The sequence below is a fragment of the Ruegeria sp. YTSA072 genome (assembly GCF_059610285.1).
In genome coordinates this window covers 1-57671 of the sequence record NZ_JBXWNI010000017.1, presented here as the reverse complement: position 1 = coordinate 57671, position 57671 = coordinate 1, and the positions used below count along the sequence as shown (strand labels likewise).

The following is a 57671-nucleotide window of genomic DNA, read 5'->3' as shown; positions in this document are numbered from 1 at the left end:
GTTCACCAATCCCCAGTTCTTAGCCTCTTGGGGGTCGAACCAGCGTCCGGTCAAAAGCAGTTCCATCGCCACGTGATACGGAATACGTTTTGGCAGTTTGACACTTGCGGCATCGGCCACTGTGCCTGAGCGGATTTCCGGCAGCGCAAAACTGGCGTGTTCCGCGGCAAGGATCATGTCGGCGCTCAGGGCCAATTCCAGCCCGCCGCCACAAGCAATCCCGTTGACGGCTGCGATGACTGGCTTGTTCATGTCCCGCAGTTCCTGCAGCCCGCCAAAGCCACCAACGCCATAGTCTCCGTCGACTGCGTCTCCGTCAGCGGCTGCTTTCAAATCCCAGCCGGGGCAAAAGAACTTCTCGCCGCCACCGGTCAGGATGGCGACGCGCAGATCTGGATCATCACGGAAATCACGAAACACTTCGCCCATGACACGGCTGGTCGCCAAATCAATCGCGTTCGCTTTGGGACGGTCCAAAGTGACTTCCAGAATTGCGCCATCGCGCTTGGTTTTGACCGGGTTCATATACTTGCCTTTCGGATCAGAGCATCCACCGCTATGGCACGGTTCGGTGTGCAGATCAGTGGGTTTATTTCAACTTCGCTGACATGGGATGCGTTGGCAATGACATAGGCCTGCACCGCATCGACAGCGTCCAGGATCGCCTCAATCTCTGCCGCTGGTTTGCCGCGATATCCCGCCAGCAAGGGTGCGCAGTTCAATTTGCCCAGCGCCTCTTTCACCGCGTCGCGAGAGGAGGGGATCAAAAGGGAAACCGTGTCACGCAGGATTTCAGTCAACACACCTCCGGCACCTAGCGTCAGAACGAACCCGTGGGCCGGGTCTCGGGTGACGCCGACCAACAATTCTGCCACGCCGCCGACAGCCATTTCCTCAACAAGGACGTCATCGGTTCCGATATCCGCCGCGACTTCGCCCACAGCGTCGGCGAGAACCTCAAGGCGCACGGCCGCATGTTCCGATTTATGCGCCAGCCCGACGCCCTTGATCGCAAATGGACCAGTCAGCGCGGTAGAGGCTTGTTTCGCCAGGTTCGCCGGTACCACAAGGTTGAGCGGTACACGCACACCGAATTCCGCCAGCGCCTTTTTGGCTTCTGCTTCGGTCAGAACATGATCCGCAACGGTATCCGAGGGCAGCAGGACCGGTTCGGCCTCTGTTGCTTGCGACCGCGCGGCCGCCTCAATTGCCGCAAGCGCTTCATGCAATCCGGCAAAAGGGATAACACCGCCATCGAGTAATCGCTGTGCAACGTCTTCGGGCAAAAGCTCCGGCAGAGTCGCCGTTACCGCAAAGGGGCGCCCCGTCTGAGCAACACTATTCAAAGCGGCCTGCGTGGCGCATTCCCAATCCGTCGCATCCGTGTGCGGATAGTCGAGAATAGCCATAGTCAGGGCCTGTTCCGGCCCCATCATAGCAGTCCAAGCGCGGGTCATGGCTGGCGTGTCACGCCATATATAGGTGTGATAATCCAGCGGGTTCGCCAAGGCCACCATCGGCCCCAAGGCATCGCGCAGGTCAGCTTTTTGTGCTTGCGACAACGGCGGGAAGTGCAGATTGCGCCCCTCGGCCATGTCCGCAGCCAGACTTGCTTCACCACCTGAGCAACTGATCGACCCCAAACCGTTGCTGTCCAACCGCCCGGTCACGTGCAGCAGCTTGAGGCATTCCAGGAAACTGGGAATGTCATCCAAACGCGCGATCCCAAGGCGATCCAGAAATGCCTGCGCGCCCGCGTCGCCTCCGGCCAATGATGCAGTGTGAGAAATCGTCGCCGCCTGTGCATGGGCGGACCGGCCCACTTTCAGCGCAACAATCGGCACGTTACGATCTCGCGCCTTTTTGGCCAGCGCCTCCCATTTACGCAGGTCACCGAAGCCTTCAATGTGGACACCTACCGCGGTGATCCGGTCATCATCCAAAAGGGCCGAGGCGATGTCGGCCTGATGGGTTTGCGCCTGGTTCCCACTGGTCAGCATAAAGGCCAGCGGCAAGGCCCGGCGCTGCATCGTCATATTGATCGCTATGTTCGAACTTTGCGTCAGGATCGCCACACCGCGATCTACCGGTCGCATGCCGTGCTGATCGGGCCAAACAGCGGCGCGGTCCAACCCGTTGACGAAGCCATAACAGTTTGGCCCCAGGATCGGCATCTCGCCTGCGGCCTGCACCAAACGGACCTGCAAATCTGCACCCTGATCGTCCTCGGCATGCGCTTCGGTAAATCCCGAGGCAAAACACACTGCACCCCCGGCCCCCATGGCCGAAAGGACCGCGATCGTCTCGATCGTTGCATGACGGTTGATGCCAACAAAGGCTACGTCGGGGGCCGCTGGAAGGTCCTCAAGGCGTGCAAAAGCACTCAGACCCGCGATTTGACCGGCTTTTGGGTGGACCGGCCAGATGTCGCCCTGAAACCCGAATTTCCGGGCCTGTTCGATCACTGAGACGCACCAGGCGCCGCCGCCAATCACAGCGATGGATGTGGGGTGCAAAACGCGTGACAGGGAAGACATCAGGCGGCCCCCTCCATCACGCACCGAGTGCCCTCAGAAGATCGCGACTGATAATGTGGCGCTGAATTTCGCTGGTCCCGTCCCAGATACGCTCGACCCGCGCGTCGCGCCAGAACCGCTCAAGCGGGTAATCGTCCATCAGACCCATGCCGCCGTGAATTTGGATGGCGGCATCGGTGACCCGCGCGAGCATTTCCGAGGCATAGAGCTTAGCCGAAGCAATTTCGCGGTTGGCAGGCAGGCCTTTGTCCAGGCGGTCGGCTGCGGCCAGCGTCAACAAGTCCGCCGCGTCAATCTCGGTGATCATATCCGCGATTTGGAAGGACACGCCCTGAAACTTGCCGATCTTCTGGCCGAACTGTTCGCGCGTGGCGGAATAGTCCAGCGCATAGTCGAAAGCGCGGCGTGCGCGGCCTACGGACATGGCAGCAACCGTGATACGAGTCGCATAAAGCCAGGTGTTCATCACTTCAAAGCCGCCATCAACCTCACCCAGAACCTGAGCGTCCGGCAGACGGCAATCATCGAAATCAAGAACCATGTTCTTGTAACCGCGATGGCTAACCGACTTGTACCCGTCCCGGATGGTGAAACCGGGCGTTCCGCGATCCACCAGAAACGCCGTAATCCGCTTTTTGGGGCCTTTCGGCGTCTGATCCTCGCCGGTCGCGATAAAAACGATGATGAAATCCGCGTGCTCCGCGCCCGAGATGAAGTGCTTGGTGCCATTGACCACCCAGTCTCCGCCATCCCGCACCGCGGCGCACTTCATTCCACGAACATCTGACCCGGCACCGGGTTCGGTCATTGCCAGCGCGTCCATCCTTTCGCCACGCACGGCGGGCATCAAGTATCGTTCGACCTGCTCGCCCTCACACGCCATCAGGATGTTCTGAGGACGCCCGAAGAAGTGGTTCAGCGCCATGGATCCGCGGCCCAGCTCACGCTCGACCAGCGCGAACTCCAGATGGTTCAACCCTGCACAACCGACGCTTTCGGGAAAATTACAGGCATAAAAACCCAGCTCAATCGTCTTGCGCTTGATCTCATCCGCGATCTCCTCCGGGACTTCGCCGGTGCGCTCGACCAGCGCCTCATGCGGGTAGATTTCGTTTTCCACAAAGCTGCGAACCGTAGAGACGATCATCTCTTGTTCGTCGGACAATCCATATTGCATCGGGCGTCTCCACATCTGGCGTTGCGGCATATTCTGACGCGGCTTGCCATTTGAAACGTGCAGAAATAGAAGTTTACCATGCAAGAATGGACTAAATCACCCTCTGCACCGCAGCAAATCGGGGTTCTTCTGTTCGACGGATTCTCGAACCATTGTCTGGCCAATACGGTCGAGCCGCTGCGGGCTGCAAACACTCTGGCCGGACGTAATTTGTACGATTGGCAGTTCCTTGCGTTGGAGGGTGGTCCAGTGACATCGTCATCCGGGCTGCAGGTCGCGCCGCATCGCCCACTCCAGATCGCCAGCGGAGACATCCTCATGGTCATGCCATCTTATGGATTCCGCGCGCATGGCGGGTGGCGCACACTTTCAGGCCTGCGTTCTGCGGATCAGCGGTTCAAAGTGCTGGCAGGCCTCGACACTGGCAGCTGGCTTTTGGCGCAGGCAGGGCTGCTGGACGGGCATCGCGCCACAATACACTGGGAAGAGCTGACCGGATTTACAGAAAGGTTCCCCGATGTCGAAGCCCACCGCGAGCGCTATGTCATCGACCGCAATCGCATCACTTGTTCCGGGGCCATGGCGGCCTTTGACCTGGTGCTTCATCTGATTGCACGGGATCAGGGACAGGCCCTGGCGCTGGAAGTGTCGCAACTGTTCATGACCCGCGATTCAGCGCGCTCGCATGCGGGCGGTGCCGGCGCGACCAGCGGTTACGTGAACAAGGCGCTGGCCTTGATGCAGGAACACCTTGAGATCCCCTTGCCAGTGTCCGAAATCGCAAGCCGGGTTGGCCGATCGCAGAAAGCCTTGTCCGTCCGCATGCAGTCCGAGCTGGGCGCGGGTCCTGCGCAGGTTTACCGCCGCCTGCGCCTGAACCTTGCGCGCAAACTGGTGGCGGAAACCGACCTGAGCATCGGTGAGGTTGCCCTGCGCGCGGGCTATGACGACCCCAGCGCCCTGACCCGTGCCTTCAAAGCCGAATTCGGGGTCACGCCGCGCGCGCTTCGGGCCAGCTAGGTATACATCTGTTTCTTGTAGGCCCTTGTCCGGGTCGTCGCCTCGGCCGATCCGTCATGATATGTGCCAAACCACTTGTCGAACGGAATTTCAGAGGTGCCGTAGTTGCATTCAAAATACCGGTGGTGAAGCTGGTGAAAGAAATCACCGGCACGGGCGGCATCCGTGTCTCCGGCCTTTAGTTTTTCAAACCCGGAATGAGACAACACGGGGCTGATCTGCTGGAAGGAGGCGTGGAACAGCACATGCAACGGGTGCGACGGAACGATCAGGTGGATGAAATAGGTCGTGAAGTACAGCAAGTTCTCGTACCAGTGGTTCGAGATTCCCGACCAAGGCCCAATGTTCACGTTACGATGATGCACAGCATGCACGTATTTGTAGAGCTTCGGGTGATGTTCCAGCCGGTGCACCCAGTAAAAGTGCAGACCTGACCACATCGGGATAAACACCATCCACACAACGAACCAGACCGGCGCGCCGGACCACGTGATGGTTGGCACATAGCCGTTGGCCATCGCCCAGTAGATGATCCACTGATAAACGGTCGCGACGGTCATCGCGCTGCCCAGCGTCCACCAGATATTGTCCAGAACCTGATTGCGGAATGTGAACGTACCATTGTTGCGGGTCAGGTCGCGGCGGTCGAACTTTTTGTACATGCCCTGCCCTTTTCGCATGTACAGCCACCAGTGCAGCCCACCTGCGACGAGTATCTGGGGCACCATGTTCAGCAGCCAAATGCGAAACATCCAACCCAGTGCAAAATTTTGCATACTTTCCAAGGACGGGAAAAAGAAAGCATAGGCGGTAACCGCCAGCGCAAGGCACAAGGTTATTGCCGTGATCTGCAGCCACGCCCCGCTGTACCATTTCAGCACGGCTGACGGACGTGGTGGCCAATTGAACAAGGGGTTTAACCCCACCGGACCTTCAGGATGATAGTGCCAGCGGGCGGATTCCGGACTCTGTGTAGTGTCAGACATGGTCGTTACCCTGATAAGGTTGTCATGTGGCGTAGTCAGAGCCGCCATCGTCCAATATGGCCTTGATCTCTCGCAGATGAGCCTGGGCCTGATCGGGATAGTCTTCCAATTCTTGCGCAGTCTTTTCGGCAATCTCATCTGGCAGGACGCGCAATGGCTGGCCGGTCTGCAGCGCTCGGATGTAGGTTTCCGCTGCGCGTTCAAAATAATAAAGCCTGTTAAAGGCATCTGCCGGGTCACTGCCGATCACAAGAACACCGTGATTGCCCATGATCATGACCTTTTTCTTGGGGTCCGACAGCATCGACGCGCAGCGTTCACCTTCGCTTTCAAAGGCGAGGCCTCCGAATTCCTGATCGATGACATACCGGTTATAGAAAGTGGCCGTGTTCTGATCGATCGGGGGCAAGGTGCTATCCGCCAACGATGCCAGGACCGTCGCAAAGATCGAATGCACGTGCATCACACAGCGCGCATGCGGACAGTGGCGGTGGATTGATCCGTGCAGACCCCAAGCCGTCGGATCCGGGGCACCGGGTTGGTTCATCACATCGGCATCATTTGCATCCAGAAAAAGCAGATTTGACGCTTTGACCCGTGCAAAGTGCATCTGGTTCGGGTTCATCAAAAATTGCGTACCTTCCGGGTTCACCGCAAGGCTGAAATGATTGGCAACGCCTTCGTGCATGTTCAATCGCTCGACCCAGCGAAAGGTTGCAGCCAGATTAACTCGTTCGGCCCAGTGGTCGATATTGGCGCGCAGGTTTGTAACAGTCATTCCGGGCTCCTTTGCGGATAGCTGAGAACTTTCGGAAATCGTGCCTGTAGCGTCAAAAATTGACCAACGAAAAAAACGCAACTATTCCATTAGCTGAACTAATGGCAAGGTTATACGCATGCAAAAACCACTTCCTCCGCTGGGTTGGCTCCGCACGTTTGAGGCGGCGGCGCGGCACTTGTCCTTTACCGGCGCGGCCCGTGATCTGAACATGACGCAAAGCGCGGTCAGCCAGCAGATCAAGTCCTTGGAAGGGTACCTTGGCCAGCCTTTGTTTTTGCGTCGGCCACGTGCGTTGGAACTGACCGAAGCGGGCATCACGTATCTTCCGGTGGTGCGCGAGGCATTTCGGACACTGGTACGTGGAACTCAGGCCGTGACCGGCGCACAGCAGAACGCAGTTCAGGTTCAAAGCAACATCACCTTTGCCGTGAATTGGTTGGCGCCCAGACTGCCGAAATTTCGGGTACAGCATCCCGAGGTGCAGCTGAATATCTTTACTGAGCTTTGGGAGCCGCGCGAAATGGCCGAAGGGGCCGCCGTGGAAATCCGTTATTCACTACGGCCGTCAGATACGGTTAGGACCGAATTGCTGAGAACCGATCATTATTATCCAGTCTGTGCGCCGGGCTATCACGTGACGTTGGACAACCTGCAACAGCACCCTCTTTTTGACTGCTCAAACCTGCTGTCAAATTGGCTGGGTTGGGCCGAGGAGCAGGATCTAAATTGGGAAAATCCTGCAATTACTTATTCGACCACCTACTTGGTCAGCCTGTCCGTAGCCATGGCTGGCGGAGGGCTGTGTCTGGCGCATGACACCATTGCCAGTGACCTGATTGAACAGGGTCGTTTGGTTGCTCCGTTTGCTCATCGCGCGCCTATGCCCGAAGCCTATTACCTGCTGCTGTCGCCGAGCGCCGAAGAAAGTCCCGGCGCCATAGCGTTTGCCAATTGGGTTCGCCGCGAGCTGGAGCATGATACACAGAAATAACCGAGGGTTGCTCCCGCCCATCATCGAGGCCCTGCCGGGCGTCTCTTCTGGTTGGGCAGTGCAGCGCTGACGCGCTGCGTGACGGTTTGATGATACCTGTTCACAAGGGGTTGAACCTTCCTGCGCATTCGGGAAAGTTGGGCCATGGAACACACACCCTTCCCTAGTTGGCCCGATGTCGCCCTCCGTTTGATTGCCGTAGCCGCAGGTCGCGAAGCTGCAGATTCGGTCATTCGCGGTGGAATCTGGGTGAATGTGCACAGCCGCGAAAGCCTTCCTAACCATGACATTGCCATCGCTGATGGGCGCATCGCTTACGTCGGACCCGATGCATCACACTGCATCGGTCCAGAGACTCAGGTCATCGAGGCCACCGGGCGCTATATGATCCCTGGCCTGTGTGATGCCCATATGCATATCGAATCGGGCATGCTGACACCGGCTGAATTTGCTCGCGCTGTCATTCCGCACGGAACCACCAGCATGTTCACCGACCCGCATGAGATCGCAAATGTCCTTGGCCTGGACGGCGTGCGCATGATGCATGACGAGGCGATGATGCAACCGGTGAACATCTTTACCCAGATGCCGTCCTGTGCCCCCTCCGCACCGGGGTTGGAAACCACAGGGTACGAAATTACCGCCGAAGACGTGGCCGAAGCGATGAGCTGGCCCGGCATCATCGGCTTGGGCGAGATGATGAACTTTCCCGGTGTCATCAATGGCGACCCAAAGATGCTGGCGGAAATCGCCGCAACGCAACGCGCCGGGAAAACCGTAGGAGGACACTACGCTTCGCCTGATTTAGGGCCTGATTTCGCCGCCTATGTTGCCGGGGGTCCGGCGGATGATCACGAAGGTACCTGCGAGGCAGACGCGATCGCACGTGTTCGGCAGGGGATGCGGTCGATGATGCGGCTGGGCTCGGCCTGGTATGACGTGGAAAGCCAAATCACTGCGGTCACGAAAAAAGGGTTGGACCCGCGCAACTTTATCCTGTGCACCGACGATTGCCACTCAGGCACGCTGGTTAATGACGGCCATATGAATCGCGTGGTTCGGCACGCCATCGCTTGCGGATGTGATCCGCTGATTGCCCTGCAAATGGCGACGATCAACACGGCGACCCATTTCGGGCTGGAACGTGAGATCGGCTCGATCACACCGGGGCGGCGCGCGGATATTATCCTTAGCTCGGACATGAAAGAACTACCCATCGACACCGTGATTGCGCGCGGTCAGATCGTCGCTGACAGCGGCAAAATCACCGTGGATTGCCCGCACCTCAACTGGCCTGATACCGCCCGGAACACCGTGCATCTGGGGCATACCCTGACCGCTGCCGATTTCGAAATCCAAGCACCTGCAGGGGCAAACCGCGTGCAGGCTAACGTGATCGGCGTGGTGGAAAACCAGGCTCCGACCAAAGCTCTGAAAGCTGAACTGCCGATCATCGAAGGATTGGTCGAGGGCGACGACGATGTCTGCCAGATCGCGCTGGTTGAACGGCACCGGGCGACGGGCGGCGTGACGAACGCATTCGTTTCCGGATTCGGATATCAGGGCAAAATGGCCATGGCCTCGACCGTGGCGCATGACAGCCATCACATGATCGTTGTCGGCACGGATCGCGAACAGATGGCACTGGCCGCAAATCGGCTGGCCGAGGTGGGTGGCGGCATCACCATCTTCCGAGATGGGGAAGAACTGGCGCTGGTCGAACTGCCCATCGCAGGCCTGATGTCGGACAGCCCCGCCGCAACTGTGGCCGCCAAAGCCGAAGACATGGTCGCCGCGATGGAGGCCTGTGGCTGCACCCTCAACAACGCATATATGCAGCACTCACTTTTGGCACTGGTCGTGATTCCGGAATTGCGGATATCGGATCTGGGTCTGGTGGATGTGCGCACCTTTGAAAAGATTGATCTTCTGGAACCACTTGCATGACAATAATAAAAACACCCGACGCACCTAAACCGGAACAATTCACCGACCCCAAAGCAGCGGTCGCTCGGTTGGAAGCGCTGTATGAACAAGCAACCCGCTTTCTGTGCGACAGTTTCTCGGCAGCCATTGAGCACGGCACTCCAACGGCGCGATTCAGAGCCTATTACCCGGAAATTCGCATCAGAACGTCGTCCTATGCGCATGTCGACAGCCGCCTGAGTTTTGGCCACGTCTCAGAGCCCGGTATTCATGCCACGACGGTTACACGGCCGGATTTGTTCCGGTCTTATTTGACCCAGCAGATCGCGTTGCTGATCAAGAACCACGACCAGCCGGTTACGATTGGGCCGTCCGACACACCAATCCCGGTGCATTTCGCGGTTGCCAACAATCCCGATCTGCACGTCCCGCAACAGGGCGCGGCCGGGTTCACGTTGCGCGATGTCTTTGACGTTCCCGACCTGACCACGACCAACGATGATATCGTCAACGGGGTGTACGACCACGAGGATGAAGCCGGTCCGCTAGCCTTGTTTACTGCCCAACGCGTCGACTATTCGCTGGCCCGGCTTGCGCATTATACCGCGACGGATCCCAGCCATTTCCAGAACCATGTCCTGTTCACGAACTACCAGTTCTACGTCTCTGAGTTCGAGAATTACGCGCGCGCGCAATTGGCCGATCCCGACAGCGGTTACACCAGCTTCGTCTCGACCGGGAATGTCGAGATCAAGGGCTCCGAGGAAGAGTTGCTCCAACCACTGAAGCTGCCGCAAATGCCAACCTATCACCTGAAACGCGAGGACGGATCCGGGATCACGCTGGTCAATATCGGCGTTGGGCCTTCGAACGCTAAAACGGCCACTGACCATATCGCCGTTCTGCGGCCCCACGCCTGGCTGATGGTCGGCCACTGTGCCGGGCTGCGCAACACGCAGGCGCTGGGGGATTTCGTTCTGGCCCACGCCTACCTGCGTGAAGACAAGGTGCTGGACGATGACCTGCCGGTCTGGGTTCCGATCCCGCCGCTGGCCGAGGTTCAGGTCGCGCTGGAAAGCGCCGTGGCCGAGGTCACCGAGTTGGAAGGATACGAGCTTAAGCGGATCATGCGGACCGGCACCGTCGCCTCGGTCGACAACCGCAACTGGGAACTGCGCGATCAGTCCGGCCCTGTGCAAAGGCTCAGCCAATCCCGCGCCATTGCACTGGATATGGAAAGCGCAACCATCGCCGCAAATGGCTATCGGTTCCGGGTTCCCTACGGCACATTGTTGTGTGTTTCTGACAAACCGCTGCACGGCGAATTAAAGCTTCCGGGCATGGCATCTGCCTTTTATACCACCCAGGTCAGTCGCCATCTTGCAATCGGAATTCGGGCGATGGAACATCTGCGCGGCATGCCGTTAGAGCGTCTGCACAGCCGGAAATTGCGTTCATTCGACGAAACAGCCTTTCTCTGACGCAAAAAAGCAACGATTTCCCCATATTTTTAGGGTTTTCAACGCTACTATTCGTTGTGTTCGACCACAATATCCCGTTACAGTTACGCGGTGAGGCCCTATGTATCGGGCACGTTAAGGAGACCAAGAAATGGCAAAGCCTATGACAAAGACTCAGCTGGTGGCTGCTCTCGCTGAGGAAATGGGAACCGACAAGAAAGCTGCAAACGCAGCGTTGGAGGCCATGACTGGCCTGATCACCCGTGAAGTTTCCGCCGGTGGCGCAGTGACCCTGCCTGGCGTTGGCAAAATCTACTGCCGCGAGCGCCCCGAGCGCATGGTGCGCAACCCCGCCACCGGCGAGCAGTTCAAGAAAGAAGCCGACAAGGTGGTCAAGATGACCATCGCGAAAGCTCTGAAGGACAGCGTGAACGGCTGATCTCAGCTTTCACAGTGACATGATTGAGGGCCGCCGTTTTGGGGGCCCTTTTTCTTTTTCCTCCCCTTTGAAACTGGTCTTTTGTGTTTGTCTGCTTTGAGCCCAAAGCCACTTATCACACTTGTCAGCCTAAAGGTCTGAGCAAGACATCAGTCAGATTTGTTGGTTTTATTTCTATTATCAATGCGGCGTTCGATTACACCCAGCATCAATACTGCGTAGATCATGGGGAAAGCAGCCAGGTACCAAAGCAACGACTGTCGACCAGAGTTTATGTGAACCAGCAATAACGCTATGGAAACAAACACGAGCCTCACACCGAGTCCTTTTCGGAACTGAGGAAGCTCGTTTCTTGCAGGAATTCTGATCAACTCAACCAATTGTTTCATGGCCTTATTGCACGTTTGTTGGTTGCGAATGTCAAGAAACCAACAAATTTTGCTTTGCCTCTGAAATCGAACGGCATTTCAGGGGTAGTCACAAGCCAGTGGCTCATATTTGAATGACCGCTTAGTCCGCATTGCGGACACAGTCGCGGCCAGAAACCGTGCCAAAAAAAACGGACGCCGAAGCGCCCGTTTTTATTTCACTGCCCAGATTGGTCAGTGAACCGTCTCAACCTTGTGGAAGTCCAGATCACGACCTTCCGGCATTGAATTGATGCTCATCACCTCCTTGCGCTTGGTGATCAGGATATAGACCACACAAGCCAGATAAAGGCCGACGACAACCGCGCCGATCCACTGGATCTGCAGCCACTGGCTCTGGAACAGCAGGGTCAGGACAAACAGCAGGGCGACGTTGCCTGCAACGTAGATCGCCTTGCCGAACCGCTCGACTGTCAGGTTCAGGTTGTCTGTATAGAGCCTAATCAGCGAGTCCAGCGAGTTGATCACAAAGGTCACGCCCACGATCACCATCGCGATGTTGGTGATGCCCGCAGTGCTGATGCCGTTCAGGTGATAGTAGTAGAGAACGGTGAACCAGATTCCCAACGGGATCGACGGGAAAATCAGCAGCGCCGCCAGCAATTGCCAGGTTTTCAGACCACCGACAAAGCGAGAGGTGAACTGGCCAATCATGATCGACCACGCGAACCACCAGAACAAATAGAAGGCGTGATAATCGGTCAGCGGCAGGACAAACTTGTGCAGGTTGGCAAAGTAAGCGCTGATGTTGCTGCCGGTTTCAACAAATCCGGTCATGCCCATGCCAGCCGCGACCCACATTCCGATGATCAGCGCAAGGAACAGGAAGGTCGAACCCACGGACAGGATACGCACGTATTTCAGGTCGGTCGAAGAATAGGCCGCTGCCAGAATGACCACAAATACGATGATGTAGAAGGTTGAAACCACGGATTCGCCGTCTCCGACTTCAGGCAGATAGCCAGGCAGGTAGATCAGAAACAGGCTGGCGGTGAAGGCGCAGGTGCCAATAATCACCACGTTGTTGATCAACTTGACCAGCGGGATCTCAAAGAACTTCACGCGGGGTTCGATGACGCAGAAATAGAACGCCGTCAGGAAGTAGAAGGCCCAGATCAGGAAGCCCCAGAACCCGAACTCGATGGCCAGCGGGTTCGCAAAGGCATAGGCCGGTTCCTCGGCATATCCGCCAAACTCGGTCAGCGGGAACATGATCAGGCCGACATCCAGACCGGACGTGAACAGGATCGCGATGAAGGTGAACAGATGCACTGGCGTGACGCCCACGCAACGCAGGTTCCACCATTTCACGACGAAGAAAGCGACCAGGCCCAATGCCAGCAGGACGCCGAAAGACAGAATATACCCCAAAAGCACCAACATACCTCCCTTGGTTAGTCAGATTGCGGTTCGCATACCTTTAATTGACTGATCAATCAACAAACACTGCAATGCCGAATGTAACTGATGAGGCCTGTGGTTTTTTTGACGCGGGGCGCTTGCGCGTTTGAGATAATTCCGAAACAGTCGCGGCGTTTGGGAGAGCGTCATCATGGATCTGCGCGCCATAGCCATGGGGCTGGCATTTGCCTTCATCTGGTCGTCAGCCTTCACCTCGGCGCGGATCATCGTTGCCGATGCCTCGCCCCTTTTCTCACTGGCGCTGCGATTTTTGATATCGGGGTTGTTGGGGGTCGCAATTGCACGGGCGATGGGCCAAAGCTGGAGGCTGACGCGCGCGCAATGGTACGCGACTATTCTGTTCGGAATATGCCAAAATGCCCTTTATTTGGGTCTGAATTTCTACGCAATGCAAACCGTACAAGCATCTGTTGCGGCGATTATTGCATCAACAATGCCCCTGATCGTGGCATTAGCCAGCTGGACACTGTTTCACGAAAAACTTCGACCACTGGGCGTGTTCGGATTGCTGGCGGGTTTCGCTGGCGTCGCATTGATCATGAGCAGCCGGATTAGCGCGGGCGCCGACCTGTTTGGCGTCATGCTGTGCGGGCTGGGCGCGCTGGCGCTCAGCTTTGCGACACTGGCTGTGCGCGGGGCAACATCCGGCGGCAATTTCATGATGGTGGTCGGGCTACAGATGCTGGTGGGCGCGGCAATTCTGTTCTTCGCGGCCCCCATATTCGAGACGATCTACATTCACCCGAACGTACCGTGGATGCTGGCCTTTGCTTATACGACACTGTTCCCTGGCTTGTTGGCGACACTGATCTGGTTCCATTTGTTGAACAGGATCGGCGCGATCCGAGCCGCAACTTTTCACTTTTTGAACCCGGTCTTTGGCGTCGCGGTCGCTGCTGCTCTGCTGGGTGAAAAGCTTGGTCCGATGGATGCGGTTGGCGTGGGCATCACAACGCTGGGAATTCTGGCAGTGCAGCTGTCTCGGCAGACCGATCAGCGCAGCAATGCCTCGACCTGACGCAAGAGCTTCGGTGAATCCGGTTTGACGTTCGAGCCATACGTCGCGACAACCTCGCCCGCTGGGTCAATCAGGATCTTGTTGAAATTCCACTTGGGGACAAAGCCCGTTTGCTGGGCAACAGCCCTATAAAACGGATGGGCACCGGCGCCTTTGACTGGGGTGATGTCGGTCATGGGCAAGGTCAGACCAAAATTCATCTCGCAGAATTGTTTCACTTCTTTCGCTGACCCCAGTTCCTGATTGAACGAATCCGAAGGGACGGCCAAAACCACGAGACCTCGATCAGCATAGGTGTCATGGATTTTTTGTAAGCCAGCGTATTGCCCCGTGAACCCGCAATGGGATGCCGTGTTCACAATCAGCACCGGCTGACCTCTCCACCCCTCAAGAGAAAGGGTTCCGCCGTCAATCGAGTCAAACTCACCGGTCAAAGGTGCAGCTTGAACAGCGCGGGCAACCAGCAATAGGACGGATAACAGAAGCAGTCTGAACATGGTGTCACCTCCTTTATTGTGAATTACGCGTGCGTTTGGCATTCGGATCACCCGCACGAGAACGCGAGCAGGCTGAAATATGATTTTGATTTTTGCCCCAGTATGCCCAAATAAAGGTCCAAGTCATATCAACACCGGAGAAGCCATGACCCGCTACACCAAAGACCCCGAGGCCATAGCCGCTCTTTCCCCTGAAGAATTTCACGTCACCCAACGCAGCGGGACCGAACGCCCCGGCACTGGAAAACTGTTGGGAAACAAGGAACCGGGCATATACGTCGATATCGTCTCGGGCGAACCGCTATTTGCCTCGACCCACAAATACGAATCCGGATGTGGCTGGCCAAGCTTTACCAAGCCCATCGTGCACGAGCATGTCGAAGAGATTGAAGATCGCACGCTTGGCATGATCCGGACCGAGGTCCGCTCGAAACATGGCGACAGTCATCTGGGGCACGTATTCCCCGACGGTCCACGCGAACACGGCGGGCTACGCTATTGTATCAACTCCGCCTCCTTGCGGTTCATTCATCGCGATGAGATGGAGGCCGAAGGGTACGGTGAATACCTGATCCATGTGGAGGAAATCCAATGACCAATGAACGCGCTGTTCTGGCCGGGGGCTGCTTTTGGGGCATGCAGGACCTGATCCGTAAATTGCCCGGCGTTTCCAGCACCCGCGTCGGGTATACTGGCGGTGACGTGCCGAACGCCACCTATCGTAACCACGGCACCCATGCCGAAGGGATCGAGATCATTTTCGACCCCGCGCAAATTACCTATCGCGACCTGCTCGAGTTCTTCTTTCAGATTCACGACCCGACAACCGTTAACCGTCAGGGCAATGATCGCGGGATGAGCTATCGCTCGGCCATCTACTTTGTGGACGACGCCCAGAAACAGTTGGCTGAGGACACGATTGCCGACGTGAATGCCAGCGGTATTTGGCCGGGCAAAGTCGTCACAGAGGTCGAACCCGTAGGCGATTTCTGGGAAGCCGAACCTGAACATCAGGATTACCTTGAACGTATCCCCAACGGCTATACCTGCCACTTCCCACGCCCCGATTGGGTTCTGCCCAAACGCGACGCAGCTGAGTAACCGGTTGGCCCCCTTTCTAGCGGGGGCTAACCAGACGCCATCCTAGGGCGCCCGCTGGCTTCGACCGTGATCATCGCTTCGACAAACACGTCCTGCGCTTCGATGCGCGCAGTGCGGATGTCGCGATCGACAACCACCCGGATATCGGCTGCTCCGGCCTGTCGCACTGCACCCTCGGCCTGATCCCTCAGAACCGTTTCCAGCAACGCCAAGGCCTTGTCGGATTCCGTGAAATCCTGCGGCCCTTCTTCCAGATGAACCCGGTAGCGCCCTTCGGACGGAGACGTCACCGTTCCCGATCTGCGCAGTGTAAGCCGGCCAACAACCGCCCCGATCGCGTTGGCCACGCCTGCGTGTTCCGGCAGGATCATCGCGCAATGCAAACGATCCCCGACGGCCGGATAATAGCATGGAGCCGAAGCGCCAAGACCTACCACATCCACGTTCAGCGATGCGTCCAGCGCCAGCAAACCGCGATGCCGCGCCAGCCCTTTCTGCATCAGGACATGCCGAGCCAGTTCGGCGGGCGGAAGACCAAACCCATCGGTTTCTTCCGCAAAAGCGGTCTCTAACAAGGTCAATGATGTCTGTTCGGTCAGTTGATCCACGATCATCTGCGCCAACTGTTCCGGGGTGGCGGCCAACCTGTCGCCAGTCCCCACCCGCTTGCGCGCAACCAGCTCCAACGCCTTGTGGGCAGCGTCCGCATCCCAGGCATCCAATGGGCCCAAAACATGGCTGGCATCCGATGGCGTCACACCCGAAACCTGAACGACACCGCGATCCACCAGACGCGACAAAGCTCCGTTCTCCATACGGGTGCGCAGCAGGTCGCTTAGGGGCATGACGTTCTCGCCCAGCCTCTCCAACAGCGACTCTTCGCGCGCACCCAACCCGTCGGCGTTGATGCCGGGAACACGACGGGCGAACCGCGTGTCATGCTCACCCACAGTCGTCGCCCTTAGTTGGGTATCCAGAACGGCGTGAACGACCTCAGGTGCTTCGGCGGCAATCAGGGAAACCGGCAGCACCCGTCGCGGCCCCAAAAACACACCGCCACCCAGCCCTTCGGTGACCACATGCACCTGGCTGTCTCCACCCAATCCGTGGGTGCGCATGGCAACCGCCTCAACCATCGTACGAAACCCGCCGACCTGCGCGCCCGCTGGGTCAATCGCCGGTTTGCCGTCCCGGATCAGCGCGACATCGGTGGTCGTACCGCCAATATCTGACACCAGCGCGTTTTGAACCCCAGTCAGCCAGCTTGCACCGACGATCGAGGCCGCAGGACCACTAAGGATCGTTTCAATCGGGCGTTCCCGCGCTTGTTCGGCGCTCATCAGGGCACCATCGCCGCGCACAACCATCATCGGTGCGGTGATGCCCAGATCAACCAAACGATCCTGCGCCCGTCCGATCAAACGGTCGATCATACCAATCAAACGTGCGTTCAAAACCGCCGTGACCGCGCGTTTCGGACCGTTCAGCTTGGCCGACAACTGATGAGAGCACGTTACCGGAGCCCCGGTTTTCTCGGCAATGACACGCGCGGCATTCAATTCATGCGCCGGGTTCCGCGTTGCGAACTGCGCGGCAACCGCAAACCCAGAAACATCTTTGTGCGACGCTAAAAATGCTTCCAACGCATCGACATCCAATGGAGCAGCCTCACCCCCGGCGTGGCTATGCCCACCGCCAATCACCAGCGCTGGATCACCCTTCAGCGCATCCCGCAGCCCATGTTTCTCAAGGTCTGCTTCCTTGAACCCGATGTAAATCAGTGCGACTCTACCACCCTGCCCTTCGACCAAGGCATTCGTCGCCAATGTCGTCGACAAAGACGCCATTGAGATCTGCTCCGGCGACACCTGTGCTTGATCCAACACTGCCGAGATCGCCTGTCCAACCCCAATGGCCAGATCAGCGCGCGTTGTCAGGGATTTGGCCGAGGCGATCACCTCTTTTTCATCCCGGATCAGCACTGCGTCCGTATAGGTTCCACCTGTATCCACCCCCAAAGCCAACGCCATCGGGATCTCCTTCCTGTTCGCTGTCGATGGGTGTAGCGGTTTGGACCGACACGTCCAGCCTGTTTGCGTCACTTATGACAATCGTTTCACCGCCCAGCGCGCTGCGTCCGCCACCGTTGGGTCAGGATCATCGGCAAGCGACTGTGCGACGGGCATCAAATCCGACTGTTCCGAGTTGCCAATCGCGTAAAGCACATTGCGCACAAACCGATCCCGCCCGATCCGCTTGATCGGCGAGCCCGAGAACTTGGCCCGAAACGCCGCATCATCCAACACAGCAAGCTCGGACAGCGGTGGTGCTTTCAGATCATCACGCGCAGCGTATCGCACATCGCTCGCTGCGATGGCGAATTTGTTCCACGGGCACGCGGCCAAACAATCGTCGCATCCGTAAATCCGGTTTCCCAGCTTTTGGCGCAGCTCTTCGTCAACCGGCCCTTTATGTTCGATCGTCAGATACGAAATGCAACGCCGCGCATCCAACTGATACGGGGCGGGAAACGCCTCCGTCGGACAGGCGCTCAAACAAGCTCGACAATTACCGCAATGGTCAGTTTCAGCCATGTCTGCAGGCAGGTCCAACGTCGTAAAAACAGAGCCTATAAAGGCCCAATTTCCCCAGTCACGGCTTACGAGATTGCTGTGTTTTCCCTGCCAGCCCAGCCCTGCCGCTTGGCCCAAAGCCTTCTCCGGCACAGGCGCGGTATCAACAAAAACTTTTACCTCTCCACCGGCTTCCGCAATCAGCCAGCGCGCCAGCCGTTTCAGCCGCTTTTTGACCAGATCGTGGTAATCCTTGTTCTGCGCATAAACAGAAATCGCCGCCTTGTCCGGGTGGTTCAATACATCAGTCGGATCATGCTCGGGCGTATAGCTCTCGGCCAGCATGATGACCGACCGCGCCTCGGGCCACAATGCGGCCGGATCGCCGCGCCAATGTGTCCGCTCGGCCATCCACCCCATCTGCCCGTGATACCCGGCATCCAAAAACGCCTGCAAACGCGCCGGCACATCGGGCACGTCCCAAGGTCGGCAAACACGGCAAGAGACAAATCCCTCGCTCAACGCCTGCGTCACCAGCTTTTCTTTTAAACCTGATCCGCTCTTCATCTGGCTACAAGTACCCTCAGGGGTGAATTGGCCCACACCCGGCCAAGAGGGGCAGTCAGCCCGCTACACCCTTACCCTATCAGAAATCCAGATCGGCGTAATGCGGCGGTGGCCGGAATCCAGGGACCTGATCCGCCAAAATCGATCGGAACGCGGGTCGCGACTTGATCTTGGCGTACCAGTCTTTGACCGCCTGAGAACGGTTCCAATCTACATCCGAAATATAATCCAGTGATGACAGATGCGCGGCAGCGGCAAAATCGGCCAGTGTCATCTGATCCCCCGCCAGCCAGCGCCGATGATCCAGCAGCCATGCCATATAATCCAGATGATACTTGATCGCCTTCGCGCCTGCCTTGACGTTTTTGCTGTCGGGATAGCCCTCGCCCGTCACCTTTTTGTTAACACGCTCATACAGCAGTCTCGATGTCACTTCGTGATGGAACTTGTCATCAAACCAACCGATCAGGCGCCGCACCTCGTAACGCGCTTCGGGCTTTTTGGGCATCAGCGGAGGTTCCGGGCGGGTTTCTTCGATATACTCACAAATGGCGGCGCTCTCCGCCATGACCTGCCCATCAAGACGCAATACCGGTACTTTTCCGGCAGGGTTGCGGCGCAGGAAATCCGGGTCTTGTTCCCAGTATCGTTCCTCGACCAGCTCAACTTCGATCTTCTTTTCCGCAAGCGACAGGCGCACCTTGCGGCAATACGGGGACAGGGGAACATGAAACAGACGCGCCATAATCTTCCAATCGAACCAGTGAATACCCCCCAGCTTTAGCCTTGAGGGGCATAGGGTTTCAATCCTCGAAACAATCCGCGCGACCATCTGCGCGGATGGTGGCCGCCCCATCCAGTATGGATGCCGCCCGTCTGCGGGTCCGAACCGATGGGTCTGTGACGGATCTATTGCGAGGGGACGGCAGGATCGCCGCCAGCCGTGCCGCCTGAACCGACGACAACTTAGACGCACTCGTTCCATAGTATCGCTGTGCTGCCGCTTCGACCCCGAAGACCCCCTGTCCGGTCTCGGCAACGTTCAGATAGATCTCCAGAATCCGCTGTTTGCTCCAGAAGATTTCGACGACGGGCGTAATCGACGTTTCAAGCGCCTTGCGCACCCAACTGCGCCCCTGCCACAGGAACACGTTCTTCACGACCTGCTGGGTAATGGTCGAGGCACCCCGGCTGCCGCCATCTTCCAGCGCATCTCGGATTGCTTCAACGTCAAAGCCCCAATGCAGGCAGAAATTGGCATCTTCGGCGGCGACAGCAGATCTGCCCATAACCGGGGCAATTTCCTCTATCGGCACCCAGTCACGCTCAACTTTTCCCAATCGTCGCCATTCGGACCAGATCGTATGTGTCACCGGCGGATTGACCACCGAGTACAGCAGGACCAACCCAACGATGAAGGCCACGACACCCAAAGCGGCGCGTGTGACCCAACGACGAATCCGCGGGATCAGTGGCTTTTTTGATTTAGACGCCTTGCTTTTCTTTTTGCTCGACTTGCGCGCTGCTGTTCTTGCCATTTTGTTGCTATACGACGCTGTGGCCGGGTTTGGAACGGTTTATCTTGCCTGATCTGAGCGTTGCGCGGGTATGCAATCTTAAGCAAGGCCGGTCCGTAAATTGAAAACCCCGCGTGTCCTTGGTGACACGCGGGGTTCTGATTTAGTCTAACTATTTTCGCTTACTCGGCGGGAACAGCAGTTGCCTCGGTTGTCAGAGGATGGCTGAGCTTATTCAGCATCTCTTTCGGGCAAACCTGAAGGAAGTTGGTCTTTTCGACCTCCCAATGTTGCAGAATGTCGGCGGCCTTGCGACTGTTGGTTTCAGCCTGATGGGCTTCGATCAGCGATTTCAACTGATCTTCCCAATGACCGACGGTCACCGGACAGGTCACCAGCGTTTCCATGTTCATCAGCTGCTGGGCCTTGCCTTCGGGGTCGTACAGATAAGCCATACCGCCCGTCATACCTGCGCCAAAGTTGGCACCGATACCACCCAGGATCACCGCGATACCACCGGTCATGTATTCACAGCCGTTTGAGCCACAGCCCTCGATCACCACAGTGGCGCCCGAGTTCCGCACCGCGAACCGCTCACCCGCGCGGCCAGCCGCAAACAAGTGGCCATCGGTTGCGCCGTAAAGAACGGTGTTGCCGATAATGGTGTTCTCGTCGGCTTTCAGGGGGCTGACCTGCGGCGGACGCACGACGATTGTGCCCCCGGACAGGCCTTTACCGACATAGTCGTTGGCATCACCAGATACTTCAAGCTTCAGACCCGGGGCCGCGAAGGCCCCCAGCGACTGACCAGCCGAGCCTTGCAGTTTCACATGCAGGTGGTCGGGCTGGAACGTGTTCCGCATCCCGAAATTCTGCACGATATGGCTGGACACTCGCGTGCCCACGGTCCGATGCGTGTTCTGAACCGCATAAGACAGCTGCATTTTCTCGCCGTCTTTCAGGAACCGGGCGGCATCGCGCACGATTTCCGCGTCCAGTGTATCAGGCACCGCGTTCCGGTCTCTGTCGCGATTATAGACGATGTTATGGGCACCATCGACGGTGATCAGCAGCGGGTTGAGGTCCAGATCATCCAGATGCGCCGAACCGCGACTGACCTGCGCCAGCAGATCTGCCCGCCCGATGATGTCGTCAATCGACCGCGCACCGAGGCTGGCCAGCAGCTCGCGCACTTCCTGTGCGTAGAAGGTGATCAGGTTGACGACCTTATCGGCGTTACCGGTGAATTTTGCCCGCAGGGATTCGTCCTGCGTACATACACCGACCGGGCAGGTGTTCGACTGGCACTGACGCACCATGATACAGCCCATCGCGATCAGCGCCGCGGTGCCGATACCGTATTCCTCGGCCCCCATCATCGCAGCCATGACGATATCACGACCGGTGCGCAAGCCACCATCGGTTCGCAGGGTCACGCGGTCGCGCAGGTTGTTCATCGCCAAAACCTGATGTGCCTCGGTCAGGCCCATCTCCCACGGCAGACCGGCATATTTGATCGAGGTCGCCGGAGATGCCCCGGTGCCACCATTGTGGCCCGAAATCAGGATCACGTCCGCTTTGGCCTTGGCCACACCGGCGGCAATCGTGCCGACGCCCGAGGATGCCACCAGTTTCACCGTCACTTTGCAGCGCGGGTTGATCTGTTTCAGGTCATAGATCAGCTGCGCCAGATCCTCGATCGAGTAAATATCATGGTGCGGTGGTGGCGAGATCAGGGTCACGCCCTTGGTCGAATGACGCAGACGTGCAATCAGGTCGGTCACCTTCATGCCCGGCAGCTGACCGCCTTCACCGGGTTTCGCACCCTGGGCGACCTTAATCTCCAGCTCTTCACACTGGTTCAGATATTCGGCGGTCACACCGAAGCGGCCCGAGGCGACCTGTTTGATCTTGGCCGACGGGTTATCACCATTGGGTTCCGGCACGAAATGTGCCGGGTCTTCGCCACCCTCGCCACTGTCGGATTTCGCACCGATCCGGTTCATCGCCACGTTCAGCGTCTTGTGCGCCTCGGGCGATAACGCGCCCAGCGACATGCCCGGCGTGACGAACCGCTTGCGGATCGAAGTGATCGACTCGACCTCTTCAATCGGGATTGGCTTGCCCAGCGGTTTAAAGTCCATCAGGTCACGCAGATGGATCGGCGGGTTCGACTGCATCTTGGCCGAGTATTGCTTCCACAGCTCATAGGACGCGCGGTTACAAGCCATTTGCATCATATGCATCGAGGTCGCTTCCCACGCGTGGGTCTCACCCGATTTACGCGCCTTGTAGAACCCACCGATGGGCAGCACGTCCAGACCGCTATCCCATGCCTTGGCGTGGATCTCCTCGGCCTTCGTCTGAATACCCGTGACGCCGATACCCGAAATCCGGCTGGTCATTCCGGGGAAATACTCGGCCACCATCGCACGGCTCAGGCCAACGGCCTCAAAGTTCAAGCCACCGCGATAGGACGAAATCACTGAGATTCCCATCTTGGCCATGATCTTCAACAGGCCCTGATCAACCGCCTCGCGGAATCGAGCGACATTTTCGGTCAGGGCCCCGTCCAGAAGGCCGCGATCAATACGGTCGGCCAGCGAATCCTCGGCCAGATAGGCGTTCACAACGGTCGCACCACAACCGATCAGAACGGCAAAATAGTGCGGGTCGACACATTCCGCCGAGCGTACGTTCAACGAACAGAATGTCCGTAGGCCCTGACGGGTCAGGTGCGAGTGCACCGCACTTGTGGCAAGGATCATGGGCATCGCCACACGACCTGCGCCCGAGTTCATGTCAGACAGCACCAGATGCCCAGCGCCGGACCGAACGGCCTCTTCCGCTTCGGCTCTAACACGGGCCAACGCCTCGCTTAGTGCGTTTTGGCCGGGCTCAAAGCTACAGTCGATCTCGGCCAGCGGGGCATCAAAGCTTTCAACCAGCTTGTCCCATTGCGCGTTGCCGACAAAGGGACTTTCCAGAACCACAATCTCGGTCTGGCTGCTGTCCTCATCCAGCACGTTCTTGAGGTTCGCAAACCGCGTCTTCAAAGACATCACGCGGTATTCGCGCAAAGAATCGATCGGCGGGTTGGTCACCTGGCTGAAATTCTGCCTAAAGAAATGGCTGAGCGGGCGGTATTGCTTGGACAGAACCGCCGAGGGCGTATCGTCACCCATCGAGGCCAGCGCCTCTTTACCATCTTCCGCCATCGGGGCGAGAATCTGCTCCAATTCTTCGACTGAATACCCCGCCGCGATTTGGCGCTTGCGCAGTTCTTCACCTGAAAAGATCGGAGCTTCGGTCACGCCCGCCAGCGTGGCATCCAAATCGTGAATCTTGCCGACCCATTCGCCAAATGGCAGCGCACGGGCCAGTTTGTTCTTGATCTGCGTGTCGCGGAACAACTTGCCCTTCTTCATATCGACGGCCAGCATCTGACCTGGGCCAAGCGCGCCTTTTTCGGTCACTGTGGCCTCATCAATCGGCACCATCCCGGCCTCGGACCCTGCGATAACCAGACCATCGCCAGTCACCACATACCGCATCGGACGCAGACCGTTCCGGTCCAGACCCGCACAGACCCAGCGGCCATCGGTCATCGCCAATGCGGCGGGGCCGTCCCACGGCTCCATCACCGAGTTGCAGTAGGAATACATGTCGCGCCACGCCTGCGGCAGTTCGACCGCCTGCTTGGACCAGCTTTCCGGCACCAGCATGGTTTTCGCCATTGGGGCAGACCGGCCGGCACGGACAAGAACTTCAAAAACAGAGTCCAGAGCCGCCGAATCCGACGAGCCACCTGCAATGATCGGCTTGATGTCCTCGGCATAGTCACCAAAGGTGCCGCTCGCCATGCGGATCTCATGGCTTTTCATCCAGTTGATGTTGCCCTTCAGCGTGTTGATCTCGCCGTTATGGGCCAGCATGCGGAAAGGCTGGGCCAGCCACCACTGCGGGAACGTATTGGTCGAATATCGCTGGTGGTAGATGGCAAAGGCACTTTCAAAGCGCTCGTCCATCAAATCGGGGTAGAACACCGCGACCTGCTCGGCCAACATCATGCCTTTATAGATGATCGACCGGCAGCTGAGCGAGGCCAGATACAGATCAGAAATACCGGCAGCCAGTGCCGCCTTTTCGATACGGCGACGGATCACATAAAGCTCACGCTCAAACGTGTCTTCATCCACACCTTTTGAGTTCGAGATCAGGATCTGCTCAATCTCAGGCCGGGTGGCGTTGGCTTTTTCACCCAAGCAGGTCACATCGACCGGCACATGACGCCAACCATAAATGTAATAGCCCATGCGCAGAACTTCGGTTTCCACGATGGTCCGGCACTGTTCCTGTGCGCCAAAGTCGGTGCGTGGCAAAAAGACCTGACCAACCGCAATCAGTTGATCCAGTCGTGGCTCATGTCCGGTGCGGCGGATCTGGTCATAGAAGAACGGAACCGGGATCTGCACGTGAATACCCGCGCCATCACCCGTCTTGCCGTCTGCGTCCACCGCACCGCGGTGCCAGATTGCCTTGAGCGCATCGATCCCGGCATCCACCACCTTACGCGACGCTTTGCCGTCAATCGAAACCACAAGACCTACGCCGCATGAAGAATGCTCTTCATCCTCGGAATAGAGACCATTTTCGGCCATCCATTTGCGCTTGGCTTCTTCGGCCCGCACCCAATCGGCATCATATTTGGTCATTGGCTGTCTCCTTCTTCCGGCGGGGCATACATGGCTTCGACCTCGTCTTTGGTCATCTGCCGGCGCTCTCCTGCGAACGCGTAACCCTCGGGCTTTTTATCTATGTAAAGTTCAAGTTTCAGCAGGTTGCCGGTGTCGTCAAAAAGACCGGCAGCCATTTGGGTTTGTCCGTGCATCTCGCCCGGCAAAGTGATCCGGTACCACAGCGCCGAACCACAGTCCGAGCAAAATGCCCGTTCGGCCCAATCCGACGAGGTGTAAGTCTTGACCGGTCCCAAGGCGGCATAGCCGGGCTCGGCCGCGAAGGTTACCAGCATCGAACTGGTCCAGCGACGGCATTGATCACAATGGCAGGCACCCAGCGAATCCAGCGCCGGGGTTGCGGTCACCGTGACCGCGCCGCACATGCATTGACCTTGCAATTCGGGCATCAGACCCTCCTGTCGCTGGGCTAGGGTTATTCGGCTGCGATGGCAGCCTTGGCGTTGAAACGGTCGATAATCGCATCTGCGCAGTCACGACCGTCGCGAATGGCCCAGACCACCAGAGACGCACCGCGCACGATGTCACCAATGGCATAGACTCCGTCCATCTCGGTCGCGCCAGTCTCGAACGCTGCCTTGACGGTGCCCCAACGGGTGACGGGCAGGTCGGGCTGGCCGAACAGGGTGGGCAGGTCTTCAGGCTCAAAGCCCAGCGCCTTAATCACCAAATCGGCGTCTTCGACATAATCCGCGCCTTCGATCACTTCAGGTGCCTGACGGCCGGTCGCGTCGGGCTGACCCAGACGCATCTTCTGCACCATCACGCCTGCGACGGTGTCGTCGCCGGTAAAGCCCTTGGGCGCGCTCAGCCATTCGAACACCACGCCTTCTTCTTCGGCGTTTTGGGTTTCGCGCTGCGAACCCGGCATGTTCGCCCGGTCACGACGATAGAGGCATTTGACCGACGTGGCACCTTGCCGGATCGAGGTCCGCACACAATCCATCGCGGTATCACCGCCACCAATAACGACCACCTTCTTACCTTCGGCATTCAAGCGGCCATTGTCGAAATCTTCGACGTCATCGCCAAAACTTTTGCGGTTCGAGGCGGTCAGGAAATCGATGGCTTTTTCGATTCCAGCCAGACCGCTGCCGGGCATAGACAGATCGCGCGATTTGTACACGCCTGTCGCAATGATTACTGCATCATGCTTGGAGCGTATTTCCTCGAACTTGGCGGCATCGACGTCGCAATTCAGCACGAATTCTACACCACCATCTGCCAGCAGGTCATTTCGACGCTGAACAATGTCTTTTTCCAGCTTAAACCCCGGAATGCCGTACATCAGCAGACCGCCTGCGCGATCATAACGATCATAGACGGTGACCTGAATGCCCGCCCGACGCAGCATGTCAGCCGCAGCCAGACCGCCGGGGCCGCCACCGATGATGCCGACGCTTTCGCTGCGCTCGGCACCCGGAGAGGTGGGTTTCACCCAGCCTTTGTCCCAGGCGGTGTCGGTGATGTATTTCTCAATCGTGCCAATGGTGACCGTGCCGTGGCCCGATTGCTCGATCACGCAGTTGCCTTCGCACAGGCGGTCCTGCGGGCAGATTCGGCCACAAATCTCAGGGAATGTGTTGGTGGCCTGACTGGTTTGGTAGGCTTCTTCCAGACGACCCGTCGCGGTCAAATGCAGCCAGTCAGGGATGTTGTTGTGCAGTGGGCAATGCGACTGGCAGTATGGAACACCACATTGACTGCATCGGCTGGCTTGTTCCTTGGCTTTTTCTGCTGCGAATTCGGCGTAGATTTCATCAAAATCTTCTCTGCGGTCATCGGCGGCACGCTTTTCGGGCATGACGCGGTCGATCTGCACAAATTTCAGCATCGGTTGCTTGGCCACGGGTCAAACTCCATGAATTGGCTTGGTCACGTCTCTTTAAGAGATGAAAGATTGGATGAAAAGTCAACTGTACTGACCTAAATTCGAAAATCGGGGAGAAATTTGGCGGAGGTTTGAAATTAAATGCGATTTTTAGTTCCGGTTCGGACCTATATGCACGCTTTCCTTTTCCACAGAGCACTTATACCCATTGGGCAAACAAAGACGTGACCACAACACGGCGGGGCAGATGGGTCTTTTTCAATTGATTCTCGCGGCGATTATTCAGGGTATCACTGAGTTTTTGCCGATCTCTTCATCTGGTCATTTGATACTGCTACCCAGCCTGACCGGACTGGACGATCAAGGCCTGGCCATCGACGTGGCCGTGCATGTGGGCACTTTGGGCGCTGTGATTCTGTATTTCTGGTCCGATGTGAAACAGGCCGTGTCCGGTCTTCCCCGGGCGTTGACCGGCCGGGTCGACACACCACAGGCGCAGCTGGCCTTGGGTCTGATCATCTCCACGATTCCCACCGTGATTGTCGGGGCTATCCTGTTCAAATCCGGCCTGATCGAGGCGTTCCGGTCAACGGTGGTCACCGGCTGGACAATGCTGGTTTTTGGCCTCGTTCTTTATTGGGCCGATCAAAAAGGACCGCAAACAAAACAAGCAAGCGAATGGGGCCTGCGCGATGCGTTGATCATGGGGTTGTGGCAGGCTCTCGCCCTGATACCCGGAACATCCCGATCAGGCATTACGATCACCGGCGCGCGCCAACTGGGCTATACGCGAGAGGATGGCGCGCGGATCGCGATGTTGATGTCGATCCCGACCATTATTGCCTCAGGCGTTTTGTTGTCGGTAGACGTGATCCGCGAAGCAGACGCCCAATTGGCCCGAGATGGGGCAATCGCGGCATTTTTTGCCTTTATTTCAGCTCTGCTGGCCCTGGCCCTGATGATGCGCCTGTTGCGCAGTGTCAGCTTTACACCTTATGTCATCTACCGTGTGATCCTGGGCGCCATCCTGCTTGTAATCGCCTATAGCTGATCAGGTCCGCAGATTGTTGGCCGAGTTCTGAATGTCGTCGTACTGACCCGATGGGCGAAACTTCCAAAGGTAATCTGGCAGCACCGATTCCAGCGTCGCTGGCTCAATCCCAAGATCCGCGAACCCCTTGGCCCCTTCGGACACGACATTGTTGCGGCGGAGGTTCTTCAGCTGATCGCGCGTCAGGATGTGGTTCGGGAACAGTTGGAAGCTGACGAACTTCAAGATGTCCAACACGCCCGCCATTATGCGGGCCACAAAGAAGGGCATTCCGATGATCACTCGGCGTCGGTGGATCACATCAAGCATCTGCTGCATCAGTGCGCGGAAGGTTTTCACCTCGGGTCCGCCCAGCTCATACACACCGGCTTCAGCTTGGCCCAGGACGCCCTGAACAGCGGCCTTGGCCACATCATCCACATAGACCGGCTGGAACTTGGTGTCGGCGCCGACCAGCGGCAGGAAAGGTCCCATCCGGGTCATCCCGGCAAAACGATTAAAGAACTGATCTTCGGTTCCGAAAATCACAGACGGCCGCAGAATAATTGCATCTGGCATATGGGTTAGCACACCGGCCTCACCATGCGCCTTGGTTCGCGAATATTCGCTGTCGGACTCGGCGTCCGCTCCGATGGCTGAGATATGAACCATCCGGGAAATGCCCTGTTCGGCCGCCAAACGCGCGATCCGCTCGGCACCTTCGGCCTGCACGGCGTCAAAAGCGTTCTTGCCCAGCTCGTTCAGCACGCCCACGCAATTCACTACCGCATCGGCCCCATACATCGCGGCCGCGACCGAAGCATCGTCGCGAATATTGCACAAAATGGGTTCAACCTGACCAACCACGCCATAGGGTCTGACAAACATCGCCTCATTCGGGCGCCGCACCGCCACGCGGACACGCCACCCTTCATTTGCCATGCGCCGCGTAATATACCGACCGACAAATCCCGATCCGCCATAAATCGTGACCATTTTCGACATGAGAGGGCTCCTGCTTGTGGGTCCTCTTTCGATGTAGCTCTCTGAGCCTTTTCAAACAAGGCGCAATAACGACGCGCACCAGCGAAAAAACCAACCAATTCAAGCTGAATTTGGAAGCGAGGAAAAAACTTTCAAAAATCTTCCCGAATCTGGTTGACCCTTCCAGCCAGTGGGCTTAAACGCCCCTCCACGACACCTGCCCAGGTGGCGGAATTGGTAGACGCGCTAGCTTCAGGTGCTAGTGTCCGTATGGACGTGGAGGTTCGAGTCCTCTCCTGGGCACCAAATCTTCGATGAAAGCTGTTATTTTTCAATAACTCATCGTTTCTTTGGGAAGCCCATCCACCCATATATCCACCCTAAGCTTGATGCTGGTGCTTCGACATCGCTGTCCTAGCGGCCGAAAGTTGAGATAAGCTGCATTCACCCGGAATGGAAGAACTGCGCGGTTAGCGACTTTTGTAAAGTCAACGTAGTATTCCCGAAAGCAAGCCTTCACACATACGAAAGTCTTGGCCGAAGAGCCCTTCGGCGTCATTTCAGAGTGAACTGACTTCTGCGGGTGCATTAGGCAATTCTCAGCCCCAAACCTGACTTTTTGCGGTTGCTCGATGGCGTTATCAACGCACAACTTTGCAATTGTTCAGGATCAAGGCTGCAATGTCAGCCTTTTGGCTTGTTTCTGAGACGGCCCAGATGGGGGCTTCAAAGTAACGGAAACGCTCGACAATGAAAAAAAACACCAGATGAAAACGGTCTCTGTCATCGGGTGCAGCATATTGTTAGGTGGTCGACTTGCTATGGCTCAAAGAAAGTACGGAAAAACGAAATGTACCAGTCCGGATGCGTTCCTGGTTCGTCATAGGCGTATTCTCAGGCCGCACCGATTAACCGTAATGCTCTCAAAAGCTGAAGTCTAAGACGCAGCCCAGACGGCTTTCAATGGGTGGCGTTAAAGTTTGAGTGAATCATCGTTTCATGGCATTATTTCAATATGTTGAAAACCATTTCATTGATCATGGCCAGCGGTGCAACCATTGCGTTTATTGTTATTAATGGGAACACGTCTGGCGGTCCAGTTGAGTTTGTAACCGTGCCTGTAGAGCATGGTGTGCTTAAGGATGTTATCACGGCAACTGGGCAAATTGACTCGTTGACTGCCGTAGAGGTCAGTTCGCAGGTTTCTGGCCGGATCACCAAAGTACACGTGAGTTACAATGACATTGTAAAGGAAGGTCAGGCACTGGCCCAAATTGACAGGCAAAGTTTTGAAGCGCTTTTGAAAGAAGCCAGAGCGGACATCCAAATCGGCCTTGCCGCAGTGGAAGTGCAACAAGCGATAGTGGACGGGGCCGCCGTAGAAATTGAAGTTGCCAAGTTGGAGCAACAGATTCACCGCGCCAAAGTTGATGAGGCAAATGCGATTTTGTCCATTGCCCACTCAAAATTAAACCGAAAGAGGCAGTTGCAGACCAAAGGCACTGTCGCAGTTGCCGACGTTGAAGATGATGAAAGGGCAGTTTTAATCGCTGAAGCGCATTTGAGAGAAGCCGAAGCGCATCTGGCTACAAACAAGCTAAGGATTTCTGTTGCGCAAGTAGGATTGGCTAGAGCCGAAGCAGAACTCAACGGCGCACTTGCAAGTATCCCCCAACGGCGGGCGGCGTTGCAAGCTGCAGAAGTCGAACTTGCACGGTCGACGATTAGAGCTCCTACAGACGGAGTCATTATCGATCGCAACATAGATGCAGGACAGACGGTTGCGGCCGCGTTGGAAGCACCGAGACTCTTCACAATCGCAGGCGCGCTGGACCAAATGGTGGTTCATGTAAACGTCGACGAAACCGATATCGGCAAAATCAAAGTCGGGCAAAAAGCTCTATTCATGGTAGATGCCTACCCCGAACGCAGTTTCCAGGGGATTGTTAAAGAAGTGCGCAAGTCCCCAAATGTATTTCAAAACGTAGTCACGTACATTGTCGTTTTAGGCACGGCGAACACAGAGTACTTGTTGTTTCCGGGCATGACCGCGTTGGTTGAAATCACCATTCATGAAACTGAACCTGGCCTGAAGGTACTCAATAACGCAATCGGCTTTCAGCCGTCAGCAGTCAATGCAATTTCAACAGGCGCGGAACGTGCAACAATTTGGAAATTAGGGCCGGACGGAAACCCTCAGCCAATACAGGTCGAACTGGGACAACAGGACTCCAGCTATCGGGCATTCCACTCTGAGTTTCTGCAAGAAGGCGATCAAATCATAGCGCGAGAAGTTCAGCCCTCGGAAGGCCGCGGACTGCTCAGTTTCGTGTTTTCAAAGTAGATCGGCGCGATGCTTGTTCAGGCCTATAACATCCTACGAAGCTACAACAGCGGAGAGGCCCGGCAGGACGCTCTCAAGGGGTGTTCATTTTCCATAGATGATGGCGACTTTGTTGCCATCACCGGCCCAAGTGGATCGGGAAAATCTACACTGATGAACATCCTAGGGCTGTTGGATCGCCCCACCGAAGGACAGATGTCCTTTTGCGGCAAGAACGTTGACGAATTATCAGTTCGAAAACGCGCCGAAATTCGCAACAAGGAAATCGGTTTTGTCTTTCAATCGTACAACCTGCTCCAGCGACACACCGCTTTCGAGAATGTTGAGTTGCCGATGGTTTATGCGGGCATTGGTAAAAACGAACGCAGAAAGCGAGTCTTTGAACTTTTGGACACGATGGACCTGAAGGCCCGCCACTCAAACTACCCGCGGGAACTGTCGGGTGGAGAGCAGCAGAGGGTCGCGATTGCACGGGCGTTGGCCAATCACCCGAAACTGGTCTTGGCGGATGAACCGACTGGAGCGTTGGACAGTGAAAGGGGAAATCAGATTCTGTCCCTGTTTCAAAAGATCAATCAAGGGGGTCATACCGTCGTGATTATCACCCATGACGACGCGATCGCCGCGAGGGCAAAGCGCATACTACGCCTGCGCGACGGTCAGATTATCGAAGATTTCAGGCCCAATGGCGCGGATGAACTAGACCCCCTGAAGCCATTGGCTCCTACGATCGGTCCAAAATTACCACCGTTGGTCTTGAGATGAACTTCGCAGAAAGTATCAAAATTGCATTTCGAGCTCTTCACTCAAACCTTTTGAGGAGCGCACTTACGATGCTCGGCATAATCGTGGGCGTGGCTTCAGTGGTTTCTATGGTCGCTTTCGCTTCGGGTGCGCAGCGAGAAGTTGCTCGCCAAATCCAGACACTTGGGGCGAACGTCCTAATGATCGCACCCGAATGGATTCAGGCAACCGGAATCAGCGATGGGCAATATGAGTTGGCTGTTCTGAATGAGCTGGACGCCAAGGCCCTAGTCGAAATCGTTCCTGAGATCGCGCTGGCCGCACCTTCTGTCCGGGATGACCTCCAGGTGATCAACAACAAAAATAGCGTCTGGGTCACCGTGAACGGCACGACGTCCACCTACTTTTCCGTCCGCGAATGGCCACTGCAATCCGGGCGGCACTTTTCCTCTAAGGACCTATCCGGCGCGGCGAAAGTTGCTCTTTTGGGGCAAGATACTGCCCAAAGTCTGTTTGGCGACGAAAATCCGTTAGGCAAGACGATCCGAATCCTTAAAGCACCCTTCGAAGTGATCGGCGTGTTAGCCAAGAAAGGGACCGCAGGATCAGGACGCGCGCAAGACGAAGTTGTATTTGTCCCAATCAGTACCGCCAAAAGACGCCTGTTTGGCAGCTCGAATGTCACCGATAGAGGGGCTGTGGATTACATTCTTGTCAAAGCTACGTCAACGCGGGCCGTCAGAGATGTGAACCAAGCAGTTTCAGATTTGCTGCGGCAGCGGCACCGATTGCGGAGCGATCAGGAAAATGACTTCAGGGTCGTGAACCCTGCCGCCACAATGGAAGCGCAAAACGCCGCCAAGAAAACGATCGGCTGGCTTCTGGCAGGCATTGCATCTGTATCGCTGGTCGTCGGCGGCATCAGTATTATGAACATCATGCTGGTCAGTGTGGCCGAGCGAACACGGGAAATCGGGTTGCGCATAGCAATCGGCGCAAGGCCAATGGATGTTCAATACCAGTTCCTGATGGAATCTATCCTACTTTGTTTTATCGGAGGGCTAATCGGGCTGCTTATAGGTGGAGGGCTGGCGATTGTCGTCAGCAACTTAGCTGGGTGGCCAGTGTATCTCAGCCCGCTTTCAATGATTGGGTCCGTCGGTCTGGCCACAGTGGTAGGCTTGGTGTTTGGCTATATTCCCGCGCGCCGCGCATCACGGCTGGATCCAGTTGCGGCCCTCAAGTTCGAATGAAAAGCGCCCCGTTTGGGGCGCCTGTTGACGTTGAAAAAACGTCCTGAACTGAAGAGGTAAATCAGTTTGGATCCACGTCGTGGCGTTCGCTACCTACGTTCTTAATACACACCCAGACAACTTTCTTAGTTCTTGGGTTATATGTCTTCTTTAGATACTCACCGTCATTCCCACCGCCATTATTTCCGCAGCGTCTCTCAGCCAGCTCACGATCTGATGGTGGGCCGCCGTTGTTTGTAGCCAGTGCCATAGGCGCTGTCAGCGCCAGTGCAATAGTCGCAATTAAAATCGTCTTCATAATAGCCTCCTTTGCGAAAGTAAGGGCATTTAAGCAAAAGAGATTCTGGGGCGCATCACTTGTTCAGGTAAGAATAAACGCAAAAAAATAGCTTATTTGTGGTGGGTCATATTTGTTAGTTCAAATGCGCCAATGCCAATGAGCTAGCTTAAATTAATTAGATCCTTCAAGTTAACTTATATAGATTAACCAAAATTGGGTAACGCAAATGAGTTACTACAAGTTAGGTAGCTTATTTGAGTTAATTCATAATGGTGAGGATCAGTGGCTGCATTCAGTGATCAATATGGGTGATCAGCGAAACAAGTTCAGCCTGACGGTGTGTGTCCGTCTTCTGAAAGATTGACCGCAGATGGCTGCGTGCGGTCCAGATCGAGATATCCAATCGAGAGGACGCCTCCTTCAAGCTCTCACCTTCAGTCAGGGCTTTCGCCAAAGTTGCCTCGCTTGGTGTCAGGCCGAAATGCTCTCGCAACCTGTCAGGCGTGAGACTCCTATTAGATTCGAGTTCGCGAAAATTCAGGAGAGCATGCGCATGGCCTAACGGCAGCCTAAATTCCTCAGGCAAAGGTAACACATCAATACAGATTCGCCGCCCATCTGGGATAGGGACTGTAATTGGGGGTGGAAAAGGGTTTGCGTTTTCAAAGGAGTACCTCAAACTCGCCAACACTAGCCTTTCAAACATTTTGTTGTGGAGGACATCCCCAAATTGGAGTTCACGCCAGTGCAAGGTTAGCTTTCGCTGCTCTGGCTGCTGTTCCGATCTGTCAATCGCAGAAATATTCCCATCTGAATCAAGTAGAAGAATGTTTACTGTCCGCCCATCAAAAAGGGCAAACCAGCGCGTAAAGGACAAAAGATTCATGACACACAACCCAAGTCTATTTTCTTGTCAAAAGCCCCCGGGTATGCCCATTCGGTGGTCTGCCATCCAAAGACGTGGCTGGTAAAGGCCAAAATCATTAAGAGTTTCGCTTTAGGCGAATATTAACAAGAGCTCAGCACATTATTAAATTTGCATTAAGATTATCGGTTAAAAGGGCGCTTAAGTAAACTGGGGACTAAGGCTGAAATATAATGATACACAGGCATATCATGGCAACGTTCACCTAACGTTCAGGATACAACTACTGGAAGCTGAAAGCTGGCGGATAGGAAATCGCAATGCGTGCTGCCAATATCGATGATTGGGTGATTGGCTTCCTAACACTATTAACAGAATGTGAATGATCTGTTTAAGAAGCGTCGCGGTATTAAGCGATTCTCTTTTCCAAATTTTTGCGTGAGGCAGGGTCAAAGTTGTTTCTTCGAAAATGGTGCGGAAATTGGATTTAGCGGGCCGCTTGACCAAGGCCTGCGAGTCACTCTTACTTTCCTCTCTGGGCGAATTTGAATGAAATACGTTACATCCTAGCTGAATTGGGCGTCAGATGTTCCAAGCTGCTTTAGAAGCTCGGAAAATGAGATGAATTTGGTTTTGAGAGTTTCACTGCACAGCGGTCCTGCCTCAGGCCTCTAAGATTCTAAGGCCCGCTTACAAAGGCAAGACCGGACCGTGAGGCACCAAAGAATATGGACGGCTTTATGTTGACCAATCGAGCGTGGTATGCGCGTCGGTCCCGGTTACCATTCCGCTGGCTATGTATCCATTGTTTCAGCACGCTGTACTGATGGCAGCATTAACGAGCCCCATCATTAATCGCAGAGGTCTAGCATCGGCCGCAAACATAACTTTACAATTTCCGCGCTCCTCACCGAAGCGCGGCGCACAAGTGTCGAAAGTTGCACTGCAGCGAATGGCATTTGTGGGTGGTGCTTTTGTTTGTGGAATGCCTTGCTAGTTAGGGTCAGCTACAATGTCTGGCAACCCTGCGTCCATGTCCGTTATGGCTGGGAAGTGACCACTGCCCGAGAAAGGTATTGATGGTGACATTCGACCAGTTGAGTCGCCAAGCGCCCACTAGGGCTTGGCCTCAAACTTGTACGCTTTTCCAAGCTGATTTAGCAGTGCTTCGTTCGTGTCATCGCCCCCTTTCGACAAAGGGATGATTGTTTGGAAGGCTTTAACGTGGCCAAATTCCTTGAGTTCCTCATTTTCTGTGCCAGTTGAGGGCGGCGTTTTAAAAACTATAGTTACAGGCATCAGAACTGTCCTAATCTACGTGTTTCAAGGAAATTTTCGACCTCTTCTTCGATCCAATACAGCCGTGTGCCAACTCGAACTGGGTTAGGAACATGACCATTTTCCAGATCACGGTAGATGCTAGATCGCGAACGCCCCCCCAACTTTTGGCGTAGTTGCTCTAGTGTGATGTATCGCTTCCGAAGATGGCTCATTTGGTGGCTCCTGGTTCAATTTGGGCCACCAAAGCACACACGACGGCAAATTCATAAGCGCCAAAACGGTGTGTTAAAGTGCATAATTTTAGTGAACTTAAGTTCACTGAGTGGGAAAATAACTCTGGGTAATATTTCTTGCGTGGTCACATGCTCTTTGGTGAACGCTTTGCAAGTAGGGATGCAATGTGGGGCTCTAGCCCATTCGGCTTCGGGCCGAATATACCATCCGGCCCTCTAAGACCGAACTTGGCCTCGGCTTTTTCACGCCCCCACATCTTTGGAACGGGAAAGCGGTATGCAGCTCTTCGCACTGTCGATGCGTTGGCGACGTATTCGGTGCTGTGAAGGCTGGTGCTGGCCAATCGGGCGGCATCGCCAGCCTTACGGTATGAATTCCAAAGCGTCGGCTCAGTACACCAGTGGTCGAAAGTCTGAATTGGTAGATCATGATAACGGTGAGGATTCCTCTGCCATACGCGTACATAATGATATGCAGACGCACGCACGGTTCGAACTAAGCGCTTACGCAAGTCCCCGAATGCTGAGTTGCCCTTACCCTTGTGTCCACGCCTTTGTGTAAGAACCCCGACTAACGTGTCTTCTAATGGTTGGAACAACCACGCTGGAGTTTTGAGGCCCGCTTCTTGGACAAATTCTTCGGCTTGGACCAGGGCTATTATGTCCCCGGCGAAATACGCCTTTCGAAGTGCTTCCAGGTGCGCCTTGGGATCGTAAGGTGGTGAAAGAAGCGGAATTGAGTTCATTTCATGCATCGGCAAAAAAAGTATCGGGGCTGGTAGCGGACACGTACTGCGACCAGTGTTCCATGATTGCTCGACGCTGATCCAAGTAATCTGTGCGCCGGTAGGCGCGCTCAACCTGACTGCCAGCTACGTGCGCTAAGCAAGTTTCTGCGATCTCGCGTGGTATATCGGTTCGCTCTGCGATCCAGTCGCGAAAGCTGGATCGGAAGCCGTGGGGCCGATAGTCCATTCCTGCCTTGCGCATATGTTGACCCATCGTCATGTCCGAAATTACCCCTTTGCGAAGGCCGGGGAAGAGAAAACCGTCACGGTCGAAGGGTTTAGTGAGTTCAACTACGCACAGGGCTTCGTCGGACAATGGCACACGAAAATCTGCCGTTTGACCTAACCGACCCTTCATCTGATGCGCAGGAATTGTCCAAACGTCATCTTCAATCTGATCGTATCTCATAAACCGGAGCGGACCGGAGCGGACTGCCGTCAGGATCAGCATCCGCAGAGCCAGATTGGTTGTCGTGGGCACTTCTAGGGTTCTGTAGAATTCTGGAACGTCAATCCACGGCATGGCAGCAATGTGTTGTGGCGTATGCCTAGATTTACCAAGAAGCGCTTTGGCTTTCTCGGTGGCCTGCAAATCTACGTCCAACCCCAGCGCCGCAGCGTGCCTGAGAACGATGCTGAGGCGATTAATGGCTTTCCGGGCGGGTTTCCCCTTTGGAATGCCAAATGGGCCTCAGAGCGTCCCTTATGTCGATCTGATCAATATCTGAGACGGGGACCTTGCCCAGCTTGGGCAGGACATGAAGTTCTAGTGGAGAAAACCAACGCCCAGCCTTACCGTTGCCCTTGAGTTCGGCCTTCCGACTTTCGAACGCGTCCAATGCGACATCCGCCAGACAATGTAGATTGCGTTCAGCCTCACGCCGTTGTTTTTCGCGTTCTTTGATTGGATCAAGACCCTTCCGGGCAAAGGCGCGCCACTGTTCCGCGTGTTCCCTTGCTTCTTTGAGCGATACATCTGCAATGGACCCTAGGCCCATTTCACGCCTGCGACCGTGTACCGTGATCCTGAGGAACCATTGCCCACCACCATCTTGGCGCTTGTGTAACCACAATCCGGCACCATCGTTGTACTTACCGGGGCCTGCTGCCTTCACCGCTGCAGCCGAAAGTTTATGGATAGGCCGCGCCATCCGTCCACCCTTCTGTCCACCTTTTAATCTGGGATACCTTGCTACATCATGACACATGATGGAATAGCTAAGGTCATAGGGTGTCTGTCATTTCCCAATTAGGTGGCATGTCGTGGGGTATGGTGGTGCAAGGTCTAAATGCATCTCCTGGGCACCACATCTCCTTAAAATCAAACCACTGATATTCTCTTACCGGAATTGAGTTTCCGTGGGATGTGATCTGACGCGGGCCGGTCCATTCACCGGCCCTGTCACGCGCCTTAAGTGACGGATTGTTCTGAAACAACTTCGCCAAACCGGGTAAAAAATTTGCCCGACAGCTTTTTCGCCGTACCAGCGATTAGGCGACTGCCCAGTTGGGCGATTTTTCCACCAACCTCGACCTTGGCAGTATAGGCCAGAACGGTTTCGTCCCCATCTTCGGTCAGCGTCACGTCTGCACCGCCCTTAGCAAATCCGGCGGCACCGCCCTTGCCTTCCCCGGTCAAGGAAAACCCGTCCGGTGCATTGGCAGTGTCCAGCGTCACAGCGCCCGCAAACCGGGCTTTGACGGGGCCGATCTTCAAGACCACCTTGGCTTCCAGATCTTCGGGTGAATTTTGGATCAGCTCTTCGCACCCTGGAATGCACTCCTGCAGGATTTCGGGATTATTCAGAGCCTTGTAAACCACATCCCGCGGCGCAGAGATGCGGACTTCGTCACTCAGTTCCATTCAACTTTCCTTTGTTCAACAGCATCTTGGATAAACCAGAAGCGCGGTCTCTGTCGCCTCTTCCGGAGTTTGTTCGGGACGCGCGGGCCACAGGGACCTCAGGCGTTTAAGCACGTTTCTCATCATGGGACTCCGTTTTGGATTTGTCACTGTTTCGCCAAAGCACAATTTCAGCCAGGATCGACACGGCAATCTCATGCGGGTCGATCGCGTGGATGTTCAGACCTGCCGGTGACTTCAGCCGCGCAGCTCGTATCGGGTCCAAACCTTGCGATATCAGCTTGGCCACCAGCGTTTCGGCCTTGCGATGGCTGGCCACCATCGACACCCGCTTTGCGTCCGTTTGCAGAGCGGCGGCCAGGGCCGCGGCATCGCCCTGTCCTTGCGAGGCCACGACAACGAAATCCCGCGGCTCGACCCCTAGGTTTTGGACGGAGTCCAGAGTGAACCGTTGAAAGTCACCTTCTGTCTCTGACGCGTCACTGAGACACACGCGAAACCCAGCCAGTGCCCCATGGGCTGCCAGTGCCACTGCAATCAGCGACTCGCCAAAAATCACCAATCGCGGTGCGTGCTGATACGGCTCGACAAGCAGATCGACAGTGCCGCCGGACGGGCAACCGCTTTTGAACGTCTGAATGCCATCAGGATCGGCCATGTTCACCACCTTTTCCGAAGGTTTGACCCGGATCATTTGCGGCGAACCACTGGCCAACGCCTGCTGGGCCGAGGATCGAACCGCACGTTGAACGCAGCCCCCGCCCAAATGGCCCAGGATCCGTCCATCTTTTGTAATCGCAGCCTTGCCCCCGGCTTTCGCCGAAGTTGCATCCGCAGTCCGCAACACCGTGGCAACGCAAAAGGCTTCATCAGTTTTGCGCAGCTGCTCAATCGTGTCGAATATGTCGAAGCTTGCCATTTGGGCTCCTTTCACAGCTTACGGAATTGCGGCTCCAGCGCCGCCAGCGCCTCAAGCGTGTTTGCGGGCAGGTGCGCGTCCAGACACGGCTCAGCTGCCTGCATTGCGGCGGCAATGGGCTGGTAGTCACGCCAGCCTTTCAACGGGTTCAGCCAGACGATCCGCCGGGCCTTGCGTCGAATCCGGGCCAATACATCGCCCAACGCTTGCGGGTCCGAGCTGCAATACCCGTCAGACAGGATCAGTACGATGGTTCGACCATTCAGTGCGCGCGCGCCATATCCATTTAGAAAATGCTCAAGACTGCCTGAGATATCCGTGCCTCCGCCAAACCCTTCGGCCATCAGCGACAGCCGCCCTGCTGCGCGCAGCGAATCGTGGTCGCGCAACGCATCCGTGACGCGCATCAAGCGCGTATGGAACAGATATGCGTCCGCTTCGGTTCCAGTGCCAATCAAGCCTTTCAGGAAAGCCAGAAAGACGCGCGAATATACCGTCATCGAACCGCTTACATCGCACAGTGCAACGATCCGCATCGGACGCGGTGGGCGGGCGCGACGATACAGGTCCATCGGCTCGCCGCCCCGTGCAAGGCTGGCGCGCTGTATTCGGCGCATGTCCAGAGCAAGCCCCCTTAGCGCTTTTTTCCGCCGGCGCGAGCGGCGGTCGCGGATGGCGCGCGCCAGAGCAGTTGCGGCCTGTTCGGCCTGCTTCAGCGCGTCTTCATCCATCAGCTCACGCAAATCCCGACGCGACAGGTTGGCCGTACGGGTCGCAATCAGCTTACCGTCTCTCCCCACGGCCTCCCCGTCGCCGGCATCAGGGGTTGCGTCCTGATCCGAATCGGAACTGGTCTCCTGGATGTCTTGGCTTTCTTGCTGCCAGATCATCGGCTTGGCGGATTGCACCCGAACATGCGCGGTTTGCGCCACTCCGGTCCGTTGTTTCCCGGCATTTAGCCAATATGCATCGAAAAGATCGTCAAACCGTCGCCAGTCCTCTGCGTCACCCGCCAACAAGACACACAGCGCCTGTCTGGCCTGCGGCAAATCCGTCGCCTCGACTTCCGCCAGCACCGCCAATGCATCCCCGGTCTCAGCGGGTCCGACGCGCATCCCGTTCATGCGCAAATGTGCAATGAAGCCAGACATGCGATCCGCCAGACCAGAGGCACGATAAGGGAACCGGGTGACCTGCATCACGCCACCTTTCCAATCAGGCGATCCATCACTTCAGGCGGGGCCGCGTCATAATCAGCTGCGGTTTTCAGAAGACAGACAAGAGTCGCCTGAACCTCTTCGCGGGACTGCGCCATGTCGTTGACACCCAATCCTGAAAGGGCTGCCGCCCAGTCCAGCATCTCGGCAATGCCGGGAGTCTTCTCCAAGTCTTCTTTGCGCAAAGCCTGCACAACGCCAACAATCTGGCGCGCCAACTGCCTTTCCACTTGGGGCATGCGGGCTTTCAGGATCGCCATTTCGGTTTCACGCGATGGGTAGTCGAGGAAACTGTACAAACACCGGCGGCGCAATGCATCGGACAAGTCCCGCGTGCCATTCGCAGTCAAAATAACGATGGGCTTTGTACGCGCCGGGATCGTGCCCAGTTCGGGAATTGTGATTTGAAAGTCCGAGAGGATTTCCAACAAATACGCCTCGAACTCTTCGTCGGCCCGGTCAATTTCATCAATTAGCAGAACCGGAGGGGCATCTTGCGAAATCGCCTCTAACAAGGGACGTTTCAGTAGATATTCATCTGAGAAAAGCTGTGCTTCGCTCGTTCCACCCTGCGCCTCGCTTGCTCGGATCGCCAGAAGCTGACGCTGATAGTTCCATTCATAAATGGCATGACTGGCATCGAGCCCTTCATAACATTGCAGCCGGATCAACCGGGCGTCCTGCCACGCGGCCAGAGCCTTTGCCACTTCGGTCTTTCCAACGCCAGCAGGACCTTCCAACAACAATGGCCGCCCTAATTGCTGTGCCAATTGCAGCGCCATCGCCAACCGGTCATCGGAAACATAGCCCTGCGCGGCCAATCCGTTCTGAACATCACTCAAAGTCAAAACCAGGATCCAATCTTCATCTGGCCAAAAATATCCCGGGGGAGGTTCGGAGGGGGTTCTACCCCCTCCGTTCGGTCGGACCGGCAACAGCCGGTTCGAAACCGTTTACCCGTGCATCCCCAACCCGTTGGCGATCTTCCAGATCCGCCAATGATCATGCGGCATATGGCTTTGCACCAACCCAAAGGGCCGGAACGCATCATGTACCGCGTTCGAGAACGCAGGCACGCCGCCGACATTTGGGCTCTCGCCCACGCCCTTGGCACCGATCGGGTGGTGCGGAGATGGCGTGACCGTGTGATCGGTGGTGTAGTTCGGCGTCTCCCAAGCCGTTGGCAGGAAGAAGTCCATCAGCGTTGCGGTCTTGACGTTGCCCATCTCATCATAGGCAATCTCCTGCCCCATCGCGATGGCCAGCGCTTCGGTCACACCGCCATGGACCTGCCCTTCGATGATCATCGGGTTGATCCGCGTGCCGCAATCGTCCAGCGCATAGAACTGCCGAACATCCCATTCCCCAGTATCCACGTCGATCTCCATGACACAGATATAGGCCCCGAATGGGTAAGTCATATTTGGGGGGTCATAGTAGCTGACGGCCTCCAGACCGGGTTCCAGCCCCGGAATAGCCTGGTTGTAAGCGGCGAAAGCGATCTCTTTCATGGTCTTGAACCGCTCAGGCGCGCCTTTGACGGCAAACCGATCGACATCCCATTCGACATCATTGTCATGGACCTCGAGCAGATAGGCCGCGATCATCTGCGCCTTGGCGCGGATTTTGCGCGCGGCCATGGCTGTCGCGGCACCGGCAACCGGTGTGGACCGAGACCCGTAGGTCCCAAGGCCATAGGGCGCGGTGTCGGTGTCGCCTTCCTCCAGCGTGATGTCATCGGCTGGCAGGCCGATCTCACTGGCTATGATTTGGGCAAAGGTCGTTGCGTGGCCCTGACCCTGGCTGATTGTCCCCAGCCGCGCGATGGCGGAACCCGTCGGGTGAATCCGGATTTCGCACGAGTCGAACATGCCCAGCCCGAGGATATCACAGTTCTTCACCGGTCCGGCCCCGACGATTTCGGTGAAATGCGTCAGGCCGATGCCCAGCAGTTTGCGAGTCTTTCCGGCTTTGAAGTCCTCGATCCGTTGCGCCTGTTCGGCCCGCAGGCCTTCATAGTCGACGGCCTTCAGCGCCTTGTCCCAGGCGGTGTGATAATCGCCAGAGTCATACTCCCAGCCCAGCGCGGACTGATACGGGAACTGGTCGGCCTTGATGAAGTTGATCCGGCGCAGCTCGGCCGCGTCCATGTTCAGCTTTATGGCCAAAACCTCAATCATCCGTTCGATGAAATAGGCAGCCTCGGTCACCCGGAACGAACAACGATAGGCGACACCGCCCGGCGCTTTGTTGGTGTAGACGCCGTCCACAGCCAAATAGGCGGTTGGGATGTCGTAAGACCCGGTGCAGATGTTCATGAACCCTGCTGGAAACTTAGTTGGGTCCGCACAGGCGTCAAATCCACCATGATCCGCCGTGGTATGACACCAGAGGCCGGTGATCTTGCCTTCCTTGGTGGCCGCGATCTTGCCCTGCATCCAGTAGTCACGGGCAAAGGCGGTGGACATCAGGTTCTCCATCCGGTTCTCAACCCATTTCACCGGTTGGCCGGTGACGATCGAGGCGACAACCGAGCAGACATAGCCCGCATAGGCGCCAACCTTATTGCCAAAGCCACCACCGATATCAGGACTGATCACCCGGATATTGTGCTCGGCCAGACCCGAGATCAGCGATACAACGGTGCGGATCGCGTGCGGGGCCTGGAACGTGCCATAGAGCGTCAGCTTGCCGGTCACCTTATCCATCGAGGCAACACAGCCGCATGTCTCCAGCGGGCAGGGATGGGTCCGATGGTAATAGACCATCTCCTCAGCCACGACATCGGCCTCACCCAGAACAGCCTCGGTCGCGTCCTTGTCGCCCTGTTCCCAAGTGAAGATGTGGTTGTGGTGCTTTCGCGGCCCATGTGCGCCCTCTGTCTGACCCGCAAGGTCTTCACGCAGGACAACGTCCGATTTCAGAGCCTCGAAAGGATCGGTCAGAACGGGCAACTCTTCATAGTCAACCTCGACCAGCTCGGCCGCATCCGCCGCGATATACCGATTTTCAGCGACGACATAAGCAACTTCCTGGCCCTGGAACAGAACCTTGCCATCGGCCAGCACCATTTGCTTGTCGCCCGCCAACGTCGGCATCCAATGCAACCCCAATGGCGCAAGGTCTTCGGCGGTCAGAACGGCAACAACGCCAGGTATCGCCAGCGCAGCCTCTTTGTTCACGCTGACGACGCGGGCATGGGCATAGGGAGAGCGGACAAAGGCGCCAAACAGCATCCCGTCCAGCTTGATGTCATCGACGTAGTTGCCCTTGCCTTGGGTAAAGCGCACATCTTCGACGCGCTTGCGCGAACTGCCCATCCCTTTGAGGTTGGCGACGCGTTCTTCGGGGGTCAGAGTCTGGTCGTTCATTCCGCAGCCTCCTTCTGAGCGTTTAGCATGTCGGCAGATGCCGCGATCGCCTTGACGATGTTCTGATATCCGGTGCAGCGGCACAGGTTGCCGGACATGCCAAAGCGGATGTCTTCCTCGGTCGGGTTTGGATTTTCCTGCAGCAGACGATGTGCGCGGGTGATCATGCCAGGCGTGCAAAAGCCGCATTGCAGCCCGTGATGTTCGCGGAACATCTCTTGCAGAACCCCAAGGCTGCCATCGTCGTTGGTCAACCCCTCAACGGTGGTGATATCGGCGCCGTTCACCTGCGCCACAAAGGTTGTGCAGGACTTGACGGACTTGCCATCAATATCCACGGTGCAGGCCCCGCAATGGCTTGTTTCGCATCCGATGTGCGGGCCTGTGATTTTCAAATCTTCCCGCAGAAAATGGATCAACAGCGTGCGCGGCTCGGCCAGGCCTTCGACCTGCTTGCCGTTCACTGTAAGTTTTACGTGCATTTTTGACATCGTTGTTCCTCCCCTCAACCCGCGCGGCTTTGCGCGCGTTCGATGGCGCGGCGCAGCATCACAGCGGCCACGTGTTTCTTGAATTCGACGGGGCCACGATTGTCGGCCACCGGGTCGATGGCTTCGAGCATCGCGGCGACACAACCGCTGACATCCCCATCCGCCAGCGCATTGCTTGCGCTTTCAGACCAGACGGGTGTGTCCGCCAGATTGGTCATCGCGACCGAGGCCTGACCATTGCCAACCATCACGGCAGCTGCCGCTGTCGCATAATCACCGATCTTGCGTTTCTGCTTTTCATAGGCCTGACCCACACCCGCGCCCGGCACCGGGATCGAAATCCGGGTCAGGATTTCCTCATCGTCACGCGCAGTGAAGTAAGCAGCCTCATAAAACTCACGCGCAGCGACACTGCGGCGACCATCGGGGCCAGACAGTTCGAACGTCGCGTTCAGGCATTGCATCAACCCCGGCATATCATTGCCCGGATCACCATTGGCGACGTTCCCACCAACAGTTCCCACATATCGCACCTGAGGATCCGCGATCTGCAGCGCGGCCTCTCGGATCAACGGAATGGCTGTAGCCAAGCCGTCATGAGTGATCAGCTCATGCTGGGTCACCATTGCGCCAAGCGAAACCGTGTCGGCACCAACCTCGATGCCCTTCAGCTCCTCGATAGCTTGCAGATCGACTAGGTGGCCCATTTCGGCCATACGCAGCTTCATCATCGGGATCAGGCTGTGCCCGCCCGCGATCACGCGCGCCTCATCTCCGTGTTCCTGCAAAATGCCAATGGCCGAGGCGACATCGCCTGGCCGGTGATACTCAAAACCGGCTGGTATCATGTTTTTCCTCCCTGGGTCCAAGCGGTATGCCTTGGGGGACCTGCGGTAAGGAAAGAACGCTGAAGCCATCCGTTCCAGCCAGTGGAAACGGAGAGCGCGGCTTATTTCACGAAATGCGAATGCGCTGCACGAGCTGCGATCAAAGGCCCAGCGCCTCGCGAATGTCCGTCAGGCGGGATCGGCTGACCGGCACCTTGGCTAGCGCATCGACACTATCGAAATAGCAGGTGCCGTTGTCCTTGTGCCTCTCGAACCGCGAGACCTGTTTAGGGTTCACCAGATAACTGCGATGAGCCCGCAAAAAACCGTCAGGTGCCAAGCGCGATTCAGCTTCGGTAATGGACCACGGGCAAAACAGTTTTTCGGCGTTTATATAGAGAACGGTGTAATGCCCTTCGGCCCGGATGGCTGCGATATTGGAAGGCTGGGCGAAAAAGGTTTGTCCCTCCCGCTCAAACGGTACCCCAGCCCGCAATGTGGGCTCTGGTTCCGGGGCAGGTTCCGGCGCGCTGGGCGATATCTCTGCTGCCGCAGGTTCGATGAAGGTGATGCCCGTTAGCAGGAATGCACCACAGATCAGGAACACCGAAACCGTGACCCCCATCGCCAGCACCTGATTGTTTAGCGCAGGTCCGGCGCGACCGGCGGTTTCGCTTGCGACAAAATCAGTCAGGCCGGTGGCGACGAAATGCATGGTGAAGACCGCCAACCCGAAACACACCGTTCCCAGCAGAATGTTGCGCTGCGTTCGGTTGTCATAGGCAACCCAGATTGCCAGCACCGACAAAACGACCGAGGCCAGGGTCGAAATCACCACGTCCCAAACATTGTAAACGGGGCGGCACAGCTCCATCCCGGCCATGCCGACGTAGTGCATGACAACAATCCCCAGACCCACGATCACTCCCGCACCGACAATCGTTCCCATCGTGCGGGGACGGAAATGCAGGATCAGCAGCGCAAGGCCAACCATCAGGATCGCGACCAGGGCTGAGATCAGGGTGATCAAAGCATCGTAGTAAAACAGGATCGGCAGTTGCAGGCCCAGCATGGCCACGAAATGCATAGACCAGATGCCACCGCCCAGAATGATCGCAGCCAACGCCACGACCAGTTTGCGTTTCTGATCGTCCAGTTTTGAGGCCCCATGCGTCAGATAAAGCCCTGTGAATCCAGCCATCATCGCAACAGCCAGAGACGCCGCCACAAGCCAAGCGTTATGAGAATAGTCCAACATTTGGATTTACACGCCCTCCCCGACGCGTGGGTGACGTTAGCAAACGGAATTGATTGCGACAATTGATGTTGGAAAGGAATTCCAACAGTACCGGCGCTGGTCTCGGTTTTTACCGACCCGCCGGGCTTAGGTGGCGGTCTTTTTACTGAATAACGGCATCTTCCCATGCGGAAAGGAACTTTGTTCGTTTCAACCCGTCAAGAAAGGTCAGTAAAGCGGGATCAAGGCCGATTCTCTCACGCCCGTCAGAACCATCACTCGGCTGCAAAAGAGGAAGCGGGCTGGCCGCTTCGGCCACAGCTGGTCGCTCAGTTACGAGGTATCGCAGCAGCAACTCGGCTGCTTTGGGTTCTGGCGTGGCATTCGAAACCATCGCTGTGCGCATCATAATTGTTTGAAAATCAGACGGTAACACGACCTCAAGGGCGTCTTTGCCCTCGGCTCGGACAGCGGCGTAACTGCCCAGAACATTGTAAGCAACCAGGATCGAGCCATCCGCTAGGTCATTGATCATTTCGCCCGAGCAGCAATAGAGCCGCACATCCAGGCCGCCCATAACCTCCATCAAGCGCCAATAGGTCTCAGACGCGCGCGCATCTTGGGTTGCAAACAGATATCCCAGACCAGATTGGCGCACGTCATAGGTGCCAACTTTGCCCCGAAATTCTTCGGGTCGTTTGCGCAATGCTTCGATCAGGCTTTGCCGGGTCTGGGGGATGGGCTGCCCTTCAAACGCGGTTCGGTTTATCACGATTGTCGCGGGTTCTGAGGTGAATGCGAAAAGGCTGTGGTGCCATTGCGCCCAGTGCGGGACGGGGACATCGTCGATAGACAGGGCAAAGCCGTCATTTGCCAGCTTCAACTGCAGGTCCATCGCGCTGGAGATGATCACGTCGAAGACATCGGGCGTTGCGCGGACACGACGGTTGATGTCGGCGGTTCCGGAAACCAGGTATTCCACACTAATCCGGGGGTTCTCTGCAACAAACCCCTCGATCACCGGCGCGAACAAAACAGTATCGGTGCTGGAAATCACCCGAAGGCGCGGACCTTCGGCGCTTTCATTAAAGACCAGACGGTCTTCCCAATCGTCGGCCCATCCGAGGCAGGGAGCCACCAACAAAACTAGAGCGATAAGATAACGCATGCGCCCCCCTTTGACCGGTTCTTTAGGATCAATGCGCCCCCATGCGCCGTTGCCACATCCTGTGCGATCGTCAACCCCAGACCGGACCCGATGGTCCCAACCGCGTTCTGTCCGCGTTCGAACCGTCGCGTCAGCGTGTCGATTTCATCAGGCGGAAAGCCTGGACCCGAGTCGCGCACCTGAATCTGGGGTTCGGGATGTGCAATGATCGTGATCTCAACAGCGCTGTCAGATGGTGCGTATTTCATCGCGTTATCGACCATATTTCGCACAGCATTCTGGATCAGGATCGAGTCGCCCGAGTACGGAACCGACGGCTCACCCGACAAGGAAAGTGTCAACTCTTTCATTTCGGCAATCGGGATCAGGCGCTGCACCAGATCGCGGATCAGAACGACCAAATCAATCTCTTCCCGTTCCAGATGATCCGCTCGGAAGGTGATCATCGCGTGATCCAGCAACTGCCCTGCCGCGCGCGAGCTTTCGTCGATGGCACGTACCATGGCCTTCAAGGCTTCGCGGTTGTCTTCCCGTTCCACGCGGTGAAGGGTCGCCTCGGCATAAGACCTGACGGTGGCAAGCGGCGTTCGCACCCGGTGCGCGGCTTCGGCGATAAAGTCCTCGGATTGGCTAAGCGATTGGTCCAGACGACCCATGAGCGAATTCAGCGACGTCACCAGCGGTGCCATCTCTTTTGGCACGGGTTTCTTGAACGGGCTTAGATCCTGCGGACCTCTGCGTGTGACCGAGGTCGTCAGTTTGTTCAACTGGCCGATCGTTGATGATGTCACCCAGAATGATAGCGCGGCGGTCAGCAGAAAGAACCCGATCCCCAAATACGCTGCGTTACGTGAAATCTGATCCAGCGTGTCGGATAACGCGTCCTGCGTTTGCCCCAACGCGACCTCAATTTCGGTCTGGCGGCCCAAACCGACCAGCGTTCGGCTGGCGCTGACCTGACGGACACGCTCGCCGCGGACCTGACCGGTTTGAAATGCCCATCTGCCTTCAATCGGGCCATCTGCGAGGCTCAGATCATCGTAGCCGGACAGGAATTCTCCATCCTGATAAATGGCATAGAACACCCGGTCATCCGACGGCGTGCTGAGCATGGAAAACGCGGCATAGGGGATGTCCACCTCTAGGTGACCATCCCTAAGCGCTGCGGCATCAAGGATCGACGAGACGGACGCCCCCAATATATCGTCCTGTCCCTGTTGGGCGACTTTTGCGGCATAACTGCGCACCGTCAGGAACAATAGGATCGCCAGGACCGCCGCTCCGCCGATCAGCGTCAACACCAGCCTATTTCTTAGTGATCCCGAAACGGTTGGGCTAGTCGTCATGATCCAACCTGTATCCCAGCCCGCGCAACGTAGTGATTTTCATGCCGGATTTTTCAAGATGCTTGCGCAGGCGTCCGACATAGACCTCAATCGCGTTGTCCGACACGTTGTCATCATAAGAAAACAACCTATCCGCCAGCTTCTGCTTGGAAAACACCTGACCCGGCGCGTTTATGAACAGCTCGATCATTCTCAGCTCGCGATTGCGTAGAGAGAGCGTGACACCATCGACGGTCAAATGACCAGCAACCGGATCAAAGATAATTCCGCCAACTTCAATCGTCGACTTTGAGCTTCCGGACTTCCGACGCAGAACGGCGCGGCAGCGGGCCTCAAGTTCAGCATGATCGAAAGGCTTGGTGACGTAGTCGTCCGCCCCCAGATCGAGCGAACCGATTCGATCCGAAACCTGACTGCGCGCGGTCAGAACGATCACCGGCGTGTCCAAACGGCTTGCGCGGTGCTGCCTTAGGAACTCGCGGCCATCCCCATCGGGCAACATGATATCCAGCAGGATTAGGTCGTATTCCTCGGTCGCAACAAAGGCGCGCGCATCCTCTAAATTTGCTGCGTGATCAACAACATGACCATCCAGCTGCATGCGGGAACTGATCGCGTTCGCGAGGTCGAGATTGTCTTCGACAAGCAGAAATTTCATGGGCGAAAATCAGTTTCTTTTTGCATGACAGGTTGATGTCAGGTTGGCGTGTTTAGGTGCAGGATAATCTGTGCCGCTGAGCGGCCAGTTGTCAAATGGGAGGACATAATGACAACATTTAACCTGGGCCGTCGGGCCCTGATCGCAGCTGTTGCAGCATTTGGTCTGGTTGGACCTGCCGCATCCGAAGAAGTCGTCGACAGCATCCACTTTCTGATCCCCGGCGGCGCCGGCGGTGGCTGGGACGGTACCGCCCGCGGAACTGGCGAGGCCCTGACCAATGCTGGTCTGGTCGGCACAGCATCTTATGAGAACATGTCGGGCGGCGGCGGCGGTAAAGCCATCGGCTTCCTGATTGAAAACGCCGACAGCAACCACGGCACGCTGATGGTCAACTCGACGCCCATCGTGATCCGCTCGCTGACCGGTGTGTTCCCGCATAACTTCCGTGACCTGACACTGGTCTCGGGCACAATCGGCGACTACGCAGCGATTGTTGTAGGCAAAGATAGCCCGATCAACTCGATGGCGGACCTGCTGGCCGCCTATGACGCGGATCCGGGCGCAACCGCGATTGGTGGCGGCTCGGTACCTGGCGGCATGGACCATCTGGTCGCCGCAATGGTCATGGAAGCCGCTGGCAAGGACGCACTGGGCGTTAAATACATCCCTTATGACGCGGGCGGAAAAGCTATGGCTGCCTTGCTGTCGGGTGAGATCGCCGCACTGTCGACCGGTTTCTCGGAAGCCGTCGATCTGGCCAACGCGGGTGAGGTTAAAATCATCGGTGTGACCGCAGAGGAACGCGTTGATGCAGCACCTGACGCACAGACCATGAAAGAACAGGGCATCGACACCACTTTCGTGAACTGGCGCGGATTCTTTGCTGCCCCCGGCCTGCCCGAGGACAAGCTGGCCGCCTATCAGCAAGCCATCGCCAAGATGTATGACACGCCCGAATGGGAAGAGGTTCGTGCTCGTAACGGTTGGGTCAACATCCACAACTCGGGTGCCGATTTCGAAGCGTTTCTGGAAGGTCAGGAACAGCAGATCAGCGACCTGATGAAGAAGCTGGGCTTCCTCTAAAGCAATCTACGGCAGAGCGTTCGGTCGCTCTGCCGTCCCAAAGAACCAAGACACATGGGAGGGGACGTTATGGCGCTGGATCGCTGGATCGCGCTTATTTTACTGGGTGTTTGCCTGACATATGGGTACACCGCCTGGTTCACGATGGATGGAAGTCTTCCTCCTTTCATGCAAAGAAATCCGATCTGGCCCAGCACGTTTCCAAAGGTGCTGTCTATTCTGGGCGTGGTCGCGTGTTCAATCATCCTGCTTGGCTTGGAAAAGAGCGAAGTCAAAGAGGCCGATATCGATTACCGCAGACTTGGGGAGTATCACCTGGGTCAGGCAATTTCTCTTCTGGTGCTGATGGTTGTCTATGCCCTGTGCCTGCGCCCGGTCGGTTTTCTGATCGCGACATCCAGTTTCTTGATCCTTGGGTCTTTCATTCTGGGTGAACGCAAATGGCACATCATGCTGCCCGTGGCGTTCGTTGCCACCGGATCCGTCTGGTATCTGGTTCAGGAAGTTCTTGGAATTTATATGCGACCCCTGCCGGGCGTCTTCGGAGGCTGACATGCTAGAAGGACTTCTGATCGGCCTGCAAACGGCATTCTCAATTCAAAACCTGCTGATGGTCGTAGCCGGATGCCTTATCGGCACGTTTATCGGCATGCTTCCGGGTCTGGGCCCGATGTCGATCATCGCAATCATGATCCCGGTTGCGATCTCGATGGGCGATCCATCCGCCGCACTGATCCTTTTGGCGGGGGTTTATTATGGCGCGATCTTTGGTGGTTCGACCTCGTCCATTCTGTTGAATGCGCCGGGGGTCGCGGGCACCGTGGCCTCAAGCTTTGATGGCTATCCAATGGCCCGGCAGGGCAAAGCGGGCAAGGCCCTGACCATCGCGGCAATCGCCAGTTTCGCAGGCGGCACGATAGGGGCAATTTTGCTGATGGTCTTTGCTCCGGCACTGTCTTCGGTCGCTCTGCTGTTCCATTCAGCCGAATACTTCGCACTGATGGTGGTGGGTCTTTCGGCCATCGCAGCCTTTGCCGGTTCGGGGCAAGTGGCCAAGGCCATCATCATGACGACCATGGGATTGATCATGGCCACCGTCGGAGAGGGGGCGCTGTTCAATCTTCCGCGTTTCACAATGGGCATCATGGACCTGCAATCCGGGTTTGGCTTCATCACCCTGGCCATGGCGATGTTCGCCCTGCCCGAAGCGTTGTTCCTGGTGCTTAAACCCAAGGACCTGAAAGGTGATGACGGCAAGATCAAGGATCTGCGCATTACCAAGGCCGAGGCGAAGGCCATCACCCCGGTCATCGGTCGCCAATCGGTGCAGGGCTTCTTTATCGGCGTCCTGCCCGGCGCGGGCGCGACAATTGCCAGTTTCCTCGGCTATGCGGTGGAACGGAACATTGCCCCCAAGGATGAGCAGGAGGAATTCGGCAAAGGCTCGATCAAAGGTCTGGCCGCGCCTGAATCGGCGAATAATGCGGCTTGCACCGGATCTTTCGTGCCGCTGCTGACACTGGGCATTCCCGGTTCCGGAACGACCGCGATCCTGCTGGGTGCCTTGATTGCCCTGAACGTCACCCCTGGCCCGCGCCTTATGCTGGATGAACCTCAGATCTTCTGGGCGGTGATCATGTCGATGTTCATTGGCAACCTCGTCCTGCTGATCCTGAACCTGCCGCTGATCCCCTACATCGCCAAAGTGCTGGCAGTTCCGCGCAACTATTTGATCCCGTTCATTTTGTTCTTCACGCTGATGGGCGCCTATATCGGGCAGAACAATGCCACCGAATTGCTGATCCTGGTGGGTTTCGGCGTATGCGCAACGGCCTTGAAGTTCGCTGACTATCCGCTGGCACCCCTGCTGATCGGGTTCATCTTGGGCGGCATGATGGAGGATAACTTTTCGCGCTCGATGCAGCTGTATGATGGCATCGCGTTTATCTGGGAACGTCCGATGACCTTGGGACTGCTTGCCATTGCCGTTCTGCTGGTTCTGCTGCCCAGCTACCGCGCACGTCGTGCACGGGCACGGGCCGCTGGTGTGGCTGATGGGGACTGAACCGCTCAGGGGTGTTCGGGTTCTTGATCTGACAAACGTGCTTGCTGGCCCGTATTGTTGTTACCAACTGGCTCTGATGGGGGCCGAGGTGATCAAGGTCGAACGCCCCAATAGCGGTGATCTGGCGCGTGTACTTGGGGCTGACCCTGACCGGAACAACGCCGGTATGGGGATCAGTTTTCTGGCGCAGAACGCGCAGAAGAAATCGGTCACGCTGGATATGAAATCCAGTCGGGGCAAGGCTCTGCTAAAGCAGCTTGTTAAAACGGCGGATGTTCTGGTTGAAAACTTCCGGCCCGGCGTGATGGATCGGTTGGGTCTGGGGTATGACGTTCTTCGTACCGAAAACCCTGCCTTGATCTATTGCGCAATAAGTGGGTTCGGGCAGGACGGTCCGCGCCGCGACGACCCGGCCTATGACCAGATCGTTCAGGGCATCAGCGGGGTCATGTCGATCACCGGCGCACCAGACACCGCGCCCTACCGCGTTGGCTATCCGCTGGCTGATACGGTCGGGGGGCTGACGGCCGCCTTTGCGGTGAGTGCCGCATTGAACGCAAATCCCCGTGGCGCGTTTCTGGATATTGCCATGTCCGAGGCCGTGATCTCGACCATGGGATGGGTTGTGTCCAACTACCTTGTCGGCGGTGTGATGCCCGGCGCGCATGGCAATGAAAACACAACCTCGGCACCGTCCGGTACCTTCGCCACATCCGACAGCCCGATCAACATCGCCGCCAATCGCGATGAACAATGGCAGGCGCTTGCCCGGCATCTTGGCCGCGAGGACCTGTTTGATGACCCTGACTATACAACACGCGAAGATCGCAAACGAAACCGCCACGCTTTGCGGGGTGAGCTGGAGAAATCCCTGAAATTGCGTCCCGCGAGCGAGTGGGTCAGCGAATTGAATGGCTTGGGCGTTCCCACGGGGCAAGTGCTGACAGTCCCCGAGGCGTTGGCGGACGAACAACTCTCTAACCGGGGGCTGATTGGATCTCTGCACGTGCACGGAGAGGACATGCAGCTGGCAGGCAGCCCCGTGGTGATGGACGGGCAGCGAAATTTGCCGAAAGTCTCACCGCCGGAATTGGGCGCGGACAACGATTCAATCTGGTCCGAACTTGGCTTGTCACCGAATGAGATCAAGGAACTGGCTAAGGATGGTGTGATATGAGCGATGTTTCCGACTGGTGGAGCACATCTATCATTGACATGGAACCCGGGCGCATCGCCCTGCGCGGTGAACCCATCGAGGACCTGATCGGCAACCTCAGTTTCGCTGAAATGATCTGGTTTCTGGTTCGCGGCAACCGCCCGTTACCCGCACAGGCAGATCTGTTCGAAGCGGCCCTGGTTGCCGCCGTGGATCATGGACCACAGGCACCTTCTATTGCGACGGCTCGGATGGCAGTGACCTGCGGTTTGCCTTTGAACAACGCAATGGCCAGCGCGGTGAACATGCTGGGCGACATCCACGGCGGCGCCGGTGAGCAGGCGGTTGAGCTGTATCACTTTGTCGGGTCCCACTCGGGCGGGATCGGTGCAGCGATTGACAACTGGATCGACGACCACGGAAAGATACTGCCGGGTTTCGGCCACCGGTTTCACACACCGACCGATCCACGCGCACCGCGACTGATGGCTCTGGTCGCTGAGGCCGTAGAACGCGGCGCCTGTGACGGACGTTTCCGGAAAATCGCGTTGGATATCGAAGCAGAGCTTGCACGTCGCAAAGGCAAACCCGTCCCGATGAACATCGACGGGGCCACGGCTGTCATCTACGCAGAGCTTGGGTTCGAACCACCGCTTGCGCGTGGTTTGTTTTGCCTCTCCCGGTCAGTCGGCATACTGGCACATGCGTGGGAGCAAATGCAGCAAGGTGGCCGCAACAAAGGCCCCACACCTCCGACGTACCGCTGGACTTATGTCAGGAACTCGCCTGAGGAATAGCGCGTCAGGCCTGTTTCTCGACCACGGGTTCGACGTCGGGGCGGACTGGTTCCACATCCAATTCGATGATCTCGGGATCAACCGGTTCCTCGACGTCTTCCACTTCAACCTCGACCTCAGCTTCCGGCTCGCTGCTGTCTTCCAACGCACCAACAATCAGAGGCAGCATATGGACACCCGTCGCGCTTGCGATTTCCGGCGTTTGCGGTGTTTGCCAGCTTAGCGTGTCAAAGCTGCTGCAGTTCTGACAGACCGGAGCCCACTCGGGCTGAATGTCATGACAATTGTCGCAGACCCATTGTGGCCCGCGCGGAGCAGTCAGCGCCTTGGCCAGCCAACCCTGTACCACTGCGTCCGAGGACCCCTCGCCCCGTTCAATAGCGGCCATCAACGTGTAACCGCGCGCATCCGCCTGCTTTTCGACCACATCGCCCAGCGCGCGGCGCGCCTCGGGGAAGTCTTCGGCCACGATGTTCAGCTCCGCCAAAATCAGACGGGTTTCCATATTCTCAGGGTGAATGCGGGTTAGCGCGGTAAAGCGTTTGATCCGTTCATGTGGCGTTTCATCCGGCGCAATCTCGGCAAAGACATGGGCCAGATCGGGGTGCGGCTGCACCTCCCACGCTTTTTTCAGGATCTTGGTCGCATTGCGCGGTTTGCCTTTTTCGATATAGGCGCGCGCTGCCATTGCAGCGGCCGGCACCAGATCAGGAGACAGGCGGTTCGCCTCAATCGCGCGCTCTTGCTGTTCGACCGTGGCGTTCTCGTCCAGAATCCCCTTGGCCTCGGACAGGGCCAGCACAGCATCACGGCGCTTGAACACGTCACGCGGCAGGTGGCCGGATTTCAACTTGGCTGTCAGTGTCGACCGCGCGCCTGCCCAATCTTGCGCCTTGGTCTGCAGACCCAGCAGAATGTCCTGTGTTTCCAGATGACGCGGTTTCATGGCCAACGCTTTTTCGGCCAGTTTGCGGGCGGTTTCGTCATCCCCTTCGGCCAGTTTCTGTTTCATGATACCGCGCACACCGACAAAGCGGGTTGCATTGTCCGTCACCAGCTTTTTGTAGGTGTCAGCCGCCTTTTGGGTGTCACCGTTCATCTCGGCAGCCTGAGCCACCAGCAGGTTGGTCAGCTCGGGTTTGTTCAAAAGCCGCTCTGCCTTGGTGGCCTTGTTCAAAGCCACGCGCCCTTCACCCGAGGCCAGCGCCATCAGACCATCGGACAACGCTTGATACCCACGCTGCTCGCGACTGCGGTCGAAATAGCGCGAGAGTGCGGTTTCGTCTCCGTTGAGGAACTTCAGCGTGGCGATCAACAGGGTCAGCAGCTTGAACAAAAGCCAAACTGCAAAAACCAGAACGCCCAGCGCGATGACCGATTGCAACGGCCCCAGAGTGTACTCCGTCCCGCCGGCTGTGATCTGTACACCACCGCTGGTTTCCATGAGGGAACCCGCACCCACGGCCAGAAGACCGATAATCGCAACAAAAACTAGAATCTTAAACAGTGACCACAGCATGGCAGGTCCTTCAGTTCGAGTTCACGCTAGGCTGAAGCGCATTGGCAGCATCCACCGCGGAAACCCGCGCCTGGGCTGCCTGCTCCCAATCAGCCATAGCTGCCTGCGCCGCTTCGGGCAGGGATTTAAGTTCGGTCAGGGCCGTTGAGACGTCGCCACTGGACAGAGCCGACTCGGCACGAGACAGGACCGCATCCGGGCCATCGCCATCTTGTGGGGTAACCGAACGCGCCCCGGTCTGTCGCTGCAGGAACGCCACCAGACCAGTGGCTTTGTCCGCATCCCGTGCTTCCGCCAACGCGGTTCGCGCAGCGGGTGAGAACGATGCCCGCAAGGTCGACACGCTTGCAACACCCTTATCGGCAGGGCCCGATAGCGCCTCAGGCACATCAACACCGCCTGCCTTCAGTTCGGCGACAAGGTCTGCGTAAGGCTGACCAGCATCCAGTTGACCATGCAGGCGCGACAGGATCGCCGCGTTGGTCGCTGCCAGAGCCTCTGCCGAGGCTTTCGCCTCAAGCGTTTGTGCGTCCGACACCATTTTTTCCACTTCGACCCGCTGCGCCGCCAGTGAGTCCTGTAATTTCTTCAGTTCGGCCTCAAAGGCTGCCGACGCTTCTGGGGACGCGCCTTGGGTCAGCGCGTCGCTTTCAATTTTACTTAGGCGGCTGGCCAAAGGATCAATCTTGCCCGCCAACTCATCGACACTGGATTTGAGCGTATCCAGATCGGAGGTGATCGGTGTCACTTGATCGGTCAGCGCTGCAATCTTGCTGTCGACGCCAGATGTGTCGGACAGGGACTTGGTTAGTGCCTCGATCTGTGTGGACTGATCGTTGAGCTTCGCCTCAAGCGTGGTAAGCGCATCTGTATCGCCAGATCCAAACAAGCCCGCGCTGCCAGCTGCAAATCCAATTCCCGCCGCGATCACACCACCGAGCAAAGCGGGGACAAATCCACTGCGTTTTTCTTCCTGCTGCGGCTCTTCACGATGCGCTTCTTCCGGCGGAGCGGAGTTCTCTTTCTGGGTCAGCTCCACAGCCGCTTCGGCTTCGGCTTCGGCTTCGGCTTCGGCTTCGGCTTCGGCTTCGGCTTCGGCTTCGGCTTCGGCTTCGGCTTC

At 56.9% G+C, this 57671-nt stretch carries 51 protein-coding genes and 1 tRNA gene (1 of these 52 running past the window's edge); 18 read left to right on the top strand and 34 right to left on the bottom strand.

Going from position 1 to position 57671, the window contains the following annotated elements:
• The 3 genes in view from AC2FIB_RS20350 to AC2FIB_RS20340 are tightly spaced (at most 16 nt apart) and all read right to left on the bottom strand, a layout consistent with a single transcriptional unit that may run on beyond the window.
• Positions 1 to 525, bottom strand: the 5' portion of a protein-coding gene (locus AC2FIB_RS20350; protein ID WP_496737291.1) for a carnitinyl-CoA dehydratase. Its footprint begins 255 nt before the window's first position; the window shows 525 of its 780 coding nt (coding positions 1-525); the start codon lies at positions 523 to 525; its stop codon lies off the left edge, out of view.
• Positions 522 to 2537: an acetate--CoA ligase family protein gene (locus AC2FIB_RS20345; RefSeq protein ID WP_496737293.1), complete on the bottom strand. Its 2016-nt coding sequence runs from the start codon at positions 2535 to 2537 to the stop codon at positions 522 to 524. Before AC2FIB_RS20345 ends, AC2FIB_RS20350 begins: the two co-directional genes overlap by 4 nt.
• 16 nt (positions 2538 to 2553) lie before the next feature.
• Entirely contained in the window at positions 2554 to 3714 is a 1161-nt protein-coding gene (locus AC2FIB_RS20340; protein ID WP_109313076.1) for an acyl-CoA dehydrogenase family protein, read from the bottom strand.
• Between the two features lie 78 nt (positions 3715 to 3792).
• On the opposite strand from AC2FIB_RS20340, the gene AC2FIB_RS20335 reads away from it, so the two are divergent.
• Positions 3793 to 4734 carry a GlxA family transcriptional regulator gene (locus AC2FIB_RS20335; RefSeq protein ID WP_496737294.1) on the top strand — a complete coding sequence of 314 codons (942 nt, stop codon included), beginning with the start codon at positions 3793 to 3795 and terminating at the stop codon, positions 4732 to 4734.
• Here the strand turns inward: AC2FIB_RS20335 and AC2FIB_RS20330 are convergent.
• Both AC2FIB_RS20330 and AC2FIB_RS20325 read right to left on the bottom strand, forming a co-directional pair.
• Positions 4731 to 5720, bottom strand: coding sequence for a sterol desaturase family protein (locus AC2FIB_RS20330; protein WP_496737296.1), 990 nt, complete (start codon positions 5718 to 5720; stop codon positions 4731 to 4733). The two genes, AC2FIB_RS20335 and AC2FIB_RS20330, sit on opposite strands and share 4 nt — an antisense overlap.
• 22 nt (positions 5721 to 5742) lie before the next feature.
• Positions 5743 to 6498: a class II aldolase and adducin N-terminal domain-containing protein gene (locus AC2FIB_RS20325; protein ID WP_496737297.1), complete on the bottom strand. Its 756-nt coding sequence runs from the start codon at positions 6496 to 6498 to the stop codon at positions 5743 to 5745.
• A gap of 118 nt (positions 6499 to 6616) precedes the next feature.
• Between AC2FIB_RS20325 and AC2FIB_RS20320 the strand changes: the two genes are divergently transcribed.
• From AC2FIB_RS20320 to AC2FIB_RS20305, 4 genes are all read left to right on the top strand, one after another.
• Positions 6617 to 7492: a LysR family transcriptional regulator gene (locus AC2FIB_RS20320; RefSeq protein ID WP_496737299.1), complete on the top strand. Its 876-nt coding sequence runs from the start codon at positions 6617 to 6619 to the stop codon at positions 7490 to 7492.
• Between the two features lie 144 nt (positions 7493 to 7636).
• Positions 7637 to 9439: an adenine deaminase gene (gene ade / locus AC2FIB_RS20315; protein ID WP_496737301.1), complete on the top strand. Its 1803-nt coding sequence runs from the start codon at positions 7637 to 7639 to the stop codon at positions 9437 to 9439.
• Positions 9436 to 10899, top strand: a complete 1464-nt coding sequence (locus AC2FIB_RS20310; protein ID WP_472722449.1) for an AMP nucleosidase — start codon at positions 9436 to 9438, stop codon at positions 10897 to 10899. Before ade ends, AC2FIB_RS20310 begins: the two co-directional genes overlap by 4 nt.
• A gap of 130 nt (positions 10900 to 11029) precedes the next feature.
• Positions 11030 to 11317 (top strand): HU family DNA-binding protein, encoded by a 288-nt coding sequence (locus AC2FIB_RS20305; protein ID WP_039533371.1) that lies wholly within the window; start codon positions 11030 to 11032, stop codon positions 11315 to 11317.
• 602 nt (positions 11318 to 11919) lie between these two features.
• Here AC2FIB_RS20305 and AC2FIB_RS20300 read toward each other — a convergent pair.
• Positions 11920 to 13116: a BCCT family transporter gene (locus tag AC2FIB_RS20300; protein ID WP_496737354.1), complete on the bottom strand. Its 1197-nt coding sequence runs from the start codon at positions 13114 to 13116 to the stop codon at positions 11920 to 11922.
• 181 nt (positions 13117 to 13297) lie between these two features.
• On the opposite strand from AC2FIB_RS20300, the gene AC2FIB_RS20295 reads away from it, so the two are divergent.
• Positions 13298 to 14185, top strand: coding sequence for a DMT family transporter (locus AC2FIB_RS20295; protein ID WP_496727332.1), 888 nt, complete (start codon positions 13298 to 13300; stop codon positions 14183 to 14185).
• Here the strand turns inward: AC2FIB_RS20295 and AC2FIB_RS20290 are convergent.
• Positions 14161 to 14682, bottom strand: coding sequence for a glutathione peroxidase (locus AC2FIB_RS20290; protein ID WP_496737304.1), 522 nt, complete (start codon positions 14680 to 14682; stop codon positions 14161 to 14163). The two genes, AC2FIB_RS20295 and AC2FIB_RS20290, sit on opposite strands and share 25 nt — an antisense overlap.
• 145 nt (positions 14683 to 14827) lie before the next feature.
• Here AC2FIB_RS20290 and msrB point away from each other — a divergent pair, with 145 nt between their 5' ends.
• On the top strand, positions 14828 to 15277 hold the full coding sequence (msrB, locus tag AC2FIB_RS20285) for a peptide-methionine (R)-S-oxide reductase MsrB (RefSeq protein WP_170563837.1): 450 nt from the start codon (positions 14828 to 14830) through the stop codon (positions 15275 to 15277).
• Positions 15274 to 15783 carry a peptide-methionine (S)-S-oxide reductase MsrA gene (msrA, locus tag AC2FIB_RS20280; protein ID WP_496737306.1) on the top strand — a complete coding sequence of 170 codons (510 nt, stop codon included), beginning with the start codon at positions 15274 to 15276 and terminating at the stop codon, positions 15781 to 15783. The genes msrB and msrA overlap by 4 nt, the downstream gene beginning before the upstream one ends.
• A 26-nt stretch (positions 15784 to 15809) precedes the next feature.
• Here the strand turns inward: msrA and AC2FIB_RS20275 are convergent, their stop codons facing one another.
• The 7 genes from AC2FIB_RS20275 to AC2FIB_RS20245 form a co-directional block, all read right to left on the bottom strand.
• On the bottom strand, positions 15810 to 17813 hold the full coding sequence (locus tag AC2FIB_RS20275) for a hydantoinase/oxoprolinase N-terminal domain-containing protein (protein ID WP_496737308.1): 2004 nt from the start codon (positions 17811 to 17813) through the stop codon (positions 15810 to 15812).
• 72 nt (positions 17814 to 17885) lie between these two features.
• Positions 17886 to 18923, bottom strand: a complete 1038-nt coding sequence (queG, locus tag AC2FIB_RS20270; protein ID WP_496737309.1) for a tRNA epoxyqueuosine(34) reductase QueG — start codon at positions 18921 to 18923, stop codon at positions 17886 to 17888.
• Between the two features lie 79 nt (positions 18924 to 19002).
• Positions 19003 to 19668, bottom strand: a complete 666-nt coding sequence (fzlA, locus tag AC2FIB_RS20265; protein WP_496737311.1) for an FtsZ-binding protein FzlA — start codon at positions 19666 to 19668, stop codon at positions 19003 to 19005.
• A 58-nt stretch (positions 19669 to 19726) separates the two neighbouring features.
• Positions 19727 to 20461 (bottom strand): monofunctional biosynthetic peptidoglycan transglycosylase, encoded by a 735-nt coding sequence (gene mtgA / locus AC2FIB_RS20260; protein WP_496737313.1) that lies wholly within the window; start codon positions 20459 to 20461, stop codon positions 19727 to 19729.
• A gap of 161 nt (positions 20462 to 20622) precedes the next feature.
• The gene (gene gltB / locus AC2FIB_RS20255) at positions 20623 to 25155 is read right to left on the bottom strand and encodes a glutamate synthase large subunit (protein ID WP_496737315.1); all 4533 of its coding nucleotides are present in this window, start codon (positions 25153 to 25155) and stop codon (positions 20623 to 20625) included.
• Complete coding sequence (locus tag AC2FIB_RS20250; RefSeq protein WP_496737316.1) at positions 25152 to 25586, bottom strand: GFA family protein; 435 nt, start codon at positions 25584 to 25586, stop codon at positions 25152 to 25154. Before AC2FIB_RS20250 ends, gltB begins: the two co-directional genes overlap by 4 nt.
• 26 nt (positions 25587 to 25612) lie before the next feature.
• Positions 25613 to 27046: an NAD(P)-dependent oxidoreductase gene (locus tag AC2FIB_RS20245; RefSeq protein WP_496737318.1), complete on the bottom strand. Its 1434-nt coding sequence runs from the start codon at positions 27044 to 27046 to the stop codon at positions 25613 to 25615.
• A gap of 229 nt (positions 27047 to 27275) precedes the next feature.
• On the opposite strand from AC2FIB_RS20245, the gene AC2FIB_RS20240 reads away from it, so the two are divergent.
• Complete coding sequence (locus AC2FIB_RS20240) at positions 27276 to 28079, top strand: undecaprenyl-diphosphate phosphatase (protein WP_496737320.1); 804 nt, start codon at positions 27276 to 27278, stop codon at positions 28077 to 28079.
• Here the strand turns inward: AC2FIB_RS20240 and AC2FIB_RS20235 are convergent, their stop codons facing one another.
• Complete coding sequence (locus AC2FIB_RS20235) at positions 28080 to 29063, bottom strand: complex I NDUFA9 subunit family protein (RefSeq protein ID WP_496737322.1); 984 nt, start codon at positions 29061 to 29063, stop codon at positions 28080 to 28082.
• Between the two features lie 198 nt (positions 29064 to 29261).
• Between AC2FIB_RS20235 and AC2FIB_RS20230 the strand changes: the two genes are divergently transcribed.
• The 4 genes from AC2FIB_RS20230 (at position 29262) to AC2FIB_RS20215 (ending at position 33383) form a co-directional block, all read left to right on the top strand.
• A tRNA-Leu gene (locus AC2FIB_RS20230) sits at positions 29262 to 29348 on the top strand.
• A 709-nt stretch (positions 29349 to 30057) separates the two neighbouring features.
• Complete coding sequence (locus AC2FIB_RS20225) at positions 30058 to 31386, top strand: HlyD family secretion protein (protein ID WP_282121224.1); 1329 nt, start codon at positions 30058 to 30060, stop codon at positions 31384 to 31386.
• Between the two features lie 9 nt (positions 31387 to 31395).
• Positions 31396 to 32151, top strand: coding sequence for an ABC transporter ATP-binding protein (locus AC2FIB_RS20220; protein WP_282121223.1), 756 nt, complete (start codon positions 31396 to 31398; stop codon positions 32149 to 32151).
• Between the two features lie 68 nt (positions 32152 to 32219).
• Entirely contained in the window at positions 32220 to 33383 is a 1164-nt protein-coding gene (locus AC2FIB_RS20215; protein WP_496737325.1) for an ABC transporter permease, read from the top strand.
• A 61-nt stretch (positions 33384 to 33444) separates the two neighbouring features.
• Here the strand turns inward: AC2FIB_RS20215 and AC2FIB_RS20210 are convergent, their stop codons facing one another.
• The 17 genes from AC2FIB_RS20210 to AC2FIB_RS20130 all read right to left on the bottom strand — a co-directional run bounded on the left by AC2FIB_RS20210 (position 33445) and on the right by AC2FIB_RS20130 (position 49928).
• Positions 33445 to 33681: a hypothetical protein gene (locus tag AC2FIB_RS20210; RefSeq protein ID WP_496737326.1), complete on the bottom strand. Its 237-nt coding sequence runs from the start codon at positions 33679 to 33681 to the stop codon at positions 33445 to 33447.
• Between the two features lie 274 nt (positions 33682 to 33955).
• Entirely contained in the window at positions 33956 to 34549 is a 594-nt protein-coding gene (locus AC2FIB_RS20205) for a helix-turn-helix transcriptional regulator (RefSeq protein WP_496737328.1), read from the bottom strand.
• Positions 34550 to 35644: 1095 nt separating this feature from the next.
• Entirely contained in the window at positions 35645 to 35827 is a 183-nt protein-coding gene (locus tag AC2FIB_RS20200) for a hypothetical protein (protein WP_496737330.1), read from the bottom strand.
• On the bottom strand, positions 35827 to 36021 hold the full coding sequence (locus tag AC2FIB_RS20195; protein WP_496737332.1) for a helix-turn-helix transcriptional regulator: 195 nt from the start codon (positions 36019 to 36021) through the stop codon (positions 35827 to 35829). Before AC2FIB_RS20195 ends, AC2FIB_RS20200 begins: the two co-directional genes overlap by 1 nt.
• Positions 36022 to 36789: 768 nt before the next feature.
• A complete protein-coding gene (locus AC2FIB_RS20190; RefSeq protein ID WP_496842673.1) occupies positions 36790 to 37434 on the bottom strand; it encodes a tyrosine-type recombinase/integrase in 645 nt (214 codons plus the stop codon).
• Between the two features lie 40 nt (positions 37435 to 37474).
• A complete protein-coding gene (locus AC2FIB_RS20185; protein WP_496842672.1) occupies positions 37475 to 37981 on the bottom strand; it encodes a tyrosine-type recombinase/integrase in 507 nt (168 codons plus the stop codon).
• Positions 37982 to 38241: 260 nt separating this feature from the next.
• Positions 38242 to 38694, bottom strand: a complete 453-nt coding sequence (locus AC2FIB_RS20180) for an SRPBCC family protein (protein WP_109313033.1) — start codon at positions 38692 to 38694, stop codon at positions 38242 to 38244.
• Between the two features lie 106 nt (positions 38695 to 38800).
• Complete coding sequence (locus tag AC2FIB_RS20175) at positions 38801 to 39613, bottom strand: XdhC family protein (RefSeq protein ID WP_058279315.1); 813 nt, start codon at positions 39611 to 39613, stop codon at positions 38801 to 38803.
• Between the two features lie 11 nt (positions 39614 to 39624).
• Positions 39625 to 40812, bottom strand: a complete 1188-nt coding sequence (locus AC2FIB_RS20170) for a vWA domain-containing protein (RefSeq protein ID WP_496842671.1) — start codon at positions 40810 to 40812, stop codon at positions 39625 to 39627.
• On the bottom strand, positions 40812 to 41678 hold the full coding sequence (locus AC2FIB_RS20165; protein WP_496737337.1) for an AAA family ATPase: 867 nt from the start codon (positions 41676 to 41678) through the stop codon (positions 40812 to 40814). The genes AC2FIB_RS20170 and AC2FIB_RS20165 overlap by 1 nt, the downstream gene beginning before the upstream one ends.
• A gap of 105 nt (positions 41679 to 41783) precedes the next feature.
• Positions 41784 to 44201, bottom strand: coding sequence for an aerobic carbon-monoxide dehydrogenase large subunit (locus AC2FIB_RS20160; protein WP_496737338.1), 2418 nt, complete (start codon positions 44199 to 44201; stop codon positions 41784 to 41786).
• A complete protein-coding gene (locus AC2FIB_RS20155; RefSeq protein WP_109313028.1) occupies positions 44198 to 44692 on the bottom strand; it encodes a (2Fe-2S)-binding protein in 495 nt (164 codons plus the stop codon). Before AC2FIB_RS20155 ends, AC2FIB_RS20160 begins: the two co-directional genes overlap by 4 nt.
• A 14-nt stretch (positions 44693 to 44706) precedes the next feature.
• Complete coding sequence (locus AC2FIB_RS20150) at positions 44707 to 45540, bottom strand: FAD binding domain-containing protein (protein ID WP_496842669.1); 834 nt, start codon at positions 45538 to 45540, stop codon at positions 44707 to 44709.
• A 139-nt stretch (positions 45541 to 45679) separates the two neighbouring features.
• Positions 45680 to 46777 carry an MHYT domain-containing protein gene (locus AC2FIB_RS20145; RefSeq protein ID WP_496842668.1) on the bottom strand — a complete coding sequence of 366 codons (1098 nt, stop codon included), beginning with the start codon at positions 46775 to 46777 and terminating at the stop codon, positions 45680 to 45682.
• Between the two features lie 142 nt (positions 46778 to 46919).
• Positions 46920 to 47924: an ABC transporter substrate-binding protein gene (locus AC2FIB_RS20140; RefSeq protein WP_496737345.1), complete on the bottom strand. Its 1005-nt coding sequence runs from the start codon at positions 47922 to 47924 to the stop codon at positions 46920 to 46922.
• The gene (locus AC2FIB_RS20135; RefSeq protein WP_496737347.1) at positions 47903 to 49270 is read right to left on the bottom strand and encodes a sensor histidine kinase; all 1368 of its coding nucleotides are present in this window, start codon (positions 49268 to 49270) and stop codon (positions 47903 to 47905) included. Before AC2FIB_RS20135 ends, AC2FIB_RS20140 begins: the two co-directional genes overlap by 22 nt.
• Positions 49260 to 49928, bottom strand: coding sequence for a response regulator transcription factor (locus tag AC2FIB_RS20130; RefSeq protein WP_282154090.1), 669 nt, complete (start codon positions 49926 to 49928; stop codon positions 49260 to 49262). Before AC2FIB_RS20130 ends, AC2FIB_RS20135 begins: the two co-directional genes overlap by 11 nt.
• Positions 49929 to 50036: 108 nt before the next feature.
• Between AC2FIB_RS20130 and AC2FIB_RS20125 the strand changes: the two genes are divergently transcribed.
• The 5 genes from AC2FIB_RS20125 to AC2FIB_RS20105 all read left to right on the top strand — a co-directional run bounded on the left by AC2FIB_RS20125 (position 50037) and on the right by AC2FIB_RS20105 (position 55032).
• Complete coding sequence (locus AC2FIB_RS20125; protein WP_496737349.1) at positions 50037 to 51014, top strand: tripartite tricarboxylate transporter substrate binding protein; 978 nt, start codon at positions 50037 to 50039, stop codon at positions 51012 to 51014.
• Between the two features lie 69 nt (positions 51015 to 51083).
• Positions 51084 to 51566 carry a tripartite tricarboxylate transporter TctB family protein gene (locus AC2FIB_RS20120; RefSeq protein ID WP_496727345.1) on the top strand — a complete coding sequence of 161 codons (483 nt, stop codon included), beginning with the start codon at positions 51084 to 51086 and terminating at the stop codon, positions 51564 to 51566.
• A gap of 1 nt (position 51567) precedes the next feature.
• Positions 51568 to 53079 carry a tripartite tricarboxylate transporter permease gene (locus tag AC2FIB_RS20115; protein WP_058275183.1) on the top strand — a complete coding sequence of 504 codons (1512 nt, stop codon included), beginning with the start codon at positions 51568 to 51570 and terminating at the stop codon, positions 53077 to 53079.
• Positions 53069 to 54256: a CaiB/BaiF CoA transferase family protein gene (locus tag AC2FIB_RS20110; RefSeq protein WP_496741845.1), complete on the top strand. Its 1188-nt coding sequence runs from the start codon at positions 53069 to 53071 to the stop codon at positions 54254 to 54256. The genes AC2FIB_RS20115 and AC2FIB_RS20110 overlap by 11 nt, the downstream gene beginning before the upstream one ends.
• A complete protein-coding gene (locus AC2FIB_RS20105; RefSeq protein ID WP_496727307.1) occupies positions 54253 to 55032 on the top strand; it encodes a citryl-CoA lyase in 780 nt (259 codons plus the stop codon). The genes AC2FIB_RS20110 and AC2FIB_RS20105 overlap by 4 nt, the downstream gene beginning before the upstream one ends.
• 4 nt (positions 55033 to 55036) lie before the next feature.
• Here AC2FIB_RS20105 and AC2FIB_RS20100 read toward each other — a convergent pair whose 3' ends face one another.
• Together AC2FIB_RS20100 and AC2FIB_RS20095 are read right to left on the bottom strand one after the other, a co-directional pair.
• Positions 55037 to 56551, bottom strand: a complete 1515-nt coding sequence (locus AC2FIB_RS20100) for a heme biosynthesis protein HemY (RefSeq protein WP_496737351.1) — start codon at positions 56549 to 56551, stop codon at positions 55037 to 55039.
• Between the two features lie 10 nt (positions 56552 to 56561).
• A partial coding sequence (locus tag AC2FIB_RS20095) for a COG4223 family protein (protein WP_496737353.1) occupies positions 56562 to 57671 on the bottom strand: 1110 nt, incomplete at its 5' end.

What these genes read in the sequence shown, in the direction of transcription:
- AC2FIB_RS20135 (WP_496737347.1), bottom strand. Translation starts at nt 49,270, where the DNA reads ATGACGACTAGCCCAACCGTTTCGGGATCACTAAGAAATAGGCTGGTG.
- AC2FIB_RS20335 (WP_496737294.1), top strand. Translation starts at nt 3,793, where the DNA reads ATGCAAGAATGGACTAAATCACCCTCTGCACCGCAGCAAATCGGGGTT.
- AC2FIB_RS20145 (WP_496842668.1), bottom strand. Translation starts at nt 46,777, where the DNA reads ATGTTGGACTATTCTCATAACGCTTGGCTTGTGGCGGCGTCTCTGGCT.
- AC2FIB_RS20225 (WP_282121224.1), top strand. Translation starts at nt 30,058, where the DNA reads ATGTTGAAAACCATTTCATTGATCATGGCCAGCGGTGCAACCATTGCG.
- AC2FIB_RS20170 (WP_496842671.1), bottom strand. Translation starts at nt 40,812, where the DNA reads ATGCAGGTCACCCGGTTCCCTTATCGTGCCTCTGGTCTGGCGGATCGC.
- AC2FIB_RS20310 (WP_472722449.1), top strand. Translation starts at nt 9,436, where the DNA reads ATGACAATAATAAAAACACCCGACGCACCTAAACCGGAACAATTCACC.
- AC2FIB_RS20295 (WP_496727332.1), top strand. Translation starts at nt 13,298, where the DNA reads ATGGATCTGCGCGCCATAGCCATGGGGCTGGCATTTGCCTTCATCTGG.
- AC2FIB_RS20275 (WP_496737308.1), bottom strand. Translation starts at nt 17,813, where the DNA reads ATGGCGTTGGCTTTGGGGGTGGATACAGGTGGAACCTATACGGACGCA.
- AC2FIB_RS20185 (WP_496842672.1), bottom strand. Translation starts at nt 37,981, where the DNA reads ATGGCGCGGCCTATCCATAAACTTTCGGCTGCAGCGGTGAAGGCAGCA.
- ade (WP_496737301.1), top strand. Translation starts at nt 7,637, where the DNA reads ATGGAACACACACCCTTCCCTAGTTGGCCCGATGTCGCCCTCCGTTTG.
- AC2FIB_RS20195 (WP_496737332.1), bottom strand. Translation starts at nt 36,021, where the DNA reads ATGAGCCATCTTCGGAAGCGATACATCACACTAGAGCAACTACGCCAA.
- AC2FIB_RS20290 (WP_496737304.1), bottom strand. Translation starts at nt 14,682, where the DNA reads ATGTTCAGACTGCTTCTGTTATCCGTCCTATTGCTGGTTGCCCGCGCT.
- gltB (WP_496737315.1), bottom strand. Translation starts at nt 25,155, where the DNA reads ATGACCAAATATGATGCCGATTGGGTGCGGGCCGAAGAAGCCAAGCGC.
- AC2FIB_RS20110 (WP_496741845.1), top strand. Translation starts at nt 53,069, where the DNA reads ATGGGGACTGAACCGCTCAGGGGTGTTCGGGTTCTTGATCTGACAAAC.
- AC2FIB_RS20140 (WP_496737345.1), bottom strand. Translation starts at nt 47,924, where the DNA reads ATGCGTTATCTTATCGCTCTAGTTTTGTTGGTGGCTCCCTGCCTCGGA.
- AC2FIB_RS20235 (WP_496737322.1), bottom strand. Translation starts at nt 29,063, where the DNA reads ATGTCGAAAATGGTCACGATTTATGGCGGATCGGGATTTGTCGGTCGG.
- AC2FIB_RS20150 (WP_496842669.1), bottom strand. Translation starts at nt 45,540, where the DNA reads ATGATACCAGCCGGTTTTGAGTATCACCGGCCAGGCGATGTCGCCTCG.
- AC2FIB_RS20130 (WP_282154090.1), bottom strand. Translation starts at nt 49,928, where the DNA reads ATGAAATTTCTGCTTGTCGAAGACAATCTCGACCTCGCGAACGCGATC.
- AC2FIB_RS20210 (WP_496737326.1), bottom strand. Translation starts at nt 33,681, where the DNA reads ATGAAGACGATTTTAATTGCGACTATTGCACTGGCGCTGACAGCGCCT.
- AC2FIB_RS20340 (WP_109313076.1), bottom strand. Translation starts at nt 3,714, where the DNA reads ATGCAATATGGATTGTCCGACGAACAAGAGATGATCGTCTCTACGGTT.
- AC2FIB_RS20345 (WP_496737293.1), bottom strand. Translation starts at nt 2,537, where the DNA reads ATGTCTTCCCTGTCACGCGTTTTGCACCCCACATCCATCGCTGTGATT.
- AC2FIB_RS20105 (WP_496727307.1), top strand. Translation starts at nt 54,253, where the DNA reads ATGAGCGATGTTTCCGACTGGTGGAGCACATCTATCATTGACATGGAA.
- AC2FIB_RS20125 (WP_496737349.1), top strand. Translation starts at nt 50,037, where the DNA reads ATGACAACATTTAACCTGGGCCGTCGGGCCCTGATCGCAGCTGTTGCA.
- queG (WP_496737309.1), bottom strand. Translation starts at nt 18,923, where the DNA reads ATGAAGAGCGGATCAGGTTTAAAAGAAAAGCTGGTGACGCAGGCGTTG.
- AC2FIB_RS20200 (WP_496737330.1), bottom strand. Translation starts at nt 35,827, where the DNA reads ATGCCTGTAACTATAGTTTTTAAAACGCCGCCCTCAACTGGCACAGAA.
- AC2FIB_RS20180 (WP_109313033.1), bottom strand. Translation starts at nt 38,694, where the DNA reads ATGGAACTGAGTGACGAAGTCCGCATCTCTGCGCCGCGGGATGTGGTT.
- AC2FIB_RS20120 (WP_496727345.1), top strand. Translation starts at nt 51,084, where the DNA reads ATGGCGCTGGATCGCTGGATCGCGCTTATTTTACTGGGTGTTTGCCTG.
- AC2FIB_RS20320 (WP_496737299.1), top strand. Translation starts at nt 6,617, where the DNA reads ATGCAAAAACCACTTCCTCCGCTGGGTTGGCTCCGCACGTTTGAGGCG.
- AC2FIB_RS20115 (WP_058275183.1), top strand. Translation starts at nt 51,568, where the DNA reads ATGCTAGAAGGACTTCTGATCGGCCTGCAAACGGCATTCTCAATTCAA.
- AC2FIB_RS20250 (WP_496737316.1), bottom strand. Translation starts at nt 25,586, where the DNA reads ATGCCCGAATTGCAAGGTCAATGCATGTGCGGCGCGGTCACGGTGACC.
- AC2FIB_RS20325 (WP_496737297.1), bottom strand. Translation starts at nt 6,498, where the DNA reads ATGACTGTTACAAACCTGCGCGCCAATATCGACCACTGGGCCGAACGA.
- fzlA (WP_496737311.1), bottom strand. Translation starts at nt 19,668, where the DNA reads ATGGCGCGTCTGTTTCATGTTCCCCTGTCCCCGTATTGCCGCAAGGTG.
- AC2FIB_RS20175 (WP_058279315.1), bottom strand. Translation starts at nt 39,613, where the DNA reads ATGGCAAGCTTCGACATATTCGACACGATTGAGCAGCTGCGCAAAACT.
- AC2FIB_RS20240 (WP_496737320.1), top strand. Translation starts at nt 27,276, where the DNA reads ATGGGTCTTTTTCAATTGATTCTCGCGGCGATTATTCAGGGTATCACT.
- AC2FIB_RS20215 (WP_496737325.1), top strand. Translation starts at nt 32,220, where the DNA reads ATGCTCGGCATAATCGTGGGCGTGGCTTCAGTGGTTTCTATGGTCGCT.
- mtgA (WP_496737313.1), bottom strand. Translation starts at nt 20,461, where the DNA reads ATGGCAAGAACAGCAGCGCGCAAGTCGAGCAAAAAGAAAAGCAAGGCG.
- AC2FIB_RS20205 (WP_496737328.1), bottom strand. Translation starts at nt 34,549, where the DNA reads ATGAATCTTTTGTCCTTTACGCGCTGGTTTGCCCTTTTTGATGGGCGG.
- AC2FIB_RS20100 (WP_496737351.1), bottom strand. Translation starts at nt 56,551, where the DNA reads ATGCTGTGGTCACTGTTTAAGATTCTAGTTTTTGTTGCGATTATCGGT.
- AC2FIB_RS20330 (WP_496737296.1), bottom strand. Translation starts at nt 5,720, where the DNA reads ATGTCTGACACTACACAGAGTCCGGAATCCGCCCGCTGGCACTATCAT.
- AC2FIB_RS20160 (WP_496737338.1), bottom strand. Translation starts at nt 44,201, where the DNA reads ATGAACGACCAGACTCTGACCCCCGAAGAACGCGTCGCCAACCTCAAA.
- msrA (WP_496737306.1), top strand. Translation starts at nt 15,274, where the DNA reads ATGACCAATGAACGCGCTGTTCTGGCCGGGGGCTGCTTTTGGGGCATG.
- AC2FIB_RS20155 (WP_109313028.1), bottom strand. Translation starts at nt 44,692, where the DNA reads ATGTCAAAAATGCACGTAAAACTTACAGTGAACGGCAAGCAGGTCGAA.
- AC2FIB_RS20220 (WP_282121223.1), top strand. Translation starts at nt 31,396, where the DNA reads ATGCTTGTTCAGGCCTATAACATCCTACGAAGCTACAACAGCGGAGAG.
- AC2FIB_RS20305 (WP_039533371.1), top strand. Translation starts at nt 11,030, where the DNA reads ATGGCAAAGCCTATGACAAAGACTCAGCTGGTGGCTGCTCTCGCTGAG.
- msrB (WP_170563837.1), top strand. Translation starts at nt 14,828, where the DNA reads ATGACCCGCTACACCAAAGACCCCGAGGCCATAGCCGCTCTTTCCCCT.